A 51,526-nucleotide genomic window follows, 5' to 3' on the forward strand; every position below is an offset into this window, starting at 1 on the left:
TGGGAGTGGGGGCGGCGGGGAGGGCGGCGGCGGCCGTGAGGAGGGCGGGGAGCATCCGGGTCGCGTGCTCGGCGTAGCCCCGGGGGGACGGGTGGACGCCGTCGGGGCCGAGGAGGTGGTCGGCCCGGTCGCGGAACTCGGGGCCCGAGGAGGCGGCCACCGGGATTCCGGCGCGTTCGGCGGCACGGGTCTGGCGGCGGGCCAGGCGGTGGGAGCGGGGGGCGCCGAGGAGGCGGGCTTGGACGCGGAACCCCGGGGCGTGTCCGGGGTCGGGGCAGGGGACGACGACCGGGTGCCAGCCGGTGTCACGGAGCCGCTGGAGCACCAGGGCGAACCGGCGGGCGGCGCGGCCGAGCGGGAGCGGGAGGAGTACGTCGTTGCCGCCGACGATCAGCACCGCGATGCCGGGCCGGATCCGGTCCGCCCGGCCGACCTGGTGCCGCAGGGCCGCCGTGGTGGCGCCGACCCTGGCGAGGACCCGCAGGTCGACGGGGCGGTCGAGGCGCTCGCCGAGGGCCTGCGCGAGACGGGCGCCGAGGGTCTCCTCGGGCCGGCCGGCGCCGAAGCTCCGGGCGAGCGAGTCGCCGAGCATCAGCAGGGTGAGCGGCCGGGGGTCGGCGGGTTCGGCCGGGCCGTAGCGGCCGTCGGCGGGCGGGACGGTCCAGTCGGCGGGCGGGCGGCTCATCACCAGCCGCTGGTAGAGGCGGGCGGCGGTGAGCCGGGCCCGGACGAGCGGTCGGCGGGTGGCGGGGGTGGGCATGGCGGACTCCGGGGGCGGGACTGCGGCGGGGCTTCGGTGGGACGGGGGCGGGGCTGCGGCGGGACGGGGGCGGCGGCTCAGGCGGCGGCTCAGGCGGCGGTGAGCACGACGGCCGCGTTCTGCCCGCCGAAGCCGCTGGAGACCGAGACGGCGGCGTCCAGGGCGAGCCGTCTCGGCACCTTGGCGACCACGTCGAGCCCGAGGGACTCGTCGGGCCGTTCCAGGTTGGCGGTGGGCGGGACCAGTCCGTACTGGAGGGAGAGCACGGTGACCGCCGCCTCGATCGCCCCGGCGCCGCCCATGGTGTGGCCGATCGCGCCCTTGACCGAGGTGACCGGGGGCGGCCGGTGGAAGACCCCGCGCAGGGCCGCCGCCTCGGCCGTGTCGTTCAGCCGGGTGCCGGTGCCGTGCGCGTTGACGTGCCCGATGTCGTGCGGGGCGAGCCCGGCGTCGGCGAGGGCCGCCCGGATCGCCCGGGCCAGGCCGTCACCCCCGGGGTGCGGGGCGGTGAAGTGGTGGGCGTCGGCGGTGGAGCCGTGGCCCGCCAGGTACGCGCGCGGCCGGACGCCGCGCGCCCGGGCGTGCGCGACCCGTTCCAGCACCAGGACGCCCGCGCCCTCGCCGAGCACGAAGCCGTCCCGGTCCGCGTCGAAGGGGCGGGAGGCGCCGGCCGGGTCGTGGCACCGCCGGGAGAGCGCGCCGATCCGGTCGAAGGCGGTGGCCACCATCGGCGCGCGGGGGCAGTCGGTGCCGCCGGCGAGAACGAGGTCGCAGGTGCCGGCCCTGAGCAGGTCGCAGGCGACGGTGATGGCGGTGGTACCGGAGGCGCAGGCGGTGCTGGTGACCAGGTTGGGCCCGCGGGCACCGAGGTCGAGGCCGACCTCACCGGCCGCCATGTTCGGGATGGACCGGGGCAGCATCAGCGGGGAGATCAGGTCGGGCCGGCCGTCGGCGAGCCGGGCGTACTCGGTCTCGTAGCTGAGGGCGCTGTTGGCGCTCACCCCGAGGACGACGCCGACCCGGGCGGAGTCCCAGGCCGACGGGTCGAGCCCGGCGTCGGCGACGGCCTCGCGGGCGGCCAGGACGGCGAGCTGGGCGAAGCGGTCGAGCCTGCGGACCAGCCGGCCGCCGAGCAGCTCGACCGCTTCGAAGCCCTCGGCCGGGCAGGAGAAGTCGACGGCCAGGCCCGCGAGCCGGGGGTCGGTGCGGGCGGTGGACGTGCCGTCGAGCAGCCGGGCCCAGCTCGCCGCGACGCCGAACCCGGCGGGGGTGACCAGGCCGAGCCCGGTCACGGCGACCGCCCGGGAGGGTGCCACTCGGGGGCCGCCGGTGCTGTGGGTGCCGCCGGTGCTGTGGGCGCCGCCGGTTCGGTGGGTGCTCAACTGACGGCGCTCGACGCCAGGGTGGTGCTCGCGGCGGGGACGGGGACGGGGGCGGGCGCCGCGGCCCGGACGGCGTCCGCGTGGGCGGCCAGGTCGCCGAGGGTGGACTCGGGGCGGATGTCGCTGACGGTCGCGCCGGTCCGCTCCTCGACCAGCAGGGACAGTTCGACCAGGGCGAGGCTGTCCAGCTCCAGCGAGGCGAGCGTGGCCCCGGGCTCGACCCGGTCGGCCGGAACGTCGAACTCGGTGACCAGGCAGTCGCGCAGGACGGAGAAGGTGTCGGACACGGGGGTTCCTCTCGGGACGGGGGACGGGGTGACGGTGTGACGGGGAGTGGGGTCGGCTCCGGCGGTCGGCCGGGTCCGGTGTTCAGTCCGGTCCGGGCGCCGCCGGGGCCGACCGGTCGGGCGCCGCCGACGGTTCGCGGCCGGGCAGCCGGAACCAGGCGAGCAGGACCGCCGACGCGGCGACCGCCCCGCCGACCAGGGCGGCGGCGTTCAGACCGTCGGTGAACGCGGCCCGGTCACCCGGTGCGGCGCCGTCCGCGGCCGTGGCGAGCACGGAGCCGAGCACCGCCACGCCGAGGGTCGAACCGACCTGCCGAGTGGCGTCGTTGAGGGCCGAGCCGACCCCGGCCATGGCCAACGGCACCGCGCTCATCACGAGTTCGGTGGCGACCGGCGCGAGCAGGCCCGCGCCGAGCCCGGCCGCCGCCTCGAAGAGCAGCACCGGGGCGTCCCCCGAACCCGCGTCCAGCAGGCCGAGTCGGACGAAGCCGGCGGCGATCAGCAGCTGACCGGCGGCCACCGGCACCCGGGCTCCGGCGTGCCGGGCCACCACCGGCCCCAGCACGGCGCCGACGGCCAGCCCCAGCGAGAGCGGCACCATCCGCAGCCCGGCCTGCCAGGCCGAGAGGCCGCGCACCTGCTGGAGGTGGAGCGTGAGCAGGAACATCGCACCGAACATCGCGAAGGACATCAGCGCCAGGCTGACCGTGGCCGGCCAGACCGGCCCGCCGCGCAGCATCCGGAGCGGCACCATGGGCGCGGCGCAGCGGAGTTGGCGCCACAGGAAGAGGGCGGTCAGCCCGGCGGAGGCGGCGAACGCCGCGAGCACCGCGGCACTGGCCCAGCCCCGGGCCGGTGCCTCGATGACACCCCAGACCAGGGTGAGCAGGGCGGCGCAGGACAGCGGTGCGCCGAGCCGGTCCAGCGGGCGGGCCTCGGGGTCACGGGACTCGGGGACGACCGGGGTGACCGCCAGGATCACGGCCACCACGGGGACGTTCAGCCAGAACGCGGCCTGCCACCCGTGCCGTTCGACCAGCCAGCCGCCGACCACCGGGCCGAACAGCGCGCCGACACCGGCCACCGCCGCCCAGACGCCGATCGCCCGCCGCCGGTCCTCCGGCGCGTCCAGCACGTGGACGACGGTGGAGAGCGTGGCCGGCATGAAGAACGCCGCGCCGAGGCCCATCGCGCAGCGGGCGGCGACGAGTCGGCCGGGGGTGTCACCGAGCGCGCCGGCCACCGAGGCGAGCGCGCAGAGCGCGAGTCCGGCGGCGAACGCGCGGCGCCGCCCGTACCGGTCGCCGAGGGCGCCCGCGGCGAGGACGCAGCCGCCGAGGGCGAGCGCGTAGCCGTCGACGATCCACTGGGTCTCGGCGAGGGTGGGGCCGAGCTCGGCGCGCAGACCGGGGACCGCCACGTTGAGCACGGTGAAGTCGAGTCCGAGCAGGAAGAGCGCGGCGCAGACGACCCCCACCGCGGCCCACGCCCGCCGCCTGCCCACCGGTCCGGGGACGGCGGGGGTCAGGGCGGCGGCGGTCGGGACGGCGGCGGTCGGCGTGGCGGGAACGGCGGGGGCGGAAGGAGCGGAAGGGGCGGCGGGGGGACGCATCCGGACCGGCCCTCAGCCCGTCGGCCGGAGCGGCTCGTCGCGCCGCCGGAACCCGATCCGGTAGAGCGTGGCCGCGCCGCGCAGGAAGGTGACCTCGCAGGCCCGCAGATACCGGCGGTAGCGGCGGTAGCCGTCCGGTCCGACGAGCCGCTCGGCCTCCGCGCGGGCCCGCAGCAGCCGGGCGGACCAGGCGCCCAGGGTGCGGGCGTAGTCCTCGGCGGAGGCCCGGACGAGGGTGACGGCGAAGTAGGGGTCGCTCGCGAGCACGATCTCGCCCAGCCGGGGCAGCACCGCGCCGGGGAAGACCTCGGCCGCGACGAAGGCGCCGACCGGGCCGTCACCCCCGGTCACGCCGTCGTAGGCGATGGTCTGCAGCGACATCCGGGCACCGGGCCGCAGCCAGCCGTGGCAGCGCTCGAAATAGGCGCGGTAGGCGGCGAGCCGGGCGGCGGCGTCCATGTCGGCGGTGGCGAAGTGCTCGAAGGCGCCGACCGAGACGATGCCGTCGTACGGGCGCTCGGGCCGGTGGGCGTCCCAGCTCTCCAGCCGGACGTCGGCGCCGGGCAGTCCGAGCGACCGGACGTGGGCGTGCTGGGCCCGGGACAGGGTGAGCCCGGTGGCCTCGGCGGCCCGGCCGGTGCGGACGGCGTGGGCGAGCAGACCGCCCCAGCCGCAGCCGACGTCGAGCAGGCGCAGCCCGGTCCCGGGGGCGGCGCCGGCCAGGTCGAGGTGGAGGTCGAGCTTGGCCCGCTGGGCGCGGGGCAGGGCCGAGGTGTCGGGCTCGGCGGGGTCGATGCCGTCCCAGACGGCGGCGGAGTAGCTGAGCGTCTCGTCGAGCCACAGCGCGTAGAAGTCGTTGCCGAAGTCGTAGTGGAACTCGATGTCGGCGGCGCTGGTGCCGACGGTCTCGGTACCGTCGGCGCTGGGGCCGACGCTGTCGGCGGTGCCGTCGATGGTGGTGGTCATGCCTCTCCTGTCCGGGCGGCGGGGAACGCGGGTCGGTCGCGGGTCAGTCGCGGGTCGGCGCGGGTGCCGGTCGCGGGTCGGCGCGGGTCAGTCGCGGGCGGCGCGGGCGTCGAGCGCCCGCGCGCGGCGTTCGACGAACCGGGCGGCGCGGGCGTCGAGCCGGGCGAGGTGCTCGGCGAGCCGGTCGCGGGCCCGCTCGCCGTCCGGGCCCAGCCCGGTCAGCTCGAAGACCCGCAGGGAGCGGAGCAGCGGGGCGAGCACCTCGTCGTGGTGGACCCGCGGGTCGTAGACGCCGGCGACGGCGATCTCGGCGGCGAGGGCGGCGAAGCCGGGCATGCCCTGGCCGGGCATCGCGAACGCGCGGACCGTGGCGTCGAGCCGGACGAGCACCTCGTCCGGGTCCAGCTCCAGCGCGGCGCGCAGCAGTTCGCGGTAGAAGACCATGTGCAGGTTCTCGTCCTGGGCGACCCGGGCGAGCAGCCGGTCGCAGACCGGGTCGCCGCTGAGCCGGCCGGTGTTGCGGTGGCTGACCCGGGTGGCCAGCTCCTGCACGGCGGCGTAGGCCACCAGGCCGAGCACGCCGTCCGGCCGGGGGAGGGTGCCGGTGGCGATCTGGGCCGCCCGGGCGCGCTCCAGGGCCACCGGGTCGACGGCGCGGGTGGCGTGCAGATAGGCGCGGATGGCGGCGGCGTGCCGGTCCTCCTCCGCCGTCCAGTGGTGCAGCCAGGCACCCCAGGCGCCGTCGCGGGAGGTCTGCGCGCCGATGGTCCAGTGGTAGCCGGGAAGGTTGTCCTCGGTGAGCAGGTTGACCACCAGGGCGGAGCGGATCGCGGGGGCGAGCGCGGACTGCTCCGGCTGCCAGGGCTCGCCGCCGAGCGGTCCGTCGAAGTCCCGGCCGAGGCTCCACGGCACGTACTGGTGCGGGAACCACTCGCGCGCCGCACTTATATGACGGGCCATCAATTCAGCGGCGACGGGCTCCAGTTCCGAAAGCCAGTGGACGGCTCGGGCCGCGATGATCTTCACGGGTGCCGATCGTGGCGCAGGCGCACAGGAGCGCGCAAACCGGGCTCACCCGGTCGAGTGAGCCCCCGGCTCCAGGTTCACGCCGGAGGCGGAGCGCGCGGGCGGCCCGAGCGCCGAGCGCGCGGGCGGAACCGGAGGCCGAGCGCGCGGGCGACGAGGGCCTCAGGCCGGCGGCAGTCCGGCGGCCACGGCGAGCACCCCCGCCGCCCCGGCGGCCAGCAGGGCGGGCACCACGCCCCGCCGGGCGAGCACCAGCCAGAGCAGGGCCCCGGCCAGCACGCCCCACTGCCAGCCGTACCCGAGCGAGGCGGCCAGCGGCAGCACCGATCCGGCGATGGCGCCGGTCACGGCCGGTCCGGCCCCGGTGAGAAAGTCCTGCACCCGCCGGTCGGCCCGGAGCCGGTCGAAGTACCGGCCGCCGAGGAGCACGAAGAGGAAGGACGGCGCGAAGGCGACCGCCGCCGCGAGCAGGCCGCCGCCGAGCCCGGCGGCCGCGTAGCCGACCGCCGCGACGGTGTGCACCACCGGCCCCGGGGTGACCTGGCCGAGGGCGACGGCGTTGAGGAACTGTCCGTCGGTCATCCAGTGGTAGCGGTTGACCGCGTCGTCCCGCATCAGCGGGATGATCACGAACCCTCCCCCGTAGGAGAGCGCGCCCACCTTGAACGCCACCCAGGCCACCGCACCGAGCACACCGAGGCCGCCCAGAGCCAGCGGCCCGGTGGCGAGCGGCAGCACGGCCCGCCCGCCCGATCCGCCCCCTCCCCGGTTCTCCGGGGCCTCCGGGTCCTCCGGGCTCTCCGGGTCCTCCCGGCTCCCCCGGTCGCTCGGGGCGCTCGGGACACCCGGAACGCTCCGGTCGCTGCGGACGGCGATCTCGGCCAGTCCGGCGGCGATCAGCACCAGCACCAGCCAGGGACCGGTCAGCACCGCCGCCACCGCCCCGGCCAGCGCGTACCCGGCCCAGCGGACGCGGGCGGCCCGGGTCCGGCCCATCCGGCCGAGGCCGGCCGGGACGAGCGTGGTGGCCGCCTGCACCGCGACCGCCGGCACGGCCGCCCCGGCGCCGGCCGCCGCGCCGAGCACCCACAGCGGCGGGTCGCCGGCCAGGAACAGCGCCGCCAGCGCCAGGATCAGCACGAGCCCGGGCCCGATGAAGCAGACCCCGCCGACCAGCGCACCGGGCGCGCCCCGCAGCCGCCACGCGGTCAGGACGGCGAGCTGGGTGGAGGCCGGGCCGGGCAGCAGATTCGTCGCCGCGATGCCGTCCTCGAACTCCTCGGGGGTCAGCCACCGCCGCCGCTCCACGCAGAGCCGGCGCAGCAGCAGGATGTGCGCGGGCGGCCCTCCGAAGCCGGTGATCCCGATCCGGCCCCACTCCCGGGCGATCGTGCCGAGGCCGACCACCCGTTCGGCCCCCGCGGTGCGTCCGTCCGGCTCCATGCGCTTCTCCCCTGGTCAACAGCGGCGCGACGATACCCCACGAGGGTTACGGCCCGGCCATGGCAGCGGCAATGACAACGGTCTCCAATGCAGCCTTTGGATCTTCGTTCGATGTGCGGTTCACTTCGGGTGCGGGGCCGTCACGGACGTCGCCCCTTGCCCCCACGCGTTCATGGGCTCCAGGAGAGGACTTCGATGGCCGGCCACGAGCACTCCCAGCATGATCATGAGCATGACCACAAGCACGGCGGCCGGGGCGGCCACGGCGGCCATTCGCACGGCGTGGCCGCCGACGCCGACCGCCGGTGGCTGCTGAGCGCGCTGGCGCTGATCGTGGTGTTCATGGCCGGTGAGGTGGTGGTCGGCTTCGCCGCCCAGTCGCTGGCGCTGATCTCGGACGCCGCCCACATGCTCACCGACGCCGCCTCGATCGTGCTGGCGCTGATCGCCATGCGGCTCGCCGCCCGCCCCGCGCGCGGCGGTTACACCTACGGGCTCAAGCGCGCCGAGATCCTGTCCGCGCAGGCCAACGGCGTCACCCTGCTGATCCTGTCGGCCTGGCTCGGCTACGAGGCGGTCACCCGGCTGCTCGAACCGCCGGAGGTGACCGGCTCGCTGGTCCTGATCACCGCGCTGGTCGGGATCGTGGTGAACGTGGCCGCCGCCTGGTGCATGTCCAAGGCCAACCGCAGCTCGCTGAACGTCGAGGGTGCCTTCCAGCACGTCCTCACCGACCTGTACGCGTTCATCGCCACCGCCGTGGCCGGCCTGATCGTGGTGACCACCGGCTTCGCCCAGGCCGACTCGATCGCCTCGCTGATCGTGGTCGCACTGATGCTGAAGGCGGGTATCGGCCTGGTCCGCGACTCCGGACGGATCTTCCTGGAGGCCGCGCCCGCGGGGATCGACCCGGACGCGGTGGCCGACCGGCTGGTGGACCAGCCGCTGGTCGAGGAGATCCACGATCTGCACATCTGGGAGATCACCTCCGGGCAGCCGGCGCTCTCCGCCCACATCCTGGTCACCCCGGGCGGCGACTGCCACGCCGTGCGGCGCGAACTCCAGGGCCGGCTGTCGGGCGAGTACGGGATCACCCACAGCACCCTCCAGGTCGACCACGTCGGGGAGGACGAGGCCGGCGCGCTGCTGCAGATCACCAGCCCGGGCGACCTCTCACCGGAGCACTGCGCCGACGCCCACGGCCCCGTCCACCGCGCCGGCCCGCACAAGCACTGACCGCGCCGGCCCCACGCAAGCACCGAGGCCCGTCCCTGTCCGCCCGGTACGGCATGATCGGAGGCGTGACCGCACCCCGTCTGATGCTGCTCGACTCCGCCAGCCTGTACTTCCGGGCCTACTTCGGCGTACCGGACACCCTGCGCTCGCCGCAGGGTGAGCCGGTCAACGCCGTCCGGGGCCTGCTGGACTTCATCGCCCGGCTGGTCCACGACCACCGGCCCGACCAGCTGGTCGCCTGCATGGACGCCGCCTGGCGGCCGCAGTGGCGGGTGGACCTCATCCCCTCCTACAAGACCCACCGGGTCGCCGAGGCCGCCGAGGACGGCGCGGAGGAAGTGCCGGACACCCTCGCCCCGCAGGTCCCGGTGATCGAACAGGTGCTGGACGCGCTCGGCATCGCCCGGATCGGCTCCGCCGACTACGAGGCGGACGACGTGATCGGCACCCTGACCGCGCGGGCCACCGGGCCAGTGCAGATCGTCACCGGCGACCGGGACCTGTTCCAACTGGTCGACGACGCCCGGGCGGTCACCGTGCTCTATCCCGTCAAGGGCATGGGCAACCTCCAGGTCACCGACGACGCGCTGCTCCGGGAGAAGTACGGCGTGGGCGGCGCCCAGTACGCCGACCTGGCCGCCCTGCGCGGCGACCCCAGCGACGGCCTGCCCGGCGTCAAGGGCGTCGGCGAGAAGACCGCCGCCCAGCTGATCCACGAGTACGGCGACCTCGCCGGCATCCGCGCCGCCGCCCAGGACATCGGCTCCGCGCTCACCCCGGCCCGGCGCCGCAACATCCTGGAGGCCGCGGCCTACCTGGACGTGGCGCCGAAGGTGGTCCGGGTCGCCGAGGACGCCCCGCTGCCCCCGTTCGACCCGGCCCTCCCCCGCGAGCCCCTCGACCCGATGACCCTGGAGCACCTCGCCACCCGCTGGGGCCTCGGCACCTCCCTGGACCGCCTCCTGGAGAGCCTGGCCGCCCGCTGACCCCCACCCCTCGCCCGCTTCCGGGCCCGTCGCACCGCGCGGCGGGCCCTTTGCTCTGCCATGCCGTGAGCTCCCGCCCCCGCGCCGGAGGTCGACCCGTCCGACTTCTCGCGCGCGCCGGGTCTGAAATGATCATGGCGGACCCGCCGGAGAACCTGGCGGCCGTCACCATCCGGGACCGGGGGGGCACACACCGCCATGCTGGACACCTTCGAACAGGCGGCCCGGGCGGCCGGCTTCGCGCTCGACGACGCGCAGCGGGCCGCCGCCGCCCGACTCGCCCGACTGGGCGCCGAGGTCACCGGACGCCGGCGCTTCTTCGCCGGACCGCCGCCGCGCGGCCTCTACGTCTGGGGGCCGGTCGGGCGGGGCAAGAGCTGGCTGACCGAGGTGTTCTACGAGGCCCTCCCCCTCCCCCGCAAGCGGCGCGTGCACTTCCACGAGTTCTTCCGGGAGTTCCACGCGGTGTACGCGCGCCACCGCCGGGAGCGCGACGCCTGCGACCTCGCCGTGGCGGAACTGCTCGGCGACTGCCGGCTGCTGTTCTTCGACGAGTTCCACGTACACGACCCGGGCGACGCCATGATGATGGGCCGGGTCCTCGGCTCGCTGTCCGACCGCGGAACCACCCTGGTGGCGACGTCCAACTACCCGCCGGCCGGCCTGCTGCCGAACCCGGTCCACCACCACATGTTCGAGCCGACCATCCAGCTCCTCGAAGCCTCGCTCGACATCGTCGAGGTCGCCGGACCGCGCGACTACCGCACCGGCCGCCTCTCCGGGGGCGCCCGTTCACGCTTCGGGACCGGCCGCTACCTCTGCCCCGGCACCCCGCGGCAGCTCCGCGAGGCCGGGCTCGAACCGCCGCCGGACGGCGAGCGCCGGCAGCTCGACATCGGCGGCCGCACCGTCACCGCCCGGGCCGTGCGCGACGGGCTGGTCTGGTTCGACTTCCACGAGCTGTGCGGCGCACGCACCTCCACCATCGACTTCCTGACCCTCGCCGACCGCTACGACACCTGGGTGCTCGCCGGCCTGCCGCGGCTGTCCTTGGCCGACCGCGACAGCGCCCAGCGTTTCGCCAACCTCGTCGACGTCCTGCACGACCGCGACGCCCGGCTCCACCTCGTCGCCGCGACCCCACTGGCCGACGCCCTGGGCGGCGACTCGCTCCCCTTGGACATCAACCGCACCCTCAGCCGCCTCCGACTCCTCGACCGGTCCTGAGAAGCCACGACGCCGACGGCCCCCGCGCGGGGCGGGGGCCGTCGGCGTCGAGGAGCGCGGGGCGGGTCAGCCGACGGAGGAGTAGGCGATGATGCCGCGGCGGAGGCCGTCGACGGCCTTGCGGGCCGTGCGGCGGAGTTCGACGTCCTCACCGGCGGCGTCCTGGATCTGGCCCAGGACGTCGATCAGCTGCTTGGTCCAGCGGACGAAGTCGCCGGCCGGCATGTCGGCGTCGCGCAGGACGGAGTCCAGCGAGTGGCCGAGCGCCCAGCGGTAGGCGACCCAGGCGAAGCCGAGGTCGGGCTCGCGCTGGCCGACGCCCTCGGCGGTGTTGATCCGGTGCTGCTCCTCCAGCGCGTCCAGGTGGCCCCAGATCCGGACCATCTCGCCGAGCGCCGCCTGCGCCGCCCCCTCCGGGACCCGGGGGGCGGTGGCGTCGTCCGACTGGCGGGCCTCGTAGACCAGCGCCGAGGCGCAGGCCGCGAGTTCGGCGGCGGCCAGGTCGCGCCACACGCCCTCGCGGATGCACTCGGAGGCGAGCAGGTCGAGTTCGCCGTAGAGGCGGCCGAGCCGCTTGCCGTCCTCGGTGACGGTGTCGCCGCTGAGGTAGCCGAGGTCGGTGAGCAGCCCGCAGACCCGGTCGAAGGTGCGCGCGATGGTGTGGGTGCGGGAGCGCATCCGGCGCTCCAGCAGCTCGGTGTCGCGGTGCAGCCGGTGGTAGCGCTCGGACCAGCGGGCGTGGTCCTCGCGCTCGTCGCAGCCGTGGCAGGGGTGCTGGCGCAGGACGGCGCGCAGCCGGGTGATCTCCGCGTCGTCGGCGGCGGCGGCCCGGCCGCGCCGGAACCGATCGGGCTCCAGATGGCCGGCCTTGGTGCGCAGCGCCGAGGCGAGGTCGCGCCGGGACTGCGGGCTGCGCGGGTTGAAGGACTTGGGGATGCGCAGCCGGTCGACCGCGGTCACCGGGTGCGGGAAGTCGATCATCGCGAGCCGCTTGACCTGGCGCTCGGCGGTGAGCACCACCGGGCGCGGCCCGTCCTGGTAGTCGGGGTGGCGGGGGCCGCCGCGCGGCGAGCGCCGGTCCGGCGGCAGGCCCGGGTCGAGGACGAGGGCGAGGCCGGCGAACTTCCCGGTGGGGACGTGGATGACGTCGCCGGGCTTGAGCTGCTCGATGGACTCGACGGCGGCGGCGCGGCGCTGGCTGCTGCCCTCGCGGGCGAGCTCGTTCTCCCGGTCCTTGAGCTGCCGGCGCAGCGCCATGTACTCGTCGAAGTCGCCGAGGTGGCAGGTCATGGACTCGCGGTAGCCCTCCAGCCCCTCCTCGTTGCGCTGGACCTGGCGGGCGATGCCGACCACCGAGCGGTCGGCCTGGAACTGCGCGAAGGACGTCTCCAGGAGTTCCCGCGAACGGTGCCGACCGAACTGGGAGACCAGGTTGACGGCCATGTTGTAGGACGGCCGGAACGAGGACTTGAGCGGGTAGGTGCGGGTGCCGGCGAGGCCGGCCAGCGCCTCCGGGTCGAGGCCGCGCTGCCAGAGCACCACGGCGTGGCCCTCGATGTCGATGCCGCGCCGCCCGGCCCGGCCGGTGAGCTGGGTGTACTCGCCGGGGGTGATGTCGGCGTGGGTCTCGCCGTTCCACTTGACGAGCTTCTCCATGACCACGGAGCGGGCGGGCATGTTGATGCCCAGGGCCAGGGTCTCGGTCGCGAAGACGGCCTTGACCAGGCCCTTCACGAACAGCTCCTCGACCACTTCCTTGAACCGGGGCAGCATGCCGGCGTGGTGGGCGGCGATGCCGCGCTCCAGGCCGTCCAGCCACTCGAAGTAGCCGAGGACGTGGAGGTCCTCGTCGGGGATGTCGGCGCAGCGCTCCTGGACGAAGGCGCGGACGAGGGCGCGGTCGCCGTCCTTGTTCAGCCGCAGGCCGGAGGAGAGGCACTGCTGGACGGCGGCCTCGCAGCCGGCCCGGCTGAAGATGAAGGTGATCGCGGGCAGCAGGCCCTCGGCGTCGAGGCGGTCGATGACGTCGACCCGGCCCGGGGTCCAGACCTTGCCGGGGCGGCCGTTGGGCATGGAGCGGCCCCGGCCCCGGCCGAACCGGTCGCGCGGGTTGCGGTCCAGTTCGCTGCGGGCGAGGCGGACCAGTTCGGGATTGACGGCCTTGGCGGGGTTGCGCGGGCCGCTCTTGGGGCGGCCGTCGCGGTCGGGGCTGGCGAACAGGTCGTACATCCGGTTGCCGGCCATCACGTGCTGCCAGAGCGGGACCGGCCGGTGCTCGGAGACGATCACCCGGGTGCCGCCGCGGACGGTGTCCAGCCAGTCGCCGAACTCCTCGGCGTTGGACACGGTCGCGGAGAGCGAGACCAGGGTGACGGACTCGGGGAGGTGGATGATGACCTCCTCCCAGACCGCGCCGCGGAAGCGGTCGGCGAGGTAGTGGACCTCGTCCATGACCACGTAGCCGAGGCCGTCGAGGGTGCTGGAGCCCGCGTAGAGCATGTTGCGGAGCACCTCGGTGGTCATCACCACCACCGGGGCGTCGCCGTTGACGCTGTTGTCGCCGGTGAGCAGGCCGACCTTGGCGGCGCCGTAGCGCTTGACGAGGTCGCCGTACTTCTGGTTCGACAGTGCCTTGATCGGCGTGGTGTAGAAGCACTTGCGCCCACCGCGCAGGGCGAGGTGGACGGCGAACTCGCCGACGATGGTCTTGCCGGATCCGGTGGGAGCGGCGACCAGGACGCCCTCGCCCGCCTCCAGGGCGCGGCAGGCCTCCAGCTGGAAGTCGTCCAGCGGGAAGTCGTACAGCTCCTGGAAGCCGTGCAGGGCGGTGGCCCGCTCCTCGGCCCGGCGGCGGGAGGCCGCGAAGGCCTCGGCGGGGCTCAGCTCCCGGTCGTCGGAGGGCTCGGGCTCAGGGGTGTTCATCGCCGTCCGGGGGTCGTTGGTGTGATCTCGCATCTCAGCCAGAGGTTACCCGGCGGGACCGACATCGATAGCACCGTTTTTCCCGGACAATGCATCGGATCTCTCTCACATCCATAGTTGCAAATGTCTTCAAGCAGTCACCCGGCGACCATCTTCGAACGACTCCGGTCATCCACGCTGCCGAGCCCGGAGTTCTCCCTACATTCGGTGCCACATCCCGGTGGCACCCACCGGGCCCGCGGGAGGAGCGCACGATGGCGAATCTGGAGACCTCGCTCAAGGAGGCCATGGCGATCGAGGGCGCGATCGGCGTGGCCCTGGTCGACTACGGCAGCGGCATGGCGCTCGGGAGCCTCGGCGACAGCACCGAGCTCGACCTGCACGTCGCCGCCGCCGGGAACACCGACGTGGTGCGGGCCAAGATGCGGGCGATGGAGATGCTCAACCTCCACGACAACGAGATCGAGGACATCCTGGTCAGCCTCACCAGCCAGTACCACCTGCTGCGGCCGCTGACCACGCAGAGCGGGCGCGGGCTGTTCCTGTTCCTGGCACTCAACCGCTCCCGCGCCAACCTCGCGATGGCCCGCCACCAGTTGAAGCGGATCGAGGTCTCGCTGGAGATCTGACGGCCCGGACCCGCCCGACCCGACGACCGCGCCGCGACCTGCGCCGGGGCCAGGGCCGGAGCCGGGGCCGGGGCCGGGAGGGACGCGCCGGGAGGACGGCGGGGGACGTACGAAGGGACGCACCAGGGAGGGAGCGCCGTGGCGGTCGCGCTGTACCGGGCCAAGGCCGAGTTCTTCCGGATGCTCGGCCACCCCGTCCGGATCCGGGTCCTGGAGCTGCTGCAGGCCGGACCGACGCCCGTCCGCGACCTGCTGGCGGAGCTGGAGATCGAACCGTCCAGCCTCTCCCAGCAGCTCGCGGTGCTGCGCCGGTCCGGCATCGTCACCGCCACCCGGGAGGGCAGCACGGTGGTGTACGCGCTGGCCGGCGGGGACGTCGCCGACCTGCTCCGGGCGGCGCGGCGGATCCTCACCGGGCTCATCTCGGAGCAGCACGCGCTGCTGGCCGAGCTCCGCGCCGCCGGGGACGTCCCCGCCGCGGACGTTCCCGCCGGGGACGTCCCCGGGGGCGGCTGACCCGGGGACGGGCGACCCGGGGACGGCCGGCTAGCGCAGCAGCTCCGCCAGCCCGTCCGCCAGCACCCGGTACTCCGGCGCCCGGTTGTACAGCTGCCCGCACAGCCGCAGCACCCCACCGCCCGCCCACGGCCGCGCCACCGTCCGCACGGCATACCGCCGCCACATCCGCGCCATCAGCTCCTGCGCCTGCGGGAGCGTCTCGGCGACACCGGGCGGCAGCCGCAGCGCGCGCATCGACAGCCCGGCCGAGGACGGCAGCGCGGCCAGTCCGACCCGCTCGGCGACGACCGCGGCGCCGTGAGCGGTGAGCCGCTCGTTGTGGTCGCGCACCAGCCCGGGCCCCAGCCCGTCCAGCAGGTCGATCCCGGCCGGGGCGGCCAGCCAGGGCGTGTAGTCCAGCGTGCCGCGCCATTCGACGGCGGCCGGATAGCCCTGGTGGTCCTCCCAGGAGAGGATCAGCGGCCGGATCTTCCCGGTCCACTCCGGGCGGACCACCAGCACGCCGGTGGCGCGCGGGGCGAACGCCCACTTGTGCAGGTTGCCGAACCAGAAGTCGGCCTCCGCCGGAACCGGCCCGGCCAGCATGCCCGGCTCGTGCGCGGCGTCCACCACGGTGGTCACCCCGCGCCCGCGCAGCTCCCGGAGCAGGTCGGGGGTGGCGACCCGGCGGGCGGTGGGCGAGGTGATGCCGTCCAGGACGGCGAGCGTGGTGCGGCCGGTGACCTCCGCCAGCACGGCCTCGCGGACGGCGTCCCCGTCCGGGAGGTCCAGCGGCAGCCGGACGGTGCGCAGTTCGGCGCCCAGCTCCTCGGCGCGCCGCCGGACGGCCTCGGTGACCGTGCCGTAGCCGTGGTCGGTGACCAGGACGTGGTCCCCGGCCGCGAGCGGGACGTTGGCCAGGGCGACGGCGATCGCGTCGGTCACGTTGGGGACGAGCGCGAGCAGCTCCGGCCGGGTGCCGAGGGCGTCGGCGAGCCGGGCCCGGGCCGCCGCGACCCGGGCGGGCAGGTCGGCGAAGAAGCCGTCCGGATCGGCCTCCTGCTCCTCGTACAGCCGCCGCTGCAGCTGCTGGACCGGGACCGGGACGGCGCCGAAGGAGCCGTGGTTGAGGTGGACCACCGCCGGGTCCAGCGTGAACAGCCGTTCGGTCCCGGCCAGCGGCTCGGGGGCTTCGACGGTGGGCGCGGTCTCGGTCACTGCGTTCCTCCTGGAGGGGTGTCGGGCCCGGGATCCGGGGTCGGCGCCCGGGGCGTTCTGTTACCCAGATCACGTGATGTGTGACATTTCACATGTCGGCCTACTGGTGGCGAGCCCGTTCCACGGCGACCATCGGGCGGTGACCATCACCGACTCCTACCTCTCCCTCAGCGCCCGGACCGGCCGCTTCAGCTTCGGTGCCCCGCGAGCGATCTCGCTCAACGAGGACGGTACCCGCCTGCTGCTGCTGCGCTCCAGCGGTCCCGAGGACCGGTTCGACCGGCTCCACCTCCTCGACCTCGCCACCGGTGCCGAGCGGGAGATCGCCGATCCGACCGCCCTGGCCCCCGGCCGCACCGGCTCCACCGCCGACCTGCCCGACGTCGAGCGCCGGCTGCGCGAGCGGTCCCGGCTCACCGCCGCCGGTATCGGCACCTTCGGCGCCACCCCCGACCTCGCCGTCGCCGTCTTCGCCCTCGACGGCCGGCTCTTCCGCACCGAGACCGCGACCGGCCGCACCACCGAACTCGCCGCCGCCGGCCCCGTCTTCGACCCCCGCCCGGACGCGACCGGCGAGCGCGTCGCCTACGTCGCCGACGACGCCCTGTACGTCACCGCCCCGGCCGGCGGGGCCGACCGGCGCCTCAGCCCGGACGACGGCGCCCGCTGGGGCGTCGCCGAGTTCGCCGCCGCCGAGGAGCTGGGCCGCCACCGGGGCCACTGGTGGCGCCCCGACGGCGGCGCCGTGCTCGCCGCCCGGGTGGACGAGTCCGCCGTCCCGCCGCGGCACTTCGCCGACCCGGCGCACCCGGAGCGGGCCCCCGAGCGGTTCGCCTACCCGCAGGCCGGCGGCCCCAACGCGGAGGTCCGGCTCTGGGTGCTCGGCCTGGACGACACCCGGGTCGAACTCCGCTGGGACACCGAGACCTTCCCCTACCTGTGCGCCGCCCAGTGGGCCGGCCCGGAGGAGCTGCTGCTCACCGTCGCCGACCGGCTGCAGCAGAACGTGCTGCTGCTGAGCGCCGACCCGGCCACCGGCAGCACCACCGAACTCTCCCGCACCACCGACCAGTTCTGGGTGGACGACCTGCCCGGCACGCCGGACCGGCTGGCCGACGGCCGGCTGCTCACCGTCCTGGACACCCCCGAGGCCCGCGGCCTGGCCGTGGACGGCAAGCCGCTGGACACCACCGGCCTGCAGATCCGCCGGGTCGTCGGCCGGGTCGGCGACCGGCTGCTCTGCGAGACCGGCGAGGGCGACCCGTTCGACCAGCACGTCCACCTGGTCGACCCGGACGGCGGCGCGCCCGAGCGGCTCTCCGAGGGCCCCGGCGTGCACAGCGCGCTGGCCGCCGGCGACACCCTGCTGCTCACCTCGGCCGGCCCGGACGGTGTCCGCCGCGAGGCCCGCACCCCGCACGGCACCGTCACCCTGACCGACCTCTCCGCCCCACTGCCGTACCGGGTCGAGCCGCTGCTCGCCCGGGTCACCGAGCGCGGCCTGCCGAGCGCCGTGGTCTACCCGCGCGGGCACGTCCCGGGCCGGAAGCTGCCCGTGCTGCTCGACGTCTACGGCGGCCCCGGCTACCAGGCCGTGGCCAACGAACCGCGCCGCTGGCAGCTCAAGCAGTGGTGGGCCGACCAGGGCTTCGCGGTCGTCACCGTCGACAACGGCGGCACCCCGTTCGTCTCCCCCGCCTTCGTGCGGACCATCTTCCGCCGCTTCTCCCAGGTGGCACTGGACGACCAGGTCGACGCGCTGCGGGCGCTCGGCGAGACCCACCCCGACCTCGACCTCGACCGGGTCGGCGTACGCGGCTGGTCCTACGGCGGCTACCTCGGGGCGCTCGCCGTGCTGCGCCGCCCGGACGTCTTCCACGCGGCCTGCGCCGGCGCCCCGCCCACCGACTTCCGGCTGTACGACACCGCGTACACCGAGCGGTACCTCGGGCTGCCCCAGGAGAACCCGGACGGCTACGCGGCCGACTGCCTGGTGGACGACGCGGCCTCGCTCGATCGGCCGCTGCTGCTCATCCACGGCCTGGCGGACGACAACGTGCACCCCTCGCACACCCTGCTGCTCTCGCAGGCGCTCACCGGGGCGGGCCGGCCGCACAGCCTGCTGGCCCTGCCCGGAATCACCCACATGACCCCGGGCGGCGGGCACCACTCGTCGTGACACGGGCCGGGTGAGCCGACGCCCGGGCCTTCGGGGCTTCGGGCTTCGAGGCGTCCGGGCTCCCGCCCCGGGAAGCTCCGGGCCGCCCGCCACCGCACGCGGGCGGCCCGGCCGCATTCCCCCGCCGAGGGCCGCCCACACCTCCCGCCGTCCAATCCCTTCCATGTGACCCATGACATGTGAAATATTACCTGCGCTTGCCCGACCACCCACCGTCCGGAAAGGACAGGTCAGTTGCGCAGACTGTCCGCGGCGTTCGCGGCCGCGCTCACCACGAGCGCGATAGCGGTCACCCTGCTGGGTACCCCCGCCCAGGCCGCTCCCCCCACGCCCGCACCCACCATCTCCGCCGAGTCAGGCGACAGCGCCGAGGCCGGTGGCCTCGAGGCCCCGCCGGCGCCGCTCGCGCCCCAGGAGCGCGAGCGCCAGTCGCTGCGCACCAAGGCGCTGGAACAGCTCAACAAGGGCGCCGTGGCCAAGACCACGGACCGCCGGGCACCCGCCAAGGTGCGGATCGGCAACGACTACGTCCAGCTCGCGCAGCAGCGCAAGGACAAGGTCTTCGTGATCCTCGCCCAGTTCGGCGACCAGGTGGACAACACCACGCTGTACAACGGCCAGCCGCGCTACGCGGGGACTCCGGGCCCGGCCCACAACGCCATCCCGAAGCCCGGCAAGAGCGACAACCACACGCTCTGGAACCAGGACTTCAACCAGCAGTACTACCAGAAGATGTTCTTCGACGACTCGCCCGGCGCGGTCTCGATGCGCAACTTCTACCGCACCCAGTCGTCCGGCCGGTACGACATCGAGGGCACGGTCAGCAACTGGGTCACCGTGCCGTGGAACGAGGCCCGCTACGGCTCCAACAAGGGCCCGCAGGGCTCCGGCGCGTGGACCCAGGGCCAGGAGTTCATCCGGGACGCCGTCAAGGCCTGGTACGACGGCGAGATCGCCAAGGGCCGCACGGCCGCGGACGTCAAGGCCGAGCTGGCCCAGTACGACGTCTACGACCGCTACGACCACGACAAGGACGGCGAGTTCAGCCAGCCCGACGGCTACCTGGACAACGTCATCGTCGTGCACGCGGGCGCCGACGAGACCTGGGGCGGCGGCGCGCAGGGCGCCGACGCACTGTGGGCGCACCGCAGCTGGACCTTCCCGGACCCGACCGGCCAGACCGGCCCGGTCGGCAACAGGATCGGCGGCGCTCCGGTCGGCGACACCGGCCTGTACGTCTACGACTACGTCCAGGCGGGCGAGAACAGCGGCGTCGGCCTGTTCTCCCACGAGTTCGGCCACAACCTCGGCCTGCCGGACCTGTACAGCACCAGCGGCGGCGACAACAGCGTCAACTTCTGGTCGCTGATGTCCTCCGCCTCGTACCTGGGCAAGGGCAGGAACACCACCGGCGCCTACCCCGGCGACCTGGACGCCTGGAGCAAGCTGCAGTTCGGCTGGCTCAACTACGACGAGGCGCAGGCGGCCACCCGCTCCAGCCACGCGCTCGGCGTCAGCGGCTACAACACCGACCAGGCGCAGGCCGTCCTGGTCCACCTGCCGGACGGCACCACCAGCACCGACCTCGCCGACCCGCGCGAGGGTGCCAAGCAGTGGTGGAGCGACACCGGCGACAACCTGGACAACGCGCTGGCCCGCGACGTCGACCTCGGCGGGGTGACCGGCCCGGCCGCCCTCGACGCGGCGGTCTGGTACGACATCGAGCAGGACTACGACTTCCTGACCGCCGAGGCCTCCACCGACGGCGGCAAGACCTGGACCGCCCTGCCCGGCACCGTCGACGGCACCCCGATCGGCAACACCAGCTCCAACGTCCCGGGCCTGAGCGGCACCTCCGGCGCGTACCGGCAGCTGCACATCCCGCTGGACGCCTACGCCGGCCGGCAGGTCCGGCTGCGGCTGCACGTCACCTCCGACGGCAACACCCACGGCAAGGGCGTCCTGGTCGACGCGGTGAAGATCACCGCCGGTGCCGCCACGCTGTTCACCGACGGCGCCGAGAACGGCGTCAACGGCTGGACCGCCACCGGCTTCACGGTCATCACCGGCCGTACCGCGGTCAAGCAGCACCCGCGCGCCTACCTGGTGGAGAACCGGCGCTACGCCGGCTACGGCGAGTTCCTGAAGACCGGCCCGTACAGCTTCGGCTACACCGGGGTGGACGGCAAGAAGGACATCGTCGACAACTACCCGTACCAGGAGGGCGTGCTCGTCTGGCTCTGGGACACCGGCTACGGCGACAACAACACCAAGGACCACCCCGGCGGCGGCCTGATCCTGCCGGTCGACGCCCACCCGGCGCCGATCCGCTTCGCCGACGGCACCCTGGTCAACGGCCGGGCGCAGACCTTCGACGCGACCTTCTCGCTCAAGCCGACCACCGGCTTCACGCTGCACAAGGCCGGCGTCCCGGTCAGGATCGGCTCGGAGAAGGCCGTCCCGGCCTTCAACGACCGCACCGGTGTCTACAGCGACCCGGCCACCCCGCAGCTCGGGGTGAAGGTCCCGGACACCAACACCAAGATCGAGGTCGTCCGCGAGTCCCAGGGCGGGCGGATCACCACCGTCCGGGTGGGCCCCGCGTCCTGACCCCGCCGCCCGGATCCGGCCGCGCACACCCCGCGCGGCCGGGCCCGGCGACCCGAACCCCGGTGTCCTGAGCACCGGGCCTCCCCGTGGAAGACAGGTCCCACGGACAGGCAGACCGCCCCGGTCCTCCCAACAGGAGGGCCGGGGCGGTCTCGTCTCCCGCGCCGCTCGGACGGGGGCGCCGCTCGCACGGGGCGCCGCTCGCACAGGGGCTCCGCTCGGACGGCGGCGCGGCCCTCCGCGCCCGCTCAGCCCCCGGCGCGCGCCCGCCGCAGGCTCAGCGCGGCGGTGGCGGTGCCGAACACGGTGAGGGCGCCGAGCCCGAAGACCATGTAGCGGGCGCCGTCCAGCGTGGAGTCCCCGCCGAAGCTCACCAGCGTCCCGGCCAGCGCCGAACTCACCGTGAACGCGATCAGCTGGGTGGTGTTGAGGCCCGCGGCCGCCTTGGCGCCCTCCACCTCGTCGTCGGTGCTGCGCATCGCCGTGACGCTCAGGTGCGGGAAGGCCGCCCCGATACCGGTCCCGCCGACCACCAGCACCACCGCCCACAGCAGCACCCGGCCGCCGGAGGCCTGCGAGGTCTGCAATAGGCCGTAGGCCAGCAGGCCGGCCGTGAGCACCGCCGGGCCGACCCGGATCGCCAGCGAACGGGCCCGGTCCGAGCGCAGGTTGACGCTGAACAGCTGCGCCGAGGTCCAGCCGACCGACACCGTCGCGCCGAGGAAGCCGGCCGCCAGCGGGCTCAGCCCGCCCAGCTCCTGGCCGAACAGCGGGATGAAGGTCTCGGTCATCACACCGGTGCAGTACACCGCGACGGTCAGGTAGATCCACTTCAGGTGGTTGCCGCGACGGTAGGTCAGCTTCGGCAGCACGGTCGCCGACCCGCGGCGCTCCACCAGCAGGAAGCCCGCCAGCAGCACCAGGCCGAGCACGATGCACAGCGCCGTCGCCCAGCCCCGCGGCACGGTGGAGCTGATGCTGAAGGCGCCCGCCGCGAGCGTCAGCAGCAGCAGCGAGGGCAGCGGCAGCGGTTCGGCGGTGCGTGCGGACCGGGTCGGGCCGGGCAGCGAGCGGCGGGCCAGCACGGCCAGCACCAGGGCGGCGACCGTGAGCAGGACGTAGGAGCCGCGCCAGGCGTCGAGTTCGGCGAAGAGCCCGCCGAGCGAGGGTCCGACCAGCGTGCCCACGCCCCACATCGCCGACACCAGGCCGGCCGCTCGGGTCCACAGCCGTTCCGGCAGCGCGGTGCGGATCACCGCGTAGCCGAGCCCGGCCATCAGCCCGCCGCCCAGGCCCTGGACGATCCGTCCGACGATCAGCGTCTCCATCGACGGGCTGGCCGCGGTCAGCCCGGCGCCGGCGGCGAACACCAGGAACCCGGTCAGGTAGGAGCGCGACGGCCCGAGCCGGGCGAGCAGCCGGCTGACCAGCATCGCGGCGGTCACCGCGGCGATCAGGAAGCCGGTCGCCACCCAGGCGTAGAAGCGGGCGCCGCCGATGTCCTCGACGATCGAGGGGAGCAGGGCGGCGGTGAAGTAGAGGTTCATCGCGTAGAGCGCGACACCGCCGGCCATGATCGAGGCCTGGGCGGCGTACTGCTTGGAGAAGAGGTCCCCCCAGCCGCCGGAGGGCGCCCCCGACTCTGCTGCGGGAGCGCGGTCTCCCTGGCCGGGCGGGCTCGAGGCGGTCTGGACGCGCGGGGTTTCGGTCACGGGGAACACGCTAGGAGTTCAAGTGAACTTCAAGTCAAGCGCCCGCCCGTGCCCGCCCGCACCCCGCGTCCGCACCCCGGGGAACGGCGAAAGGGCCCGCCGACGGCGGGCCCTGGGGGCGGACGCGGACGCCGCCCCGGGAACGGCGAAAGGGCCCGCCGGGTCCGACGACCCGGTCGGACCCGGCGAGCCCCGCCCGTCCGGTGGAAGTCCACCGGACGGGACCCGGTCGGGCGCGGCCCTCATCAAAGGCTCCCCGCCGCTCCCGACCGGGGGCTCGGCACGCGAGGAGGATCGCTCCTCGCGCGTTCGGTGCCGTACCGTCCGCCGTGGGGGTGGCCTGACGGTACGGCGGTCCAGCCGCGGTCGGGGGCGCGCCCATCGGCAGGCGCCCCCGACCGCGAGACCTCGTCCCGGATCAGTTCTCCGGGAAGTGGCAGGCCGCCTCGCGCCCGCCCGCCCCGGCGATCTGCAGCAGCGGACGCTCGGTCCGGCAGATCTCCTGGGCCTTCGGGCAGCGCGGGTGGAAGCTGCACCCGGGCGGCGGGGCGGCCGGACTCGGCGGGTCGCCGAGCAGCACGATCCGCTCCCGCGCCCGCTCCGCCGCCGGGTCCGGCAGCGGCACCGCGGACAGCAGGGCCTTGGTGTACGGGTGCGCCGGGTTGCTGTACACCTGGTGCTTGTCGCCGATCTCGACGATCCGGCCGAGGTACATCACCGCGACCCGGTCGCAGACGCGCTTGACCACCGAGAGGTCGTGCGCGATGAAGATGTACGCCAGCCCCAGTTCGTCCTGGAGCCGCTCCATCAGGTTGACCACCTGGGCCTGGATGGAGACGTCCAGCGCGGACACCGGCTCGTCGGCGACCACCAGCCGGGGCGAGGTGGCCAGCGAGCGGGCGATGCCGATGCGCTGGGCCTGGCCGCCGGAGAACTCGTGCGGGTAGCGGTCCAGGTGCTCGGGGATGAGGCCGACCAGCTCCATCAGCTCGGTGGCCCGCTTGCGGGCGTCGGCCGCGCTGCTGCCCTGGACCAGCAGCGGCTCGGAGATGATCCGGGCCACCGTCTGCCGGGGGTTGAGCGAGGAGTACGGGTCCTGGAACACCATCTGCAGGTGCTTGCGGTGCGGGCGCAGCTGGGCCTGGGTCAGGCCGCCGATCTCGGTGCCGTCGAAGGAGACGGAGCCCGAGGTCGGGTCGATCAGCCGGACGACCATGCGTCCGGTGGTCGACTTGCCGCAGCCGGACTCGCCGACCAGGCCGAGGGTCTCGCCGGCGCCGACGTCGAAGCTGACGCCGTCCACCGCCCTGACCGGGGCGCCGGGCTTGCCGGTGCGTGAGCGGCGGCCGGGGAAGGTCTTCACCAGATCCCGGACCGTCAGCAGGGGTTCGGTCATCCCAGGACTCCTTCCGGCACCAGCGGCAGATGGCAGGCGGCCTGGTGGCCGGGGGCGAGCGGGCCGAACTCCGGCCGCTCGGACAGGCAGCGGGCGTGCTCCTCGGCCGCGGCGGCGACGGTGCGGGCGCAGCGCGGGGCGAAGGAGCAGCCGGAGGCGGGGGCGATCAGCGACGGCGGGCTGCCGGGGATGGCCCGCAGCGGGGCGTCGTCGGTGTCGTCCAGGCGGGGCAGCGAGTCGAGCAGCCCGCGGGTGTACGGGTGCGCGGGGGCGGCGAACAGCCGGTCCACGGGCGCCTGTTCGGCGGCGCGGCCGCCGTACATGACGAGCACTTCGTGGGCGACCCGGGCGACCACGCCGAGGTCGTGGGTGATCATCACGACGCCGAGTCCGCGTTGCTCCTGGATCTTGGCGATCAGGTCGAGGATCTGGGCCTGGACGGTGACGTCGAGCGCGGTGGTCGGCTCGTCGGCGATCAGCAGCTCGGGCTCGCAGGCGAGCGCCATGGCGATCATCACGCGCTGGCGCATGCCGCCGGAGAACTGGTGCGGGTACTCGTCGACCCGGCGGGCCGGCTCGGGGATGCCCACCTCGGCGAGCATCTCGACGGCGCGCTGGCGGCCGGCCTTGCGGGAGGCCTTGAAGTGCACCCGGTAGTGCTCGGCGATCTGCTCCCCGACCTGGTAGAAGGGGTGCAGGCTGGACAGCGGGTCCTGGAAGATCATGGCGATCCGCCGGCCCCGGACGGCGCCGAACTGCTTCTCGCTCAGGCCGTTGAGCTCCTGGCCGTCGAGCCTGATCGAGCCGCCGACCTTGGCGCCGCGGTGCAGGCCCATGACGGCGAGCGAGGTGACGGACTTGCCGCTGCCGGACTCGCCGACCAGGCCGAGGGTCTTCCCGGCCTCGACGGTGAAGCTGATGCCGTCGACGGCCCGGACGGTGCCGCGCGGGGTGTCGAAGGCGACCTTGAGGTCCTCGACCTCCAACAACGACGTCATCAGTACCTCACTCTCGGGTCGACAAAGGCGTAGAGCACGTCGACCAGCAGGTTCGCGACGACGATGAAGAAGGCCGCGAGCAGGGTGACACCGAGGATGACGGGCTGGTCGGAGCGGAGCAGGCCGTCGTAGAAGAGGCGTCCGATACCGGGCAGTCCGAAGATGGACTCGGTGATGACGGCACCGGCCAGCAGGCCGCCGAGGTCCATGCCGAAGATGGTGAGGATCGGCGTCATGCCGGAGCGCAGACCGTGTTTGACGGTGACGGTGAGCGCCGGCATGCCCTTGGCGCGGGCGGTGCGGATGTACGGCTCGGCCATCGCCTCGATCATCGAGGTCCGGCTCTGCCGGGCGTACTGGGCCGCGTAGAGCAGCGCCAGGGCGATCCACGGCAGCAGCAGGTTGGAGGCCCAGGACACCGGGTTCTCGGTGAACTCGTGGTACGCGGGGTAGGGCAGCAGGCCGGCGGTCCGCACCACGCCCCAGATCAGCATGATCGAGGTGAAGTAGACCGGCAGCGAGGCGGCGCCGACCGACAGGACGGTGAGGACCTTGTCGACGGCGGTGTTCTTGCGCAGCGCCGAGGTGATGCCGGCGCTGAGGCCGAGCAGCAGCCAGAGCACGGCCGAGCCGATGGCGAGCGAGACCGACACCGGCAGGCGGTCGACCAGCAGGTCCCAGACCGGCAGCGAGTACTCGTAGGAGTAGCCGAGACAGGGGAAGCCGCAGTGGGTGGCGCTGGTTCCGCTGCCGTAGTCGCGGCCGGCGACGATGCCCAGGAGGTAGACGAAGAACTGCTCCCAGATGGGCTTGTCCAGGCCCATCGCGGCCTTGACCTCGATCAGCCGGTCGGGGCTGCAGGTCTTGCCGCAGGCGGCCGCGGCCGGGTCGTTGGGCAGCAGGTAGAAGATGGTGAAGGTGATCGCGCAGATGGCCAGCAGGATGCCGGCGACGCCGAGCAGCCGGCGCCCGAGGTAGAGGATCACGACCGTCCTCCCTTCGGGTCGAGGATGTCGCGCAGCGCGTCGCCGAGCAGGGTGAAGGCGAGGACGGCGACGAACAGGAAGACCGTCGGGATGAGGAAGTACGTCGGGTCGGTCTCGTAGAAGACGATCGATTCGGCGATCATCTGCCCCCAGGAGGGGGTCGGCGGCCGGACGCCCACGCCGAGGTAGGAGAGCGCGGCCTCGGTGGCGATCATGCCGGGGATCAGCAGGGTGGTGTAGGCGATGATCGGTCCGGAGACGTTGGGCAGGATCTCCCGGGTGAGGATGCGCCAGGACCGGGCGCCGCCGACCTTGGCCGCCTCGACGTACTCGCGGTGCTTGAGCGAGAGGGTCTGGCCGCGCACGACGCGGGCCACGCCGGGCCAGCCGAACAGGCCGATGACCACGGTCATCAGCAGGATCCGGTTGACGTCCCTGGCCACCGACATCATCGCGATCATGAAGATCAGCGACGGGAAGGACATCGTGAGGTCCATCAGCCGGGACAGCAGGCTGTCGATGCGGCCGCCGAAGTAGCCGGCCGCGATGCCGGCCAGGGTGCCGGCGATGACGACGACGGCGGTGGCGACGAACGCGATCAGCAGGGACACCTGGCCGCCGTGCAGGACCCGGGCGAACAGGTCGCGGCCGGTGGCCGGCTCGACGCCGAACCAGTGCCGGGCGCCGACGCCGCCGAAGTCGCCCTTGGGCAGGCCGCCCAGGTAGGCGTCGATGGCGCGCTTGTCGAACTCCTCGGAGGTCCAGCCGCCGAGCGCGCTCAGCGGGCCGGCCAGCACGGCCATCAGGACGAGGAGGGCGACCATGATCAGGCCGAAGCGGGCGGAGCCCTTGGCCCACAGCTGGTCCCAGACCAGCCGCCAGGGCCCGCGCCCGGAGGCCTTCGCGGGGCCCGCCGCCGCGACGGGCGCGGCGGCGGGCTCAGTCGTAGTGGTGCTCATGTCGGACGGTTTCCTCAGCCCTGGCTCTTGGCGGGGTCCTTGAGGCCCACCGTGGCCATGTCGATCATGCCGGCGTAGCCCGGGGCGCCGAAGGCCCCGGCCACGTTGGTGCCGACCAGCAGCGCGCGGCGCTGCCACATGAGCGGGACGGCCGGGGCCTTCTGCAGCAGCGCCTCGTCCAGCTTCTTCCAGGCCTCGTTGGCCGCGTTCACGTCCGGGAGGGTCGCGATGCGGTCCATCTCGTCCATGGTGGCCTGGTCGCGGAACTGGCTGTAGTTGCCCTGGTTGCCCTTGTCCTTGATGGTGCGGCCGTCGAACAGGAAGGGCAGGAAGGTGGCGCCGGACGGGTAGTCCGGGCACCAGCCGTTGATGGTCAGCTCGGGTGCGGCCTTGGCGTCGCCGAGGGTGTCGGTGAACGCCGACGGGTCGACGGTGTTGACGGTGACCTGGATGCCGGCCTTGGACAGCGACTGCTGCATGGCCTCGCCGCGGGTCTTGTCGCCGAGCGAGACGGTGAGCGCGACCTTGAGGTCGGTCTTGCCGGCGGCCTTGAGCAGGTCCTTGGCCTTCGCCGGGTCGCCGGCGGCCGGGATCTTCAGCGGGTCGGCCTTGACGCCGCCGGTCAGCGACGGCGGCAGGAAGGAGGTGGCGACGTCGGCGATCGCGGGGCCGCCGAAGGCGGTGACCTGGGCCTCGCGGTCGACCGCCCACATGACGGCCTCACGGACCTTCGGGTCGTCGAACGGCGCCTTGGAGGTGTTCATGTAGAGGCTGTCGGTGCAGCCGGTGCGCTCGGCCACCATGCGGGCCTTGACGTCGGCCTTGGGCAGCACCTTCGCGACGGACTCGGGGCGCATCCAGGGCATCTCGATCGCGGAGGCGTCGGCGCCGTCGCTGGCGATGATGCGGTCGTCGACCTGGCCGCCCTTGAGGCCCTGGGTGACGACGATCTTGTCCGGGTAGGCCTTGCGGATCGGGTCCGAGGACGGGTCCCAGTTGCTGTTGCGGACCAGCACCAGCTGCTTGCCGCGGTCGTAGCTCTCGATCTTGTACGGGCCGGAGGAGAACGGCCGCATGTCGTACTGGGTGCCCTTCTCCTGGGCCGGCGGCACCGGCGCGAAGGTGGGCAGGGTCGCGGTGTAGGCGAACTCGGCGACCGGGCGCTTGAGGCGGAAGACGATGGTCTTGTCGTCCGGCGTCTCGATGCTCGCCAGGTGCTCGCCGGTCAGCGGGCCCTTGTAGCTCTCGCCGCCGACCAGGTACTGGGCCGCGTAGTCGGGGCCGCCGGTGAGGTCCGGGGAGAAGGAGCGCTCGACGTTGTACTTGATGTCGGACGACTTGATCGGCGAGCCGTCCTCGTACTTCAGCCCGTCCCGCAGGGTGAAGGACCAGGTCTTGCCGCCGTCGGTCGGGCGGCCGGTGTCGGTGGCCAGGTCGGGGACGATCTGGTTGCCGGCGTCACCGGGCTCGGCCTTGAAGGTGACCAGGGTGCGGTAGATCAGCCGGGTGCCGAAGTCCATCTGCGGCAGGGTCCAGTTGCGGGCCGGGTCGAGGTGGGCGAAGTCCTGGTTGGTCAGCACGGTCAGGGTGCCGCCCTTGACCGGGGTGCCGCCCACGGCCGTGCCGGTGTCGGCGCCGGGCCCCTTGGTGGAGCTGGCAGCGGCGGTGTCGCCGGAGCTGTCGCTCTTGTCCTTGCTTCCGCAGGCGCCGAGCCCGAGGGTGAGTGCCGCTGCGATGGCCGCCGCGAGGGCGGTCTGGGTACGCCTGTTCATATCTGACTCCGCAGTGGGGGGCCCGCCGAGAAGGCCCGTCGTCCACCCCGGGGGTGGATCCGGGGCTCGGCCGGGAGGGCGACCTCAGGGGGTCTAGCCGCTCCACGGTGTGACCCGTAACATAGTAATGTGAAATTGCACTGCACAAGAGGTGACGCCACCCGTTACCGAGATGTGTCCGTGCAGCCTCCTCCCCCCTCCCCCGCACCACGCGTTTAGGAGTACCCGGTGACCCTCCGTCAGACCGGCCTCAACACCGGTAGCCACGACCTCCCGGTGTCGGCCGCGCTCAACGCCTTCATGGGCACCTCCTGGGCCCCCACCCCGCTCCCGGCCGAGGACCGCGTCCCCGGCTACGCCGTCACGCCCGGCCGGCGCGCCCGGCTGTCCGCGGCCTTCCCCGGCGAGCGCCTGATCGTCCCGGCCGGCCGGCTCAAGGTCCGCAGCAACGACGTCGACTACCGCTTCCGCCCGCACAGCGCCTACGCCTGGCTCACCGGCCTCACCGGCGAGGACCAGGTCGGCCACGTGCTCGTGCTGGAGCCGACCGGCCCCGACGGCCACGAGCCCGTCCTCTACCTGCGCCCCCGCTCCCCGCGCGGCGGCGACCCGGTGCGCGGCGCCGAGTTCTTCCGCGACCGCCGCTACGGCGAGTTCTGGGTCGGCCGCCGCCCCGACCTCGACGAGGCCGCCCGGCTCACCGGCGTGCGCGTCGAGCACCTCGACGAGCTGGACAAGCTGCTCACCGGCCCGCAGCCCGCCACCCGGGTGCTGACCGGCGTCGACCCCGAACTCGACGCCGCCACCGGCCGCCCCGGCCCCGCCGCGCTCGCCGACGCCGACGGCCTCTTCGCCGCCGTGCTGTCCGAGCTGCGACTGGTCAAGGACACCTGGGAGGTGGAGCAGCTCCAGCTCTCCGTCGACCACACCGTGCTCGGCTTCGAGGACGTCGTCCGCGCCCTGCCCGCCGCCCTGCGCCACCACCGCGGCGAGCGCTGGATCGAGGGCGTGTTCAACCTCCGCGCCCGCGCCGAGGGCAACGGCATCGGCTACGAGACCATCGCCGCCATCGGCGCCCACGCCTGCGTCCTGCACTGGATCCGCAACGACGGCGCGATCGACCCGAACGCCCTGCTGCTGCTGGACGCCGGCGTCGAGACCGACACCCTCTACACCGCCGACATCACCCGCACCCTCCCGCTGAGCGGCACCTTCACGCCCGTCCAGCGCCAGGCCTACGAGCTGGTGCTCGCCGCCCAGCAGGCCGGCATCGACACGCTGCGCCCCGGCGCCCGCTTCCGCGACTTCCACTACGCGGCCGCCCGGGTCATCGCCGAGGGCCTCGCCGACTGGGGTGTCCTGCCCGTCTCCGCCGAGGAGGCGCTCGCCGAGGACAGCGGCCTCTACCGCCGCTACACCCTCTGCGGCACCGGCCACATGCTCGGCCTCGACGTCCACGACTGCGCCAAGGCCCGCGCCGAGACGTACCTGGACGCCGTCCTGGAGGAGGGCCACGTGCTCACCGTCGAGCCCGGCCTCTACCTCCAGCCCGACGACGAGACCCTCCCCGCCGAGCTGCGCGGCCTCGGCATCCGGATCGAGGACGACCTGGTCATCACCTCCGACGGCGCCCGGCTGATGTCCGGCGCGCTGCCGCGCAGCGTCCCGGCCGTCGAGGCCTGGATGGCCGAGCTGCTCGGCTGAGCCCGCGGTGCCGGCCCCACGGCGGTCGGGCCGGCACCGCTCGTGAGGGGGGCCGCAGGGCCGCCGGGCTTCACCGCCCGGCGGCCCGGGCCTCCTCCCACAACCGGGCCACGATCCCCGCCGCCGGGCCGCCGCGCGCCGCCCGGTGGCCCGTCCCGGCCCACAGGTGCATCGCCCCGGTGTCCCCGCGCGCGGCGGCCGCCGCGCGCAGCGGCTGGGTCAGATGGTGCACCTCCGGATAGGCGGCCGGCGCGTACGGCCCGTACCGGTCGATGAACGCGTTGCGCAGACCCCGCGCCGGGCGCCCGGTGAACGCCCTGGTCACCGCCGTCGCCTCGAACTCCGTCAGCGCCGCCCGGTGCGCCGCCGACGTACCCGCCTCGTCCGCCCGCAGCAGCGCCGTCCCCAGCTGGACCGCCACCGCCCCGGCCCGCAGCGCGGCCGCGACCGACGCCCCGTCGGCCAGCCCGCCCGCCGCGACCAGCGGCAGCCCCGTCACCGACCGCACCCCGGCCAGCAGGGCGAGCAGCGGGACGTCCCCCGGCCGGTCCGCGACCCCGTGGGTGGCCCGGTGCCCGCCCGCCTCCGGGCCCTGCACGCACAGCGCGTCCATCCCGGCCGCCTCGGCCCGCCGGGCCTCCTCCGGCGTGGTCACCGTGCCCACCTGGAGCACCCCCGCCGCCCGCAGCGCCCGCGCCTCCTCGGCGGCGGGCAGCCCGAAGGTGTACGAGACCACCGCGACCGGCCCGGCGAGCAGCGCGGCGATCTTGGCGTCCCAGTCGTCCCGGTCCGGCCCGATCACCTCCGGCAGCACGACCCCGTGCCGCTCCGCCTCGGGCCGCAGCCGCTCCCGGTAGGCGGCGACCGCCGCCGGGTCCCCGGGCGCGGCCGGGACGAAGAGGTTCACGCCGAACGGACGGTCCGTCACCTTCCGGGTGGCTTCGACCTGTTCGGCCATGGCGGCGGCGCTCCGGTAGCCGGCCGCCAGGAAGCCCAGCCCGCCCGCCGCGTTCACCGCGGCCACCAGCTCCGGCGTGGTCGCCCCGCCGGCCATCGGTGCGCCGATCACGGGCACGGCGAGTTCGTCGAGTCGGACGGCCATCCGGGGATCCTCCGATCACACGGCACACGAGGTCGCCGACCACCCTACGCCCGCCGCGCCGTCACCCCCCGCGCCGGACCAGCCCGGATCAGCCCCCCGCCCCGTCATCCCCCGCCCCGTCATCCCCCGACCCGTCACCCCCCGCGCCGGATCAGCCCCCGCGCCCGCGCCTCCCGGACCGCCGCCGTCCGCGACTCCACGCCCAACTTCGTGTAGATGTGCACCAGGTGCGACTTCACCGTGGCCAGGCTCAGATGCAGCCGCCCGCCGATCGCCTGGTTGGTCAGCCCGTCCGCGACCAGCCCCAGCACCTCCGTCTCCCGGGCGCTCAGCGCCGCCGCGGGCGTCCGCATCCGCTCCAGCAGCCGGTCCGCCACCGTGGGCGCCAGCGCCGGACGACCCGCCGCCGCCGACCGCACCGCCCGGGCCAGCTCCTCCGGCGGCGCGTCCTTCAGCAGGTACCCGGTGGCCCCGGCCTCCAGCGCCGGCAGCGTGTCCGCGTCCGTGTCGTAGGTGGTCACCACCAGGACCCGCGGCGCCCCCGCGCCCCGGGCCGTGATCGCCGCCGTGGCCTGCGCGCCGTTCATCGCCGCCCCCGGCCCGAACTGCAGGTCCATCAGCACCACGTCCACCGCCACCTCCGCCGCCAGTTCGACCGCGCGCTCGGCGGTGGCGGCCTCCGCGACGATCGCGAAGTCCGGCTCGCTCTCCAGGACGGCCCGCAGCCCGGCCCGGACCACCGGGTGGTCGTCGGCGAGCAGCAGACGGATCACGGCCCCGGTCACGACTCCTCCCCCGCCGCGCCGCCCGCTTCCGCGGGCACCGGCAGCAGCACCGCCAGCGCCGTGCCCTCCCCCGGCGCGGACTCCACCGCGAAGCTCCCGCCGAGCGCCCGCGCCCGGGCCCGCATCGACGGCAGCCCGTAGCCGCCGGTCCCGTCCCCGCCCCCGGCGGCGGTCCGCGTCCGCACGGCCTCCGGGTCGAACCCCGCACCGTCGTCCACCACGTCCAGCGCCACCTCGCCCGCCATGAAGCTGAGCGTCACCTCGGCGTGCCCCGCCCCGGCGTGCCGCACCGTGTTGCCGAGCGCGGACTGCGCGATCCGCAGCAGCGCCACCTCGTGCGGCACCGGCAGCGGGACCCGCTCCCCGGACACCCGCAGCCGCACCGGCAGGCCGCTGCGCACCGTCGTCGTGGCGCACAGCCGCTCCAGCGCCACCGGCAGGGTGTCGCTCTCCAGCGCCGGCGGAGTGAGCGCGCGCACGAACCGGCGGGCCTCGTCGAGGTTGTCCTGCGCGGCCTGCCTGGCCTGCTCCACGTACTCTCCGGCGGCCTCCGTCCGCTCCGGCAGCGCGCGCTGCGCGGCCCGCAGCAGCAGCTGGATGCTGGTGAGGCTCTGCGCCAGGGTGTCGTGGATCTCCCGGGCCAGCCGCTCCCGCTCGGCGAGGACCCCGGCCGCGTGGTGGGCGGCCGCGAGGTCGGCGCGGGCGGCCGTCAGTTCGTCGATGAGCCGGCTGCGCTCCTCGCTCTCCCGGTAGAGCGCCTGGTAGCCGAGCACGGTCGCGGTGGCGACGGCGGCGCCCAGCAGCGGCCCGATCGCCGCCGCGACGCTCAGGGTGTGCTGGTGCGCGGAGTAGGCGGCGACGGCCCCGACCGCGGTGAGCGCCACCACCACCGGGCCGGACCGCCGGCCGAGCAGGTGCAGCTCCAGGAAGTACAGCGGGAACGCCAGCCAGACGCCGTCCTGGGTGGCCACCAGCACGCCCGCCCAGGTGACGCCGAGCAGCGCGAGCCAGAGCGCGGCGGCCCGGCGGGAGCGGCCGACGGCGCCGATCAGCGGACCGGCCGTGTAGACGGCGGCCATCGCGGTGGCGGCGGCCGTGACCGCCGCTCGGTCCCCGTCGCGCCCGGCCAGGGCCCGGACCACGGCGAGCGCGAGCAGGCCCGCCACGAGCAGGTGCAGACAGACCCGGAGCACGCGGGCGACGGGGGTGGTACGGGGTCGATCGGTCGCCATCCGTCCAGCCTAGGGTCCGTGCCGCCGACCGGCGTCAATCGAAAGGTTGAACTCCGCTTCCGCCCTTCGAAGCCGAGGATCCAATCCCCGGTGCGATGCCCGGAGGCCGCCGTTCGACCACTCTCGTCAGTGTCGCAGCGGAACGGACGAAAGGACTCGCGGTGTTCGTCGCCTGGAGGGATCTGGGGTTCGCCAAGGGGCGGTTCGCCCTGATGGGAACCGTCATCGTACTGATCACCGTGCTGGTCGGCCTGCTGTCCGGGCTGACCGCCGGACTCGGCCGGCAGAACACCTCGGCCATCACCGGCCTGCCCGCCGACCATGTGGCCTTCGGCCGCCCCGACGACGGCCGGAAGCTGTCCTTCACCGACTCCCAGGTCACCCCGGAGCAGTGGCAGGGCTGGGCCCGGACGCCCGGCGTCACCTCGGCGCAGCCGCTCGGCATCGCCACCACCAAGGCGGCCGCCGGACCGCGCACCACCGCGCTCTCCGTCCTCGGCGTCCCCGACGGCTCCTCACTGGCCCCCCGGGGCGACTCCCTCACCCCCGGCCGGGCGGTACTGTCGCGGACCGCCGCGAAGGACCTCGGCGGGCTGGGCCCCGGCGACGCCTTCACCGTCGCGGGCCACCCGCTGACCGTCGCGGCCGTCGCCGGGGACGCCTCCTACAGCCACACCCCGGTGGTCTGGACGACCCTGGCCGACTGGCAGCGGGCCGTCCCCGGCGGGGCCGGGCACGCCACCGTGGTCGCGCTGACCACCGCGAAGGGCGCCGACCTGGCCGCCGCCGACGCCGCTCTCGGCACCGAGACCCGCGGCCGGACCGACGCGCTCGCCGCGATCGGCTCCTACACCTCGGAGAACGGCTCGCTGCAGCTGATGCGGGGCTTCCTGTTCGCCATCTCGGCGCTGGTGATCGGCGCCTTCTTCACCGTCTGGACGATCCAGCGCAGCGGCGACATCGCCGTCCTGAAGGCCCTCGGCGCCTCCACCCGCTACCTGCTGCGCGACGCGCTCGGCCAGGCCGTCCTGCTGCTGCTCCTGGGCACCGCGCTCGGCACGGCGGTCGCGGTCGGCATCGGCGCGCTGCTCGGCTCCGCCGTCCCGTTCGTCCTGGACGCACCGACGGTGCTGCTGCCCGCCGCCGTCATGATCGCGCTCGGCGCGGTCGGCGCGGCCCTGTCCGTGCGCCGCATCACCTCCGTCGACCCGCTGACCGCCCTGGGGAGTGCCCGATGACCCTGCACCTCGACCGCGTCACCCTCACCTACCCGGACGGCGACGGCCGGCTGACCGCCCTCGACGAGGTGTCACTGACCGTGCCGAAGGGCACCGTCACCGCCGTGGTGGGCCCGTCCGGCTCGGGCAAGTCCAGCCTGCTGGCGGTCGCCGCGACGCTGATCGCCCCGGACTCCGGACGGGTGGTGGTGGACGGTACCGACACCGCCGGGCTGGACCGCGCCGAACTGACCGCGCTGCGGCGGCACCGGATCGGCATCGTCTTCCAGCAGCCCAACCTGCTGCCCGCGCTCACCGCCGCCGAACAGCTCCAGGTGATGGCCCACCTCGACGGCCGCTCCCCGCGCGGCGCGCTGCCCCGCGCCCTGGAACTGCTGGCCGCCGTCGGCCTGCGCGAGCTGGCCGGCCGCCGGCCGCACCAGCTCTCCGGCGGTCAGCGCCAGCGCGTCAACATCGCCCGCGCGCTGATGAACGACCCCACCGTGCTACTGGTCGACGAGCCCACCAGCGCCCTCGACCACGAACGCGGCGCCGCCGTACTCGACCTGCTGACCACGCTCACCCACCGCCGCGCCACCGCCACCGTCCTGGTCACCCACGACCGCACCCACCTGACGGCGGTCGACCAGGTCGCCGAGGTCCGCGACGGCCGTCTGACCGTACCGGCGGCGTTGTGAGCTACTTCTTGGCGGCCAGCACCTCGTCCACCGAGAGCGTCACCGCCGCACCGATCGACTCCGGCAACGCGAAGGACTGCCCGGGATGGTGGACGGCGTGCACCCGGTACTCGCCGTCCTGCGGATCGGTGAGCACCATCACCCGAGCGTTGGCGCGGTCCACGATGACGTAGACCGGGATCCCCGCCGACGCGTAAACCGCCGGCTTCCGCTTCAGGTCGTCACTCAGGTTGGAGGAGGTGACCTCCAGCACGAGGCGGAAGACGGCGGGGTCGTAGCAGTTGTACTCGATCAGGTGATCGTCGATGTCGGCATCGACGACAGCAAGGTCCGGTACCGCATAGTCGGACGGGCCGTCCGGCAGCCAGATCCCGACGCCCTGCAGGACGTCGTCGTCGGCGAGACCCGCTGTGAACAGTACGCGCATGAGGCGGCTCAGGGACCGGCCGTGGGAAGCATTCGGCGGCGGCGTCACGACGATCTGGCTCCCGATGATCTCGACCCGGTGCCCGGCGAACTGGCTGGAGATCAGCTCAGCCGCTTCGAGCAGCGTCGGCTGCTCGATGGGTCCTTCCACTGCGGCGGCGGACATGGAGTTCTCCTTGCTGCCGATGTCGGGAACATCATCGTAGGACCCGGGACCGATAACCCACCCGATCACGGAGGATTCCCCCGAACGGGTGGTTTACCCCTACCGGGCGCGCAGGCGCAGGCCGGTGCGGGACTCCTCCTCGACCGCCTCCTCCTGGCCCTCCGCCCACAGCGAGCGGACGTGGCTGAGGTGGCGGGTCATGCAGGACTCGGCGGCCGGGGCGTCACCGGCGATCATCAGGTCCAGCAGCTCCAGGTGCTCCTCCGCCGAGGAGACGAGCTCGCCGCGCTCGGCCAGCCGGTTGAGGCCGTAGAGGCGGGAGCGCTTGCGCAGGTCGCCGACGACCTCGACCAGGCGGGAGTTGCCGGCCAGGCCGAGCAGGTCGAGGTGGAACTGGCGGTCGGCCTCCAGGTAGCCGATGAGGTCCTGCTTGCCGGCCGCGACGACGATCGCCGCGGCCTGCGGGCGCAGCGCCTCCAGCTGCTCGGGGGTGGCGGTGCGGGCGACCCGGCCGACGGTCGGGACCTCGATCAGGGCGCGGATCTCGGTGAAGTCGTCGAGGTCCCGCTCGGTGAGCTCGGTGACCCGGAAGCCCTTGTTGCGGACGGCCTCGACCAGGCCCTCGCGGGCGAGGTCCAGCATGGCCTCGCGGACGGGGGTGGCGGAGACGCCGAAGTCGGCGGCCAGGGCGGGCGCGGAGTAGACGACCCCGGGGCGCAGCTCGCCGGAGATCAGGGCGGCTCGCAGGGCGTGGGCGACCTGGTCGCGCAGCCGCTCCTGGACGGAGATCAGGGTGCGGGGTTTGAGGTCGGCCATGGTGTTCCTCCGGTGAGTGCAGAACACCAGCGTACAATGTCACGTTACGTTGAGTGTGCAACATTCCGTGATTACGAACGACCAGTCGGCGCACGGCATCCATGGTCGGACCCCATGGTGGCAGGACCGCCGCCCGCTGACAACGGTCAGCGGGCCGGGAGTTCGCCGAACTGCCGCGCGAGGTTCCGGCCGGGGCCCGCTGCCCCCGCCCCCGCCCCGCTCCCGCCGGCGGCCCCTGGCCGGAGCGCAAATAGGCCGGAACGCAGAAAACGGTCGGCGTGGCGGGGGATCCCTTCCCGCCACGCCGACCTTCCATCCGGCCGGCACATCAACGACCGATCCCCGTCCGGGTCACGGACTCGGGGACGGGTACCGACACAGCGCCGAGCGCCGGTACCCGATCAGCCGGGGTCCCGCAGCAGACCTGTGCCGACCGGAAGCCTGATCAGCCCGCCCTGCGCCGGTGCGCCTCGGCCGCGACCGCGAGGTCCTGCCAGGCCATCCCGACGCTCTTGAAGAACCTCGGCCGGTCGGCCGGCACGGGAGCCTCGCCCCGTACCAGCTCGGCCAGGTTCCACAGCGGGTCGGCGCCGGTCACCCCCGCCATCAGCAGGTCGCCGGCCTCCCGCAGCGCGGCGGCCCGGGCCTCCACGTACAGCGCGGACCGGCCGACCAGCACCTCGTCCACCTCACGGGCGTCCACCTCGTGCGAACCGACCGCGGCCACCGCCGCGTGGTCGGGCACCAGCGCACCGTCGAACAGCGGCGTGCGCGCGGTGGTGCAGCAGACCACCAGGTCCGCCCCCGCCACCTCGGCCGGGGTGCCGACGGCGGCCGACAGGCCCAGCCCCCGGGCGTACCGGACCAGCGCCTCGGCCGGCTCCGCGCTGCGGGCGACCACGGTCACCCGGGTCAGCCGCCGGACGGCGAGCAGGGCGTCCAGGTGCCCGTACGCCTGCGGGCCCGAACCGAACAGCACCAGGTGCTCGGCCTCCGGCACCGCCAGCCGGTCCAGCGCGACGGCCGTGACCGCGGGGGTGCGCAGCGAGGTGAGCGCGATGCCGTCGAGCAGCGCGACCGGCTGCAGCGTCGGACCGTCCAGCAGCAGGTAGCCGCCGGTGATCCGGGGCAGCCCGACGGCGGGATTGGCCGGCGCGACACCGGCGATCTTCACCCCGACGTAGGCCGCGGAGGCGGCCGGCATCATCAGCAGCTCCCCGGCCGGCACCGGGATCGCCGAGCGGGCGGGGGCGGTCTCCGGGTCGAGCCCGTCGAGCAACACCCCCTCGATCGCCCGCGCCGCCTCCGCCGGCGTCAGGTCGACCGCGCCGGCCGGCAGCACCGCCGGCCCGGCGGTCGGCCCGACGGCCGGGGCGGCGGCGGGGGCAGAGCCCGGCGTGGCGGGCCGGAGCGGCTCAGCCGCCACGCCGGGCGGTTCCGGGGCCGTTCGCAGGTCGCCGCTCACAGCAGGAATCCCGCGCCGAGCGTGTCCTGCGGGTCGAGCACGAAGCGGTGCTCGCCGGTGCGGTGCGCGGTGCCGGTCACCTCGGTGACCACGCCGTCGCCCCACGGGTCGCCGCCGGGCAGCACCCGCCCGCCGAAGACCGTGCCGACGATCGACTCGTGCCGCAGCTCCGCGCCGGGGGCGAGCCGCCCCTCGGCGGCCAGCACGGCCAGCCGGGCCGAGCTGCCGGAGCCGCACGGCGAGCGGTCGATCTGGCCGTCCGCGAAGACGGTGACGTTGCGCTGGTTCAGCGCGCCGTCCACCGGCGGGAGCTCGTCGAACAGGATGACGCCGTAGACGCCGGACAGTCGCGGGTCCACCGGGTGCAGCACGGCCGGGGAGTCCGCCAGCGCGGCCCGGATCTCCCGGCCGACCGCGGTGAGCTCGGGCAGCTGCTCGAGGGTCACCGAGAGTCCGAGGGACGCGGCCGGCACCGAGACGTAGCAGGCGCCGGAGTGGGCGACCGCGACCTCGACGGTGCCGCGCGAGGTCTCGACCGGGAGCTTCAGCTCGCTCACCCAGGAGGGCACGTTGCGGAAGGTCACCCCGGTGGTCCGCCCCGCGGCCCGGTTGACCAGCGCGGTGACCCGGCCGGACGGCACGTCGATCCGGACCCGGGCGACGCCGTAGTCGGGCGCGGCGACCAGCCCCGAGTCGACCGCCCAGGCGCCGAGCGCGATGGTGCCGTGGCCGCAGGCGGTCGAGTAGCCGTCCTTGTGCCAGAACAGCACGCCGAGGTCGGCCTCGTCGTCGTCCGGCGGCACCAGGAAGCCGCCGTACATGCCGGCGTGGCCGCGCGGCTCACGGGTGAGCAGTTGCCGGATGTCGTCCAGCGGGCCCGGCCGGGGCGCGGTGGCGCTGCCACCGGCCCCGATCGCGATCGCCCGCCGCTCGGCGACGCTGTCGCCGGGGATGACGGGCGTGCCGCCGACGACGATCCGGAACGGCTCGCCGGCCGTGTGGTAGTCGACCGTGTCGACGTGCACCGGCGCGGGCGCCTCCCGGTCGGGGAGGTCCGCCGTCATCAGGCGCCTCCGCCCGGCAGCAGGGTGATGGTGCGGCTCTGGGTGTAGAAGTCCAGCGCGGCCTGCCCCTGCTCGCGGGCGCCGTGGCTGGCGCCCTTGGCGCCGCCGAACGGCAGGTGGAAGTCGACGCCGCTGGACGGCGCGTTGACCCGGATCATGCCGGCGTTCAGGCGGTCGGCGGTGGCGAGCGCCGCGTCGAGGTCCCGGGTGTGCACCGAGGCGGACAGCGTGTACGGGGTGTCGTTGGCGAGGGCGATCGCCTCGTCCAGGTCGGCCGCCGCGTGCAGCACGGCGATCGGGCCGAAGAACTCCTCGCGGGTCAGCGGGTGCTCGGCCGGGACCCCGGTGACCAGGGTCGGCTCCAGGTACCAGCCGTCCCGGGCGGGTGCGCCGCCGCCGGTCAGCACCTCGGCGCCGGCCTCCCGGGCGGAGTCGACGGCCGCGGTGATCTCGTCCCGGGTGGCCTCGTTGATGACCGGGCCGCAGGAGGTGCCGTCGACCTGGCCGAGCGCCTTGACCAGGGCGGCGCGCAGCGGCTCGTAGGCTTCGCCGACCGCGACCACGCGGCTGGTGGCGGTGCACTTCTGGCCCGCGTAGCCGGCGATCGCGTTGGCGAGGTGGGCGGCGGCCTGGTCGATGTCGGCGTCCGGCAGGACGATCGCGGTGTTCAGCCCGCCGAGTTCGGCCTGGACGGGGATGCCGCGGTCCGTGGCGGTGCGGACGACCTGGCGGCCGACCCCGGTGGAGCCGGTGAAGGAGACCACGTCGGCCGCGCCGACCAGGGTGCCGCCCTCGGCGCCGCCGCCGGGCAGGACGGTGAAGACGTCGGCCGGCAGCCCGGCCTCGGCGACCAGCTCGGCCAGCCGGCGGGCGCAGCCGATCGCCTCCGAGGAGGGCTTGAGCACCACGGTGTTGCCGACGGCCAGCGCCGGGGCGGCCTTCCAGGTGGGGATCGCCAGCGGGAAGTTCCACGGCGTGACCAGACCGGCGACCCCGTACGGGCGGCGGCGGGTGAGCAGCAGGCCGGGCCCGCCGGCGGTCTCGTGCACCTCGCCGGAGGCCGCGAACGGCGCCTGCGCGTAGTAGCGCCAGATCGCGACGGTGCGGGCGACCTCGCCGCGCGCCTCGGCGATCGGCTTGCCGACCTCGCGCACGACCAGCTCGGCCAGCTCCTCGGCGTGCGCCTCGACGACCGCGGCGATCCGGGTGAGCGCGGCCGAGCGGCCGCCGGCGCCGGCGGCGAGCCAGCCGGGCTGGGCGGCGCGGGCGCGGGCGACGGTGGCCAGGACGGCCTCGGCGCCGGGGGCGGGCGCCTCGGCGACGAGGTCCGCGGGGTCGGCGGGGTTGTACGAACGGATCGTCACTGCAGGCAGCCCTTCGGGGGGTTCGACGGGTTTTCGGAGCGGGTCGGACGGTCGGCCCCGCGGTGGACGGCCGGCCCCGGACGGGGGGCCGGCCCGGCGCGGGGCCGGGGCAAGAGGCCGGTAGGGAGCAGCCGGCCGGGTCGGAGCAGGAGGCCGGTACGGAGCAGCCGGCCGGGTCAGAGCAGGAAGCCGGCCGGGAACGGGTCGCTGGGGTCGAGGAAGTACTGGGCGGTGCCGGTGATCCAGGCCCGCCCGGTGACGGTCGGCACGACGGCCGTCCGGCCGGCCACCTCGGTCTCCTCCACCAGCCGCCCGATGAAGGTGGTCCCGATGAAGGAGTCGTTGCGGAAGTCCCGGTCCAGCGGCAGCTCGCCGCGCGCGTGCAGCTGGGCCATCCGGGCCGAGGTGCCGGTGCCGCAGGGCGAGCGGTCGAACCAGCCGGGGTGGATGGCCATCGCGTGCCGGGAGTGCTCGGCGGTCGAACCGGGAGCCAGCAGCTGCACGTGGTGGCAGCTGTGGATGGACGGGTTCTCCGGGTGCACCGGCCGGTCCGGGCTCGCGTTGATGGCGTCCATCAGGGCGAGGCCCGCGTCCAGGATCTCCTGCTTGCGCTCCCGCTCGAACGGCAGGCCGAACTCCGCGAGCGGCAGGATGGCGTAGAAGTTGCCGCCGTACGCCAGGTCGTAGGTCACCGTGCCGTAGCCCGGGACCTCGATCTTGCGGTCCAGCGCCTCCGAGTAGGACGGCACGTTGCGGATGGTGACCGCCGTGGCGGCGCCGTTCTCGACCGCGACGTCCGCGACCACCAGGCCCGCCGGGGTGTCCAGCCGGACGGTGGTGACCGGTTCGACGACCGGCACCATGCCGGTCTCGACCAGCACGGTGGCCACGCCGATGGTGCCGTGGCCGCACATCGGCAGCAGGCCGGTGACCTCGATGTAGAGCACGCCGAAGTCGGCGTCCGGCCGGGTCGGCGGCTGCAGGATGGCGCCGCTCATCGCGGCGTGGCCCCGGGGCTCGTACATCAGCAGGGTCCGGAAGTGGTCCAGGTGCTCCTGGAAGTGCGTCCGGCGCTCGGCCATGGTGGCACCGGGAATGACACCGAACCCGCCGGTGATGACCCGGGTGGGCATGCCCTCGGTGTGCGAGTCGACGGCGTGGAAGACGTGACGGCTGCGCATCTGCTGACGCTCCGTGGGTGGGGAGGTGGCTGGCTTTCATCGAGGCCGGGACGGTCCGGACGGGGGTGGACCGGCGGGGCCGGAAGGTGGTCCGGAGGCCGGCTGCCCCCGCAGCCGGCCGTCCCGGACACTCGGAACCGGAATCCGGTTCGGATCAGGCGAGGCCCTCGGCCAGCGCCTTCTCGGTGGCCGCGCGGACGGCCGCCTCGATCTCCGGCGTCAGCGGCAGGCGCGGCGCGCGGGTCGGACCGCCGGGGCGGCCGGCGATGTCCATGGAGAGCTTGATCGCCTGGACGAACTCGGTCTTGGAGTCCCAGCGCAGCAGCGAGTGCAGCGCCTTGTACAGCGGCAGCGCGGTGTTCAGGTCGTGGGCGATGGCGGCCTTGTACAGCGCGGCACTCGCCTCCGGCAGCGCGTTCGGGTAGCCGGCGATCCAGCCGACGGCGCCGGCCAGGGCCAGCTCCAGCAGCACGTCGTCGGCGCCGATCAGCAGGTCCAGGCCCGGGGCCAGCTCCGCGATCTCGTAGGCCCGGCGGACGTCGCCGCTGAACTCCTTGACCGCGACGATCGAGCCCTCGCCGTGCAGCTCGGCGAGCAGCGTCGGGACCAGGTCGACCTTGGTGTCGATCGGGTTGTTGTAGGCGACGATCGGCACGCCGGCCTTGGCGACCTCGGCGTAGTGCCCGCGGACGGCGTCGTGGTCGGCCCGGTAGGCGTTCGGCGGCAGCAGCAGCACGGAGCCGGCGCCGGCCTCGGCGGCCTGCTCGGCCCAGCGGCGGGACTCGGCACTGCCGTAGGCGGCGACACCGGGCATCACGCGCGAGCCGTCGCCCGCGGCCTCGACGGCGACCTCGACGACCTTGGCGCGCTCCTCGGCGGTCAGGGTCTGGTACTCGCCGAGCGAGCCGTTGGGGACGACACCGTCGCAGCCCGACTCGATCAGCCAGCGGACGTGGTCGGCGTACGCGTCGTAGTCGACGGAGAGGTCCGGGCGCAGCGGGAGCGTGGTGGCGACCATGATGCCGCGCCAGGGCCGGGTGGTGTCGTGCGAGATCTGGGACACGGATGACTCCTTGGTGAGGTGTGACATTTTATTAGAAGGCGCGCGGTGGACACAAGAGTCACCACCGGGCGTTTTCGGTCGGATTCGGACCGACCGGCCGACGGGAGCGGCCGGTCCGTCCGTTTCCGGCCGGTCCTACCGGTCGTCCCGGCCCTGCCGGTCGGCCTGGTGGTCCTGGTGGTCCTGGTGGTCCCGGTCGGCCTGGCGACCCCGCTCGCCCCGCTCGTCCCGGTGGCCGCACTCGTCCCGCTCGTCCCGCTCGGCCGCGAGTTGCCCGAGCGGAACGGGGCAGGAGAACGGCCGGCTGTCCGGCCGGACCTCGGCCCGATCGGCGCCGCCCGCGAGGCAGGCCACCGCCGGACCGCACATCCGGCCCTGGCACCAGCCCATCCCGGCCCTGGTCAGCAGCTTGACGGTGCGCGCGTCGCCCGCGCCCAGCTCGTCCACCGCCTCCTTGATCCGCCCGGCCGGGACCTCCTCGCAGCGGCAGACATCGGTGTCCTCCCGCAGCCAGTCGGTCCAGCCCGGCCCGGGCCGGTGGGCGGCGGCCATCAGCTCGGCGAAGGCCCGCAGCCGGGAACGCCGGCGCAGCAGCCCGGTGCGGACCGGCCGGTCCGCGACCGCGTGCGCCGCCAGCTCGCCCTCGGCGATCGCGAGGTCCGCGCCGCCGACGCCGCAGGCCTCGCCGGCCGCCCAGAGCCCGGGCACGGTGGTCCGCAGGCGGGCGTCGACCTTGAGCGCGGCCGTTCCGTCGGGGGTGGTCCTGGTGGCCGCGCCCAGCTCGGTCGCCAGCTCGATCTGCGGAATCAGACCGTGGCCGACGGCGAGCGCGTCGCAGGCGATCCGCCGCTCGCTGCCGGGCACCGGACGCCACTCGGCGTCCAACCGGGCCACCGTGACGGCGGTGATCCGGTCGGTGCCGTGCGCCTCGACCACCGCACTGCGCGGCCGCAGCCGGACGCCGTGGCGCAGCAGCGCCGAACCGTGCCCGGCGCCCTCGACCAGCTTGGCCGGGACGGCGGCCAGCACGCCGGGGCGCCGGGCGTACCCGAGGTACGCGGTGGCCTCCACCACGGCCGGCACCTCGGCGCCCGCCGTGACCAGGGAGGAGGCAGCCGCGAGCAGCAGCGGGCCACTGCCCGCGACCACGATCCGCCGGCCGGGCAGCACCAGGCCGGCCTTGAGCATGGCCTGCGCGCCGCCCGCGGTGACCACGCCGGGCAGGGTCCAGCCGGGGAAGGGCAGCTGCCGCTCGTACGCGCCGGTGGCGAGCAGGACGGCGGCGGCGCGGACGGTGGTCCGGTCGTCGGCGTCCGGGCCGGTGGTGGCGTGCAGCCGCCAGTCGCCGTCCCCGGCCCGCTCCAACGCCCACACCTGGTGGCCGGTGAGCAGCTCGACGCGGCCGGCCGCGCGGTGGGCGGCGAGCCGGTCGGAGAGGTCGGTGTAGACGGACCAGCCGTGGTGCAGCCGGTCGGGACGGGCGGCGCCGAGGCCGGGCGCGGGGTGGCGGTAGAACTGCCCGCCGGTGCTCCGGCCGGCGTCCACCAGGACGCAGCGCAGACCGAGGTCGGCGGCGGTCACGGCGGCGGCGAGGCCGCCGGGGCCGGCGCCGACCACCGCGAGGTCGGGGAACGGGCCGCCGGAGCCGGGGGCTCCGGGGGACTGCGCGGGCTCAGACTTCGAGGTCGGCACGGCCGTGGCCCTCCTGGGTGGTGACGGTGGTGCCGGGCTCGGCCGGCACCAGGCAGGTGCGCTGGTTGGGCCGCCCGTCGACGGTGGCCAGGCAGTCGAAGCAGGCGCCGATGCCGCAGAACGCCCCGCGCGGCTTCCCGCCGACCCGGGTGGTGCGCCAGGCGAGCACACCGTCGGCCCAGAGGGCGGCGGCGATCGTCTGCCCGGGCAGCGCGGGCACCGGCCGGCCGTCGAACTCGATGGTGTGGGCGGGCCCGGGCTCGGCCCGGACCAGCTCCGCGGGGGTGCGGGTACGGCGCATGGGTGGGGGTTCTCCGTTCAGCTCACGAGCCGATCGTGGGATTGTCGGGGGCCACCGACGGGCCTACAGCCCGAGGGGGCCACAGACCTGTCGGCGCACGGTCCAGCGGGCACGCGGTCCGGTCGGCACACGGTCCCGTTCGGCACACCCGGCCCCGCTCGGCAGCGGCGGCCCTGCGGGCGTGCCCCTCCGGGGTGTCCGTCCTGCGGGTTGCGGGTGGGCGGGCACTTTGCAAAGTGCACTTTGCAAAGTCCTCGCACACTTTGCAAAGTGCACGGCGCCCCCCTCAGGCGGGGGCGTCCGCCGCCGGGAAGCGGTCGGGCCGGAAGGGCGCGAGGTCGCGTTCCGGGTCCTTCCCGGTGAGCTGCTGGGCGATCAGCGCCCCGGTGCCCGGGGCCAGCCCGATGCCGGCGCCCTCGTGGCCGCAGGCGTGGTACAGGCCGGGCACCCGGGGGTCGGCGCCGATCGCGGGCAGATGGTCCGGAAGGTACGGACGGAAGCCCCGGTAGGCGCGCATCACGTTCACCCCGGCCAGCACCGGGAAGAGCGCGGCGGCCTGGGCCGCCAGCCGGTGCAGCACCTCGACCGAGAGGGTGCGGTCGAAGCCGACCCGCTCCCGGCTGGCGCCGATCAGCACCGGCCCGCCCGGCGTCCCCTCGACCACGGCCGAGGTCTGCAGGGCGGCCGAGCCGCTGGCCACGTCGGCGACGTAGTCGGCGGCGTACACCTTGTGCCGGACGATCCGCGGCAGCGGCTCGGTCACCAGGACGAATCCGCGTCGCGGCAGCACCGGCAGCCCGACGCCGGCCAGCGCGGCGAGCTCCCCGCCCCAGGTGCCGGCGGCGTTGACCACGGCGGCCGTGTCCAGCCGCCGTCGCTCGGTCTCGACCCCGCGGACGGCGCCGTCGGCACCGATCCGCAGCGCCCGGACGGCCTCGCCGGTGTACAGCCGGGCACCGGCGCGGCGAGCGGCACGCAGCAGGTGGGCGGCGGCCAGCGCGGGCTGGACCTGGGCGTCCTGGGGGTAGTGGAATCCTCCGGCCAGCCCGGGGGCGAGGTGCGGCTCCAGTTCGCGCAGCCGCTCGCCGGGGATCTCCTCGGCCAGGACGCCGGAGCCGGCCTGCCCGGCCGCGAAGGCGCGCAGCGCCTCCTGCCGTTCAGGCGTGCCGGCGACCACCAGGCCGCCCTTGTCCTCGTACTCGACCGCGGTACCGAACTCGGCGGCGAGTTCGCGCCAGAGTCCGCCGGAGTACAGGGCGAGGTCGAGTTCGGGACCGGGCTCCTTGTCGGAGACGAGCAGGTTGCCCTCGCCGGCGCCGGTGGTGCCGCCGGCGACCGGGCCGCGGTCGACGATGTCGACGGCGAGCCCGGCCCGCGCGGCGTAGTACGCGCAGGCGGCGCCGACGACGCCGGCTCCGACCACCACGACATCCGGGAGTCTCTGTGAGTGGGACACGGCAGTAATATGTCACATGCCATCGAACCTGCCAAGACTGCCCCGGGGACGAATGGGCGAGTCGCACCGAAAAGCCCCGGCCCACCGCAAAACGGCGGGCCGGGGCTCGGCGGGATCACCCGCGACGGATCAGGTGATGTCGTCCATCTGCTCGTGCCGCGCGGCCGGCACCTGGCCGGAGGCGCTCGGCGTGGCGGAGGCCTCGATCGCCTCGGCCCCGGCGACCGGTGCCACCGAGAGGTCCACGTGCGAAGCCTCCTCGTCGTCCAGCGCGAGGTCCGGGTTGCGCCGGGCCCGGCGCCGGTCGTTCAGCATCGCCACACCGACCGCGACGAAGTACAGGCCCCAGATCGGGGCGGCCAGCGCCAGCATGCTCAGCGGGTCGGCACTCGGCGTCGCGAAGGCCGCGAACACGGTGATGCCCATCACCATGCCGCGCCACCAGCTGAGCAGCCGCTTGCCGGTGACGACGCCGACCAGGTTCAGCATGACCAGCAGCAGTGGGAACTCGAAGGCCAGGCCGAACACCATCACCAGCCGGGTGGCGATGTCGAAGTAGTCCGAGGGCGGCAGGATCGGGGTGGTCTCGTCCGGCGTGAACGAGATCAGGACCTCGACGGTCAGCGGCAGCAGCAGGATCGCCAGCGTCACACCGGCCAGGAACAGCGGCGCGCCGCAGACCATGAAGATGACGGTGTACTTGCGCTCGTGCTTGTGCAGACCGGGCGCCACGAAGGCCCACAGCTGGTACAGCCAGACCGGGACGGTCGCGACCACGGCCGCGGTCAGGGCGACCTTGAGCATCCAGTTGAAGCCCGCGGTCAGACCGATGGTCGAGACCTGGGCGCAGCGGCCCTTGGTGGTCGCGAGATTGTCCGGGGTGCACTGCGGCAGCGGCTTGAGCAGCAGTGTCTCGATCTGCTTGTGGAAGATCAGCGCGACGATCGTGAACAGCACGATCGCCAGGACCGACTTGACCACGCGGTTCCGCAGTTCCCGCAGGTGGTCGGCGAGGGCCATCCGCCCCTCGGGATCCTTGGCCGTCTTCGGCGCCTTCGTGAGCTTGCTCAACCCCGGTCCTCAACTTGTGCGTCGGGGCCCGCCGGTCGGCGGGCCTCCAGTGGTGGCGCGGGCCGCGCGCTCAGCGTGCCCCGCCCTCCGGGGCGGACTGACTCGCGGACCGACTCGCGGACTGACCGCCGGACTGACCCGTGGACTGGCCCGTGGACTGGCCCGCGGACTGTCCGGCGGGCTGCTCGCTCACCGGGCGGGCGCTCGAGGAGGCGCCCGGGGCGGACTGGATGGTCTTCGCGGCGATGCCGTCGGCCGCCGTCGGGGCGGACGCGGCCGGGGTGTCGGCGGAGCCGTCGGTGCGCATCGCCTTGGCCTCGCTCCTGAGGATCCGGGCCGACTGGCCGAGCGAGCGTGCCAGGTCCGGCAGCCGCTTGGCGCCGAAGAGCACAATGGCAATGACCGCGACCACCAGGATCGCGGTGAACGAGACCCGCATGCTCGACCACCTTCAGTTTCGGCGGCACCGACCCGGGCCGCTCGCTGCGGGGATGGTAACCGCTGCGGATGACACCGTGACGACGGCCGCCCGAACAGGACAGCGGCCCCCCGTTCGCGTCCAGGAGCCATCTGAGAGCGTAACGCGCCCCTACCGTCGAACAGCAGCCCCCCGCGACCGCGGACCTGGGCTCAGGGCCGGGCCGCCGCCGAGGCCGCCAGCTCCTCGGCCGCCTCGGCCAGTGCCCGGGAGGCCGTGTCCACTCCCTCGGCCAGCGCCCGTACGTCCAGCCAGAGCCGGACCGCGAGGACGCCGAGTACCAGCAGACCGGCGGTGGCGAGGAGGACTGCGGCGACGGGCATCCAGGACATGGCCCCACCCTATCGGCCCGCCCGGGCCCCGGAGCGCGCCGCCCGAACCCCGGAGCGCGCCCGCCGGGCCACGGCGCACGTCGCCGGGCCCGCCCCCCGGTCCTACTGCTCGGCCGGCACCAGCCGCATGGTCCGCACCCCGGCCTCGGTCAGCGCCGCGACGATCTTCTCCCCGGCCGGCTTGCGCACCGCCGCCCCGCACAGCGGGCAGGAGAAGCTGTAGTGCGTCCGGTCCGCCGTCCGGCCGAAGGTCAGGCGGAACCCCTCGGCGGGCACCTCCACCTTCTCCCGGCACTCGGAGCAGTACACCTTGAATCTGGTACCGGGCTCCACGGCTCAGACCAGCCCGTCACCGTAGTGGGCGAGCGCCTCCAGCGCCGCGGCCCGCGCCTGCTCGACGAGCGCGGGCGGGGAGACGATCCGCCCGTCCCGGCCCAGCCGCAGGGCCAGCGGGCGCAGCTGCGAGGGGTCGGCGCTGCGCAGGGTGATCCGCAGTCCGCCGTCGGGCAGTTCCTCGGCGTGGTCGTGGGTGTAGTACTCGGCGACCCAGCGCCCGCCGGAGGAGACCTCGACGACGACCTCGGGGTCGTCGGCGGAGGGGTTGACCAGTCCGCCGGAGAGGTCGCGCGGCTCGCGCTTGGGCGGGTCGGCGGGGACGTCCAGGACCTTGATCTCGGCGACCCGGTCGAGCCGGAACATCCGGTGGTCCTCGGAGGTCCGGCACCAGGCCTCGAGGTAGGTGTGGCCCTCGGTGAGCAGGCGGATCGGGTCGACCTCGCGCTCGGTCATGCCGCCGCGCCCGTGCGAGTAGTAGCGCAGCCAGAGCCGGCGGCCCTCGCTGAGGGCGCGGTCGATGTCGGCGAAGACGTGGCTCTCGGCCTCGAAGGTGACGCCGACCCGGGCGCTGCCCTCGGCGCTCTCCCCCGCCGCGTTCTCGATCTTGGCGACGGCCCTGGTGAGGGCCTCGCGGTCACCGGCCCGCAGGCCGGGCAGGCCGGCCACGGCGCGGGCGGCGACCAGCAGGGCGGTCGCCTCGTCGGCGGCGAGGCGCAGCGGCTGGGCGACGTCGTCGACGTTGTGCCACCAGATCCGCTCGCCGTCGGTGTCGATGTCGAGCAGGTCGCCGCCGCGGAAGCTGGTGCCGCACATCGGGAGCACGTTGAGGTCGGCGATGAGTTCGCGCTCGCTGATGCCGAAGGCGCGGGCGACCTCGGCCACCTCGGCGCCGGGGCGCTCGCGGAGGTAGGTGACCAGCGAGAGCATCCGCCGGGTCTGGTCGATCGCGTTGCTCATGCCCGCACGTCCTCGGTCTCGGTCCTGTCCACCCCAGCGGTATCCGCCACCCCGGCGGTACCCGTCACCCGGTTACCCGCCGTCCCGACGCCCGCCGTCGCGGCGCCGGCCACCTTGACGCCCGCCACCGCGCGCAGCCGGTCGACGACGTCCGCCCGCAGTTCCTCGGGGCCGACGACGAGCACGTCGGGCCCGAACTCGGCGAGGTCGGCGCCGAGCCCGTTGCCGAAGGGGATGTCGAGTTCGTCCCAGGTGTCGTCGATCCGGCGGGTGCCGAGCGCCTTGGTGCGCAGCGGGAAGCCGGCGCCGCGGCGGACCCGGACGACGGCGGTGGCGGTGGCTCCCTCGCCGGCGAACTTGGCGACGGTGGCGCGGACGTCGACGTGCTCGGGCACGGAGCCGAGGAAGGCGCCGGAGCGGGCGCGGACCTTGCCGGTGATCCGGCCGAGCCGGAAGACCCGGGCGTCCTCGCGGTCGCGGTCCCAGCCGGCCAGGTACCAGTGGCCGCGCCAGCATTCCAGGGCCCAGGGCTCGACGCTGCGCTGCTGGGCGGCGGCGGCGCCGGCCTTGCGGTACTCGAAGGTGACCGGGCGGCGGTCGCGGGCGGCGGTGAGCAGCGGTTCGAACGCGGCCTCGCGGGCGGGGATGCGCGGTTCGAGGGCGGGGCGGCCCTCGGTCTCGGTGAACGGGACGCCGGCGGCGCGCAGCTTCTGGAGGGCGCCGCTGGCGGCGCCGGACATCTTGGCCTGCTGCCAGACGCGGGCGGCGAGGGTGAGCGCGGCGGCTTCCTCGGCGTCGAGGGCGATCTCCGGCAGGCGGTTGCGGTCAGCGCGGGCGAGGTAGCCGAGTTCGCCGTCGAGGGCGCTCTCGTCGACGTCGATGACCAGTCCGAGTTCGCGCAGGTCGTCCTTGTCCCGCTCGAACATCCGGTTGAAGGCTTCCTCGCTGCTGTGCTGCCAGGCTTCGCGGTAGGCCTCGATGGATTCCCGCAGCTCCTTCTTGGAGAGCGGACGTCTGGTGTTCATCAGGCACAGGGCGAGATTCATCAGCCGCTCTGCCTTGGCGATCGCCATCGCTGACCCTTCCGGTGTGCCGCGCCGCGCGCGGGGTGCGCCCGCCGGGGCGTCGTGGACCCGGCGGGACCGACCGTACCGGTAGCGGTACGCGGTGCAAAAGCCGAGCCGGGGAACGACCGGGGCCGCACCCCGCGGACGGGGTGCGGCCCTGGTGGTCAGTCTGCTCAGACGCCGATCAGGTCGACCACGAAGATCAGGGTCGAGCCGGCCGGGATGGCCGGGGTCGGCGACTGGTTGCCGTAGGCCAGGTGCGGCGGGATGACCAGCTCGCGGCGGCCGCCGACCTTCATGCCGACGACGCCCTGGTCCCAGCCCTTGATGACGCGGCCGCCGCCGAGCGGGAACTTGAAGGTCGAGCCGCGGTTCCAGCTGGCGTCGAACTCCTCGCCCGTCGCGTAGGTCACGCCGACGTAGTGGACCTCGACGACCTGGCCGGGCTTGGCCTCCTCGCCGCTGCCGACCTCGATGTCGCGGATGGTCAGCTCGGTCGGCGCGTCGCCGACGGGGAAGTCGATCTCAGGCTTGCTCACTTGATGCCTCGTTTCACGGTTGGTTCGGTCCATGACCAAGCGGCGGGGGGGGGGGGGCGCGGGCGCGGGGCCGCCGCCCCGCCACCCGCCCCCCCCCCCCCCCCCCCCCCCCCCCCCCCCCCCCCCCCCCCCCGCCCCCCCCCCCGGGGCCGCCCCCCCCCCCCCCCCCCCGCCCGGTGCACGACCCCCGCCCGGGACCCGGTCGGGCGC

General features: G+C 74.6%; 43 protein-coding genes and 2 pseudogenes. 10 read left to right on the forward strand and 35 right to left on the reverse strand.

The genetic code is table 11. From position 1 onward, the window contains the following. The 7 genes from SM793_RS28450 to SM793_RS28480 all read right to left on the reverse strand — a co-directional run. A partial coding sequence (locus SM793_RS28450; protein WP_320441162.1) for an SGNH/GDSL hydrolase family protein occupies positions 1-760 on the reverse strand: 760 nt, incomplete at its 3' end. Between the two features lie 89 nt (positions 761-849). Continuing rightward, on the reverse strand, positions 850-2,076 hold the full coding sequence (locus SM793_RS28455; protein WP_413816054.1) for a beta-ketoacyl-[acyl-carrier-protein] synthase family protein: 1,227 nt from the start codon (positions 2,074-2,076) through the stop codon (positions 850-852). 62 nt (positions 2,077-2,138) lie between these two features. After that, positions 2,139-2,429, reverse strand: a complete 291-nt coding sequence (locus tag SM793_RS28460; protein WP_320441164.1) for an acyl carrier protein — start codon at positions 2,427-2,429, stop codon at positions 2,139-2,141. 82 nt (positions 2,430-2,511) lie between these two features. Then, on the reverse strand, positions 2,512-4,041 hold the full coding sequence (locus SM793_RS28465) for an MFS transporter (protein WP_320441165.1): 1,530 nt from the start codon (positions 4,039-4,041) through the stop codon (positions 2,512-2,514). Between the two features lie 12 nt (positions 4,042-4,053). Continuing rightward, entirely contained in the window at positions 4,054-5,007 is a 954-nt protein-coding gene (locus SM793_RS28470; RefSeq protein ID WP_320441166.1) for a class I SAM-dependent methyltransferase, read from the reverse strand. Between the two features lie 87 nt (positions 5,008-5,094). Continuing rightward, entirely contained in the window at positions 5,095-6,033 is a 939-nt protein-coding gene (locus SM793_RS28475) for an acyl-ACP desaturase (protein ID WP_320441167.1), read from the reverse strand. A 162-nt stretch (positions 6,034-6,195) separates the two neighbouring features. After that, entirely contained in the window at positions 6,196-7,476 is a 1,281-nt protein-coding gene (locus SM793_RS28480) for a chromate transporter (RefSeq protein ID WP_320441168.1), read from the reverse strand. 195 nt (positions 7,477-7,671) lie between these two features. On the opposite strand from SM793_RS28480, the gene SM793_RS28485 reads away from it, so the two are divergent. The 3 genes from SM793_RS28485 to zapE all read left to right on the forward strand — a co-directional run bounded on the left by SM793_RS28485 (position 7,672) and on the right by zapE (position 10,925). Then, on the forward strand, positions 7,672-8,712 hold the full coding sequence (locus SM793_RS28485; RefSeq protein WP_320441169.1) for a cation diffusion facilitator family transporter: 1,041 nt from the start codon (positions 7,672-7,674) through the stop codon (positions 8,710-8,712). Positions 8,713-8,795: 83 nt separating this feature from the next. Beyond that, a complete protein-coding gene (locus SM793_RS28490) occupies positions 8,796-9,698 on the forward strand; it encodes a 5'-3' exonuclease (protein ID WP_320441201.1) in 903 nt (300 codons plus the stop codon). Between the two features lie 198 nt (positions 9,699-9,896). Then, complete coding sequence (gene zapE, locus SM793_RS28495) at positions 9,897-10,925, forward strand: cell division protein ZapE (RefSeq protein ID WP_320441170.1); 1,029 nt, start codon at positions 9,897-9,899, stop codon at positions 10,923-10,925. Positions 10,926-10,991: 66 nt separating this feature from the next. Here zapE and SM793_RS28500 read toward each other — a convergent pair whose 3' ends face one another. Next, positions 10,992-13,847 carry a DEAD/DEAH box helicase gene (locus SM793_RS28500; protein WP_320441202.1) on the reverse strand — a complete coding sequence of 952 codons (2,856 nt, stop codon included), beginning with the start codon at positions 13,845-13,847 and terminating at the stop codon, positions 10,992-10,994. A gap of 254 nt (positions 13,848-14,101) precedes the next feature. On the opposite strand from SM793_RS28500, the gene SM793_RS28505 reads away from it, so the two are divergent. Together SM793_RS28505 and SM793_RS28510 are read left to right on the forward strand one after the other, a co-directional pair. Next, positions 14,102-14,476 carry a hypothetical protein gene (locus tag SM793_RS28505; protein ID WP_320441171.1) on the forward strand — a complete coding sequence of 125 codons (375 nt, stop codon included), beginning with the start codon at positions 14,102-14,104 and terminating at the stop codon, positions 14,474-14,476. A 138-nt stretch (positions 14,477-14,614) separates the two neighbouring features. Further along, complete coding sequence (locus SM793_RS28510; RefSeq protein WP_320441172.1) at positions 14,615-14,992, forward strand: metalloregulator ArsR/SmtB family transcription factor; 378 nt, start codon at positions 14,615-14,617, stop codon at positions 14,990-14,992. Between the two features lie 30 nt (positions 14,993-15,022). Here the strand turns inward: SM793_RS28510 and SM793_RS28515 are convergent, their stop codons facing one another. Further along, a complete protein-coding gene (locus tag SM793_RS28515) occupies positions 15,023-16,192 on the reverse strand; it encodes an aminotransferase class V-fold PLP-dependent enzyme (protein WP_320441173.1) in 1,170 nt (389 codons plus the stop codon). Between the two features lie 139 nt (positions 16,193-16,331). Here SM793_RS28515 and SM793_RS28520 point away from each other — a divergent pair, with 139 nt between their 5' ends. Beyond that, entirely contained in the window at positions 16,332-18,371 is a 2,040-nt protein-coding gene (locus SM793_RS28520) for a S9 family peptidase (RefSeq protein ID WP_320441174.1), read from the forward strand. 234 nt (positions 18,372-18,605) lie between these two features. Next, the gene (locus tag SM793_RS28525) at positions 18,606-20,981 is read left to right on the forward strand and encodes an immune inhibitor A domain-containing protein (protein ID WP_320441175.1); all 2,376 of its coding nucleotides are present in this window, start codon (positions 18,606-18,608) and stop codon (positions 20,979-20,981) included. Between the two features lie 248 nt (positions 20,982-21,229). On the opposite strand, the gene SM793_RS28530 is transcribed toward SM793_RS28525, so the two are convergent. The 6 genes from SM793_RS28530 to SM793_RS28555 form a co-directional block, all read right to left on the reverse strand. After that, a complete protein-coding gene (locus tag SM793_RS28530) occupies positions 21,230-22,693 on the reverse strand; it encodes an MFS transporter (protein ID WP_320441176.1) in 1,464 nt (487 codons plus the stop codon). A 418-nt stretch (positions 22,694-23,111) separates the two neighbouring features. Continuing rightward, positions 23,112-24,089: an oligopeptide/dipeptide ABC transporter ATP-binding protein gene (locus SM793_RS28535; protein ID WP_320441177.1), complete on the reverse strand. Its 978-nt coding sequence runs from the start codon at positions 24,087-24,089 to the stop codon at positions 23,112-23,114. Beyond that, positions 24,086-25,087 (reverse strand): ABC transporter ATP-binding protein, encoded by a 1,002-nt coding sequence (locus SM793_RS28540; RefSeq protein ID WP_320441178.1) that lies wholly within the window; start codon positions 25,085-25,087, stop codon positions 24,086-24,088. Before SM793_RS28540 ends, SM793_RS28535 begins: the two co-directional genes overlap by 4 nt. Beyond that, on the reverse strand, positions 25,087-26,073 hold the full coding sequence (locus SM793_RS28545; protein ID WP_320441179.1) for an ABC transporter permease: 987 nt from the start codon (positions 26,071-26,073) through the stop codon (positions 25,087-25,089). The genes SM793_RS28540 and SM793_RS28545 overlap by 1 nt, the downstream gene beginning before the upstream one ends. Beyond that, a complete protein-coding gene (locus tag SM793_RS28550; protein WP_320441180.1) occupies positions 26,070-27,032 on the reverse strand; it encodes an ABC transporter permease in 963 nt (320 codons plus the stop codon). Before SM793_RS28550 ends, SM793_RS28545 begins: the two co-directional genes overlap by 4 nt. Before the next feature lie 14 nt (positions 27,033-27,046). Beyond that, entirely contained in the window at positions 27,047-28,804 is a 1,758-nt protein-coding gene (locus SM793_RS28555; RefSeq protein WP_320441181.1) for an ABC transporter substrate-binding protein, read from the reverse strand. A gap of 228 nt (positions 28,805-29,032) precedes the next feature. Here SM793_RS28555 and SM793_RS28560 point away from each other — a divergent pair, with 228 nt between their 5' ends. After that, positions 29,033-30,508, forward strand: a complete 1,476-nt coding sequence (locus SM793_RS28560) for an aminopeptidase P family protein (RefSeq protein WP_320441182.1) — start codon at positions 29,033-29,035, stop codon at positions 30,506-30,508. A gap of 70 nt (positions 30,509-30,578) precedes the next feature. Here the strand turns inward: SM793_RS28560 and SM793_RS28565 are convergent, their stop codons facing one another. The 3 genes from SM793_RS28565 to SM793_RS28575 all read right to left on the reverse strand — a co-directional run bounded on the left by SM793_RS28565 (position 30,579) and on the right by SM793_RS28575 (position 33,627). Further along, the gene (locus tag SM793_RS28565; protein ID WP_320441183.1) at positions 30,579-31,610 is read right to left on the reverse strand and encodes a nitronate monooxygenase; all 1,032 of its coding nucleotides are present in this window, start codon (positions 31,608-31,610) and stop codon (positions 30,579-30,581) included. A 134-nt stretch (positions 31,611-31,744) separates the two neighbouring features. Next, positions 31,745-32,395 carry a response regulator transcription factor gene (locus tag SM793_RS28570; protein ID WP_320441184.1) on the reverse strand — a complete coding sequence of 217 codons (651 nt, stop codon included), beginning with the start codon at positions 32,393-32,395 and terminating at the stop codon, positions 31,745-31,747. Then, positions 32,392-33,627: a sensor histidine kinase gene (locus SM793_RS28575; protein WP_320441185.1), complete on the reverse strand. Its 1,236-nt coding sequence runs from the start codon at positions 33,625-33,627 to the stop codon at positions 32,392-32,394. The genes SM793_RS28570 and SM793_RS28575 overlap by 4 nt, the downstream gene beginning before the upstream one ends. Before the next feature lie 161 nt (positions 33,628-33,788). Here SM793_RS28575 and SM793_RS28580 point away from each other — a divergent pair, with 161 nt between their 5' ends. After that, positions 33,789-34,865 carry an ABC transporter permease gene (locus tag SM793_RS28580; RefSeq protein ID WP_320441186.1) on the forward strand — a complete coding sequence of 359 codons (1,077 nt, stop codon included), beginning with the start codon at positions 33,789-33,791 and terminating at the stop codon, positions 34,863-34,865. Continuing rightward, complete coding sequence (locus SM793_RS28585; protein ID WP_320441187.1) at positions 34,862-35,542, forward strand: ABC transporter ATP-binding protein; 681 nt, start codon at positions 34,862-34,864, stop codon at positions 35,540-35,542. Before SM793_RS28580 ends, SM793_RS28585 begins: the two co-directional genes overlap by 4 nt. Before the next feature lies 1 nt (position 35,543). Here the strand turns inward: SM793_RS28585 and SM793_RS28590 are convergent, their stop codons facing one another. The 17 genes and pseudogenes from SM793_RS28590 to SM793_RS28670 form a co-directional block, all read right to left on the reverse strand. Then, positions 35,544-36,134, reverse strand: a complete 591-nt coding sequence (locus SM793_RS28590) for a Uma2 family endonuclease (RefSeq protein ID WP_320441188.1) — start codon at positions 36,132-36,134, stop codon at positions 35,544-35,546. 99 nt (positions 36,135-36,233) lie between these two features. Continuing rightward, positions 36,234-36,950 (reverse strand): GntR family transcriptional regulator, encoded by a 717-nt coding sequence (locus SM793_RS28595; protein WP_320441189.1) that lies wholly within the window; start codon positions 36,948-36,950, stop codon positions 36,234-36,236. Positions 36,951-37,395: 445 nt separating this feature from the next. Then, a complete protein-coding gene (locus tag SM793_RS28600) occupies positions 37,396-38,376 on the reverse strand; it encodes an ornithine cyclodeaminase family protein (protein ID WP_320441190.1) in 981 nt (326 codons plus the stop codon). Positions 38,377-38,411: 35 nt separating this feature from the next. Further along, the gene (locus SM793_RS28605; RefSeq protein ID WP_320441191.1) at positions 38,412-39,479 is read right to left on the reverse strand and encodes a proline racemase family protein; all 1,068 of its coding nucleotides are present in this window, start codon (positions 39,477-39,479) and stop codon (positions 38,412-38,414) included. Next, positions 39,479-40,852, reverse strand: a complete 1,374-nt coding sequence (locus SM793_RS28610; RefSeq protein ID WP_320441203.1) for an aldehyde dehydrogenase family protein — start codon at positions 40,850-40,852, stop codon at positions 39,479-39,481. Before SM793_RS28610 ends, SM793_RS28605 begins: the two co-directional genes overlap by 1 nt. Before the next feature lie 167 nt (positions 40,853-41,019). After that, complete coding sequence (locus SM793_RS28615; RefSeq protein WP_320441192.1) at positions 41,020-42,024, reverse strand: proline racemase family protein; 1,005 nt, start codon at positions 42,022-42,024, stop codon at positions 41,020-41,022. Positions 42,025-42,178: 154 nt separating this feature from the next. Beyond that, a complete protein-coding gene (locus SM793_RS28620; protein ID WP_413816055.1) occupies positions 42,179-43,042 on the reverse strand; it encodes a dihydrodipicolinate synthase family protein in 864 nt (287 codons plus the stop codon). Positions 43,043-43,222: 180 nt separating this feature from the next. Next, complete coding sequence (locus SM793_RS28625) at positions 43,223-44,779, reverse strand: NAD(P)/FAD-dependent oxidoreductase (protein ID WP_320441194.1); 1,557 nt, start codon at positions 44,777-44,779, stop codon at positions 43,223-43,225. Then, positions 44,760-45,080, reverse strand: coding sequence for a (2Fe-2S)-binding protein (locus SM793_RS28630; protein WP_320441195.1), 321 nt, complete (start codon positions 45,078-45,080; stop codon positions 44,760-44,762). The genes SM793_RS28625 and SM793_RS28630 overlap by 20 nt, the downstream gene beginning before the upstream one ends. Before the next feature lie 286 nt (positions 45,081-45,366). Further along, the gene (locus tag SM793_RS28635; protein WP_320441196.1) at positions 45,367-46,536 is read right to left on the reverse strand and encodes an FAD-binding oxidoreductase; all 1,170 of its coding nucleotides are present in this window, start codon (positions 46,534-46,536) and stop codon (positions 45,367-45,369) included. Between the two features lie 129 nt (positions 46,537-46,665). Beyond that, positions 46,666-47,556 (reverse strand): twin-arginine translocase subunit TatC, encoded by an 891-nt coding sequence (tatC, locus tag SM793_RS28640; RefSeq protein WP_413816056.1) that lies wholly within the window; start codon positions 47,554-47,556, stop codon positions 46,666-46,668. 211 nt (positions 47,557-47,767) lie between these two features. Next, positions 47,768-48,046: pseudogene (tatA, locus tag SM793_RS28645) on the reverse strand (Sec-independent protein translocase subunit TatA); the annotation flags it as partial. A gap of 191 nt (positions 48,047-48,237) precedes the next feature. Continuing rightward, complete coding sequence (locus SM793_RS28650; RefSeq protein ID WP_320441199.1) at positions 48,238-48,417, reverse strand: hypothetical protein; 180 nt, start codon at positions 48,415-48,417, stop codon at positions 48,238-48,240. A gap of 102 nt (positions 48,418-48,519) precedes the next feature. Beyond that, on the reverse strand, positions 48,520-48,726 hold the full coding sequence (locus SM793_RS28655) for a hypothetical protein (RefSeq protein WP_231977872.1): 207 nt from the start codon (positions 48,724-48,726) through the stop codon (positions 48,520-48,522). Between the two features lie 27 nt (positions 48,727-48,753). Next, positions 48,754-49,710 (reverse strand): helix-turn-helix transcriptional regulator, encoded by a 957-nt coding sequence (locus SM793_RS28660; RefSeq protein ID WP_030395913.1) that lies wholly within the window; start codon positions 49,708-49,710, stop codon positions 48,754-48,756. A 122-nt stretch (positions 49,711-49,832) separates the two neighbouring features. Beyond that, positions 49,833-50,783 (reverse strand): annotated as a pseudogene (locus tag SM793_RS28665) (helix-turn-helix transcriptional regulator); the annotation flags it as partial. Between the two features lie 167 nt (positions 50,784-50,950). Then, entirely contained in the window at positions 50,951-51,349 is a 399-nt protein-coding gene (locus tag SM793_RS28670; protein WP_320441200.1) for an FKBP-type peptidyl-prolyl cis-trans isomerase, read from the reverse strand. Positions 51,350-51,526: the final 177 nt, after the last annotated feature.

It is taken from the genome of Kitasatospora purpeofusca (assembly GCF_034043715.1).
Classification (GTDB): domain Bacteria; phylum Actinomycetota; class Actinomycetes; order Streptomycetales; family Streptomycetaceae; genus Kitasatospora; species Kitasatospora purpeofusca_A.

Coding starts and splice junctions, on each gene's coding strand:
- SM793_RS28670 (WP_320441200.1), bottom strand. CDS start 51,349: ATGGACCGAACCAACCGTGAAACGAGGCATCAAGTGAGCAAGCCTGAG.
- SM793_RS28490 (WP_320441201.1), top strand. CDS start 8,796: ATGCTGCTCGACTCCGCCAGCCTGTACTTCCGGGCCTACTTCGGCGTA.
- SM793_RS28505 (WP_320441171.1), top strand. CDS start 14,102: ATGGCGAATCTGGAGACCTCGCTCAAGGAGGCCATGGCGATCGAGGGC.
- SM793_RS28585 (WP_320441187.1), top strand. CDS start 34,862: ATGACCCTGCACCTCGACCGCGTCACCCTCACCTACCCGGACGGCGAC.
- SM793_RS28575 (WP_320441185.1), bottom strand. CDS start 33,627: ATGGCGACCGATCGACCCCGTACCACCCCCGTCGCCCGCGTGCTCCGG.
- SM793_RS28660 (WP_030395913.1), bottom strand. CDS start 49,710: ATGAGCAACGCGATCGACCAGACCCGGCGGATGCTCTCGCTGGTCACC.
- SM793_RS28650 (WP_320441199.1), bottom strand. CDS start 48,417: ATGTCCTGGATGCCCGTCGCCGCAGTCCTCCTCGCCACCGCCGGTCTG.
- SM793_RS28500 (WP_320441202.1), bottom strand. CDS start 13,847: ATGAACACCCCTGAGCCCGAGCCCTCCGACGACCGGGAGCTGAGCCCC.
- SM793_RS28590 (WP_320441188.1), bottom strand. CDS start 36,134: ATGTCCGCCGCCGCAGTGGAAGGACCCATCGAGCAGCCGACGCTGCTC.
- SM793_RS28465 (WP_320441165.1), bottom strand. CDS start 4,041: ATGCGTCCCCCCGCCGCCCCTTCCGCTCCTTCCGCCCCCGCCGTTCCC.
- SM793_RS28550 (WP_320441180.1), bottom strand. CDS start 27,032: ATGAGCACCACTACGACTGAGCCCGCCGCCGCGCCCGTCGCGGCGGCG.
- SM793_RS28595 (WP_320441189.1), bottom strand. CDS start 36,950: ATGGCCGACCTCAAACCCCGCACCCTGATCTCCGTCCAGGAGCGGCTG.
- SM793_RS28565 (WP_320441183.1), bottom strand. CDS start 31,610: ATGGCCGTCCGACTCGACGAACTCGCCGTGCCCGTGATCGGCGCACCG.
- SM793_RS28480 (WP_320441168.1), bottom strand. CDS start 7,476: ATGGAGCCGGACGGACGCACCGCGGGGGCCGAACGGGTGGTCGGCCTC.
- SM793_RS28555 (WP_320441181.1), bottom strand. CDS start 28,804: ATGAACAGGCGTACCCAGACCGCCCTCGCGGCGGCCATCGCAGCGGCA.
- SM793_RS28630 (WP_320441195.1), bottom strand. CDS start 45,080: ATGCGCCGTACCCGCACCCCCGCGGAGCTGGTCCGGGCCGAGCCCGGG.
- SM793_RS28540 (WP_320441178.1), bottom strand. CDS start 25,087: ATGACGTCGTTGTTGGAGGTCGAGGACCTCAAGGTCGCCTTCGACACC.
- SM793_RS28470 (WP_320441166.1), bottom strand. CDS start 5,007: ATGACCACCACCATCGACGGCACCGCCGACAGCGTCGGCCCCAGCGCC.
- zapE (WP_320441170.1), top strand. CDS start 9,897: ATGCTGGACACCTTCGAACAGGCGGCCCGGGCGGCCGGCTTCGCGCTC.
- tatC (WP_413816056.1), bottom strand. CDS start 47,556: ATGGCCCTCGCCGACCACCTGCGGGAACTGCGGAACCGCGTGGTCAAG.
- SM793_RS28605 (WP_320441191.1), bottom strand. CDS start 39,479: ATGACGGCGGACCTCCCCGACCGGGAGGCGCCCGCGCCGGTGCACGTC.
- SM793_RS28615 (WP_320441192.1), bottom strand. CDS start 42,024: ATGCGCAGCCGTCACGTCTTCCACGCCGTCGACTCGCACACCGAGGGC.
- SM793_RS28535 (WP_320441177.1), bottom strand. CDS start 24,089: ATGACCGAACCCCTGCTGACGGTCCGGGATCTGGTGAAGACCTTCCCC.
- SM793_RS28620 (WP_413816055.1), bottom strand. CDS start 43,042: ATGGTCGCCACCACGCTCCCGCTGCGCCCGGACCTCTCCGTCGACTAC.
- SM793_RS28485 (WP_320441169.1), top strand. CDS start 7,672: ATGGCCGGCCACGAGCACTCCCAGCATGATCATGAGCATGACCACAAG.